The 56,480-nt window shown below is 55.3% G+C and carries 59 protein-coding genes and 1 riboswitch (2 of these 60 running past the window's edge); of the genes, 31 read left to right on the forward strand and 28 right to left on the reverse strand.

All coding sequences use genetic code 11. The features are described 5' to 3' along the window. The 5 genes in view from cydD to NIZ92_RS16955 are tightly spaced (at most 15 nt apart) and all read right to left on the reverse strand, a layout consistent with a single transcriptional unit that may run on beyond the window. A protein-coding gene (gene cydD, locus NIZ92_RS16935) for a thiol reductant ABC exporter subunit CydD (protein ID WP_035270303.1) crosses the window boundary here: on the reverse strand, positions 1-1,574 show its 5' portion. It extends 127 nt beyond the left edge of the window; the window shows 1,574 of its 1,701 coding nt (coding positions 1-1,574); its start codon is at positions 1,572-1,574; its stop codon lies off the left edge, out of view. Next, entirely contained in the window at positions 1,575-1,715 is a 141-nt protein-coding gene (gene cydX, locus NIZ92_RS16940; RefSeq protein ID WP_009458674.1) for a cytochrome bd-I oxidase subunit CydX, read from the reverse strand. 14 nt (positions 1,716-1,729) lie between these two features. After that, a complete protein-coding gene (cydB, locus tag NIZ92_RS16945; RefSeq protein WP_254002305.1) occupies positions 1,730-2,881 on the reverse strand; it encodes a cytochrome d ubiquinol oxidase subunit II in 1,152 nt (383 codons plus the stop codon). Positions 2,882-2,896: 15 nt separating this feature from the next. Beyond that, on the reverse strand, positions 2,897-4,480 hold the full coding sequence (locus tag NIZ92_RS16950) for a cytochrome ubiquinol oxidase subunit I (protein WP_009458662.1): 1,584 nt from the start codon (positions 4,478-4,480) through the stop codon (positions 2,897-2,899). Continuing rightward, a complete protein-coding gene (locus NIZ92_RS16955; protein WP_009458660.1) occupies positions 4,473-5,039 on the reverse strand; it encodes a GbsR/MarR family transcriptional regulator in 567 nt (188 codons plus the stop codon). The genes NIZ92_RS16950 and NIZ92_RS16955 overlap by 8 nt, the downstream gene beginning before the upstream one ends. A gap of 157 nt (positions 5,040-5,196) precedes the next feature. Here NIZ92_RS16955 and NIZ92_RS16960 point away from each other — a divergent pair, with 157 nt between their 5' ends. The 10 genes from NIZ92_RS16960 (at position 5,197) to NIZ92_RS17005 (ending at position 13,002) form a co-directional block, all read left to right on the forward strand. After that, on the forward strand, positions 5,197-6,186 hold the full coding sequence (locus tag NIZ92_RS16960) for an SIS domain-containing protein (protein ID WP_021447172.1): 990 nt from the start codon (positions 5,197-5,199) through the stop codon (positions 6,184-6,186). A gap of 2 nt (positions 6,187-6,188) precedes the next feature. Next, a complete protein-coding gene (locus tag NIZ92_RS16965; RefSeq protein ID WP_080748003.1) occupies positions 6,189-6,794 on the forward strand; it encodes an HAD family hydrolase in 606 nt (201 codons plus the stop codon). A gap of 2 nt (positions 6,795-6,796) precedes the next feature. Then, a complete protein-coding gene (gene lptC / locus NIZ92_RS16970; protein ID WP_009458655.1) occupies positions 6,797-7,417 on the forward strand; it encodes an LPS export ABC transporter periplasmic protein LptC in 621 nt (206 codons plus the stop codon). Further along, complete coding sequence (gene lptA / locus NIZ92_RS16975) at positions 7,414-8,064, forward strand: lipopolysaccharide transport periplasmic protein LptA (RefSeq protein ID WP_021447173.1); 651 nt, start codon at positions 7,414-7,416, stop codon at positions 8,062-8,064. The genes lptC and lptA overlap by 4 nt, the downstream gene beginning before the upstream one ends. Positions 8,065-8,082: 18 nt before the next feature. Beyond that, entirely contained in the window at positions 8,083-8,874 is a 792-nt protein-coding gene (gene lptB, locus NIZ92_RS16980; protein WP_009458653.1) for an LPS export ABC transporter ATP-binding protein, read from the forward strand. A 189-nt stretch (positions 8,875-9,063) separates the two neighbouring features. Next, entirely contained in the window at positions 9,064-9,390 is a 327-nt protein-coding gene (raiA, locus tag NIZ92_RS16985) for a ribosome-associated translation inhibitor RaiA (RefSeq protein ID WP_009458652.1), read from the forward strand. 154 nt (positions 9,391-9,544) lie between these two features. After that, positions 9,545-10,045, forward strand: coding sequence for a PTS sugar transporter subunit IIA (locus NIZ92_RS16990; protein ID WP_051316301.1), 501 nt, complete (start codon positions 9,545-9,547; stop codon positions 10,043-10,045). Next, the gene (gene hprK / locus NIZ92_RS16995) at positions 10,017-10,943 is read left to right on the forward strand and encodes an HPr(Ser) kinase/phosphatase (RefSeq protein WP_009458650.1); all 927 of its coding nucleotides are present in this window, start codon (positions 10,017-10,019) and stop codon (positions 10,941-10,943) included. The genes NIZ92_RS16990 and hprK overlap by 29 nt, the downstream gene beginning before the upstream one ends. Positions 10,944-11,041: 98 nt before the next feature. After that, on the forward strand, positions 11,042-11,917 hold the full coding sequence (gene rapZ, locus NIZ92_RS17000; RefSeq protein ID WP_009458649.1) for an RNase adapter RapZ: 876 nt from the start codon (positions 11,042-11,044) through the stop codon (positions 11,915-11,917). Beyond that, the gene (locus tag NIZ92_RS17005) at positions 11,914-13,002 is read left to right on the forward strand and encodes a septal ring lytic transglycosylase RlpA family protein (RefSeq protein WP_035270291.1); all 1,089 of its coding nucleotides are present in this window, start codon (positions 11,914-11,916) and stop codon (positions 13,000-13,002) included. The genes rapZ and NIZ92_RS17005 overlap by 4 nt, the downstream gene beginning before the upstream one ends. 11 nt (positions 13,003-13,013) lie before the next feature. On the opposite strand, the gene rsmI is transcribed toward NIZ92_RS17005, so the two are convergent. Further along, positions 13,014-13,952, reverse strand: a complete 939-nt coding sequence (rsmI, locus tag NIZ92_RS17010) for a 16S rRNA (cytidine(1402)-2'-O)-methyltransferase (protein WP_035270288.1) — start codon at positions 13,950-13,952, stop codon at positions 13,014-13,016. 34 nt (positions 13,953-13,986) lie between these two features. Here rsmI and NIZ92_RS17015 point away from each other — a divergent pair, with 34 nt between their 5' ends. The 6 genes from NIZ92_RS17015 (at position 13,987) to NIZ92_RS17040 (ending at position 18,110) form a co-directional block, all read left to right on the forward strand. Further along, positions 13,987-14,445: a YraN family protein gene (locus NIZ92_RS17015; RefSeq protein WP_035270287.1), complete on the forward strand. Its 459-nt coding sequence runs from the start codon at positions 13,987-13,989 to the stop codon at positions 14,443-14,445. A 186-nt stretch (positions 14,446-14,631) separates the two neighbouring features. Beyond that, a complete protein-coding gene (locus NIZ92_RS17020; RefSeq protein ID WP_009458645.1) occupies positions 14,632-15,225 on the forward strand; it encodes a phosphoheptose isomerase in 594 nt (197 codons plus the stop codon). Beyond that, positions 15,222-15,911, forward strand: a complete 690-nt coding sequence (locus NIZ92_RS17025) for a BON domain-containing protein (protein ID WP_137430630.1) — start codon at positions 15,222-15,224, stop codon at positions 15,909-15,911. Before NIZ92_RS17020 ends, NIZ92_RS17025 begins: the two co-directional genes overlap by 4 nt. Continuing rightward, complete coding sequence (locus tag NIZ92_RS17030) at positions 15,908-16,408, forward strand: peroxiredoxin (protein ID WP_021447175.1); 501 nt, start codon at positions 15,908-15,910, stop codon at positions 16,406-16,408. The genes NIZ92_RS17025 and NIZ92_RS17030 overlap by 4 nt, the downstream gene beginning before the upstream one ends. A gap of 76 nt (positions 16,409-16,484) precedes the next feature. After that, the gene (argB, locus tag NIZ92_RS17035) at positions 16,485-17,381 is read left to right on the forward strand and encodes an acetylglutamate kinase (RefSeq protein WP_009458643.1); all 897 of its coding nucleotides are present in this window, start codon (positions 16,485-16,487) and stop codon (positions 17,379-17,381) included. Between the two features lie 3 nt (positions 17,382-17,384). Beyond that, positions 17,385-18,110, forward strand: coding sequence for a pyrimidine 5'-nucleotidase (locus NIZ92_RS17040; RefSeq protein ID WP_035270278.1), 726 nt, complete (start codon positions 17,385-17,387; stop codon positions 18,108-18,110). 6 nt (positions 18,111-18,116) lie between these two features. Here the strand turns inward: NIZ92_RS17040 and NIZ92_RS17045 are convergent, their stop codons facing one another. Further along, positions 18,117-19,571 (reverse strand): aldehyde dehydrogenase family protein, encoded by a 1,455-nt coding sequence (locus NIZ92_RS17045; RefSeq protein ID WP_021447176.1) that lies wholly within the window; start codon positions 19,569-19,571, stop codon positions 18,117-18,119. Between the two features lie 195 nt (positions 19,572-19,766). On the opposite strand from NIZ92_RS17045, the gene NIZ92_RS17050 reads away from it, so the two are divergent. Then, the gene (locus NIZ92_RS17050) at positions 19,767-20,696 is read left to right on the forward strand and encodes an AraC family transcriptional regulator (protein ID WP_254002306.1); all 930 of its coding nucleotides are present in this window, start codon (positions 19,767-19,769) and stop codon (positions 20,694-20,696) included. Between the two features lie 19 nt (positions 20,697-20,715). Here the strand turns inward: NIZ92_RS17050 and NIZ92_RS17055 are convergent, their stop codons facing one another. The 4 genes from NIZ92_RS17055 to gpmA form a co-directional block, all read right to left on the reverse strand. After that, positions 20,716-21,486 carry a HesA/MoeB/ThiF family protein gene (locus tag NIZ92_RS17055; RefSeq protein WP_226349167.1) on the reverse strand — a complete coding sequence of 257 codons (771 nt, stop codon included), beginning with the start codon at positions 21,484-21,486 and terminating at the stop codon, positions 20,716-20,718. A gap of 15 nt (positions 21,487-21,501) precedes the next feature. Beyond that, entirely contained in the window at positions 21,502-23,013 is a 1,512-nt protein-coding gene (locus NIZ92_RS17060) for a S41 family peptidase (protein WP_021447177.1), read from the reverse strand. Positions 23,014-23,177: 164 nt separating this feature from the next. After that, positions 23,178-24,752, reverse strand: a complete 1,575-nt coding sequence (locus tag NIZ92_RS17065) for a murein hydrolase activator EnvC (RefSeq protein WP_254002307.1) — start codon at positions 24,750-24,752, stop codon at positions 23,178-23,180. A gap of 3 nt (positions 24,753-24,755) precedes the next feature. Continuing rightward, the gene (gene gpmA, locus NIZ92_RS17070; protein WP_009458620.1) at positions 24,756-25,502 is read right to left on the reverse strand and encodes a 2,3-diphosphoglycerate-dependent phosphoglycerate mutase; all 747 of its coding nucleotides are present in this window, start codon (positions 25,500-25,502) and stop codon (positions 24,756-24,758) included. A gap of 161 nt (positions 25,503-25,663) precedes the next feature. On the opposite strand from gpmA, the gene NIZ92_RS17075 reads away from it, so the two are divergent. From NIZ92_RS17075 to NIZ92_RS17095, 5 genes are all read left to right on the forward strand, one after another. Next, the gene (locus NIZ92_RS17075) at positions 25,664-26,011 is read left to right on the forward strand and encodes a rhodanese-like domain-containing protein (RefSeq protein WP_226349166.1); all 348 of its coding nucleotides are present in this window, start codon (positions 25,664-25,666) and stop codon (positions 26,009-26,011) included. Positions 26,012-26,034: 23 nt separating this feature from the next. Beyond that, on the forward strand, positions 26,035-26,292 hold the full coding sequence (gene grxC / locus NIZ92_RS17080) for a glutaredoxin 3 (RefSeq protein WP_009458616.1): 258 nt from the start codon (positions 26,035-26,037) through the stop codon (positions 26,290-26,292). A gap of 39 nt (positions 26,293-26,331) precedes the next feature. Beyond that, positions 26,332-26,820, forward strand: a complete 489-nt coding sequence (gene secB / locus NIZ92_RS17085; RefSeq protein ID WP_009458614.1) for a protein-export chaperone SecB — start codon at positions 26,332-26,334, stop codon at positions 26,818-26,820. Positions 26,821-26,822: 2 nt separating this feature from the next. Then, entirely contained in the window at positions 26,823-27,872 is a 1,050-nt protein-coding gene (locus tag NIZ92_RS17090; protein WP_060185554.1) for an NAD(P)H-dependent glycerol-3-phosphate dehydrogenase, read from the forward strand. 78 nt (positions 27,873-27,950) lie between these two features. Then, the gene (locus NIZ92_RS17095) at positions 27,951-28,949 is read left to right on the forward strand and encodes a tripartite tricarboxylate transporter substrate binding protein (protein WP_035270263.1); all 999 of its coding nucleotides are present in this window, start codon (positions 27,951-27,953) and stop codon (positions 28,947-28,949) included. Between the two features lie 148 nt (positions 28,950-29,097). On the opposite strand, the gene NIZ92_RS17100 is transcribed toward NIZ92_RS17095, so the two are convergent. Further along, positions 29,098-29,568 (reverse strand): tRNA (cytidine(34)-2'-O)-methyltransferase, encoded by a 471-nt coding sequence (locus NIZ92_RS17100; protein WP_035270260.1) that lies wholly within the window; start codon positions 29,566-29,568, stop codon positions 29,098-29,100. Between the two features lie 54 nt (positions 29,569-29,622). Continuing rightward, positions 29,623-30,372, reverse strand: coding sequence for a ComF family protein (locus tag NIZ92_RS17105; RefSeq protein WP_254002308.1), 750 nt, complete (start codon positions 30,370-30,372; stop codon positions 29,623-29,625). Between the two features lie 81 nt (positions 30,373-30,453). Between NIZ92_RS17105 and NIZ92_RS17110 the strand changes: the two genes are divergently transcribed. Beyond that, a complete protein-coding gene (locus tag NIZ92_RS17110) occupies positions 30,454-31,368 on the forward strand; it encodes a methyltransferase domain-containing protein (RefSeq protein WP_031232879.1) in 915 nt (304 codons plus the stop codon). 7 nt (positions 31,369-31,375) lie between these two features. Here NIZ92_RS17110 and NIZ92_RS17115 read toward each other — a convergent pair whose 3' ends face one another. Next, the gene (locus NIZ92_RS17115) at positions 31,376-33,397 is read right to left on the reverse strand and encodes a TonB-dependent receptor (RefSeq protein ID WP_254002309.1); all 2,022 of its coding nucleotides are present in this window, start codon (positions 33,395-33,397) and stop codon (positions 31,376-31,378) included. A 56-nt stretch (positions 33,398-33,453) separates the two neighbouring features. On the opposite strand from NIZ92_RS17115, the gene NIZ92_RS17120 reads away from it, so the two are divergent. From NIZ92_RS17120 to NIZ92_RS17130, 3 genes are all read left to right on the forward strand, one after another. Next, positions 33,454-34,161 (forward strand): response regulator transcription factor, encoded by a 708-nt coding sequence (locus tag NIZ92_RS17120; protein ID WP_252605576.1) that lies wholly within the window; start codon positions 33,454-33,456, stop codon positions 34,159-34,161. Continuing rightward, positions 34,158-35,498 (forward strand): HAMP domain-containing sensor histidine kinase, encoded by a 1,341-nt coding sequence (locus NIZ92_RS17125; protein ID WP_254002310.1) that lies wholly within the window; start codon positions 34,158-34,160, stop codon positions 35,496-35,498. Before NIZ92_RS17120 ends, NIZ92_RS17125 begins: the two co-directional genes overlap by 4 nt. Before the next feature lie 33 nt (positions 35,499-35,531). After that, positions 35,532-35,674: riboswitch (FMN riboswitch) on the forward strand. A 97-nt stretch (positions 35,675-35,771) separates the two neighbouring features. Next, a complete protein-coding gene (locus NIZ92_RS17130; RefSeq protein ID WP_083054750.1) occupies positions 35,772-36,263 on the forward strand; it encodes a 6,7-dimethyl-8-ribityllumazine synthase in 492 nt (163 codons plus the stop codon). A gap of 113 nt (positions 36,264-36,376) precedes the next feature. Here NIZ92_RS17130 and NIZ92_RS17135 read toward each other — a convergent pair whose 3' ends face one another. From NIZ92_RS17135 to rsmB, 4 genes are read right to left on the reverse strand one after another with little or no spacing between them, the layout of a single operon-like run. Then, the gene (locus tag NIZ92_RS17135; RefSeq protein WP_060185356.1) at positions 36,377-37,072 is read right to left on the reverse strand and encodes a response regulator; all 696 of its coding nucleotides are present in this window, start codon (positions 37,070-37,072) and stop codon (positions 36,377-36,379) included. Positions 37,073-37,093: 21 nt separating this feature from the next. Beyond that, complete coding sequence (locus NIZ92_RS17140) at positions 37,094-39,430, reverse strand: ATP-binding protein (protein WP_035270606.1); 2,337 nt, start codon at positions 39,428-39,430, stop codon at positions 37,094-37,096. Then, positions 39,430-40,014 carry a DUF4390 domain-containing protein gene (locus tag NIZ92_RS17145; RefSeq protein ID WP_026483737.1) on the reverse strand — a complete coding sequence of 195 codons (585 nt, stop codon included), beginning with the start codon at positions 40,012-40,014 and terminating at the stop codon, positions 39,430-39,432. Before NIZ92_RS17145 ends, NIZ92_RS17140 begins: the two co-directional genes overlap by 1 nt. Positions 40,015-40,062: 48 nt before the next feature. Beyond that, positions 40,063-41,367 carry a 16S rRNA (cytosine(967)-C(5))-methyltransferase RsmB gene (gene rsmB / locus NIZ92_RS17150; RefSeq protein WP_063691673.1) on the reverse strand — a complete coding sequence of 435 codons (1,305 nt, stop codon included), beginning with the start codon at positions 41,365-41,367 and terminating at the stop codon, positions 40,063-40,065. Between the two features lie 204 nt (positions 41,368-41,571). Between rsmB and rimO the strand changes: the two genes are divergently transcribed. From rimO to NIZ92_RS17175, 5 genes are all read left to right on the forward strand, one after another. Then, on the forward strand, positions 41,572-42,891 hold the full coding sequence (gene rimO, locus NIZ92_RS17155; protein ID WP_254002311.1) for a 30S ribosomal protein S12 methylthiotransferase RimO: 1,320 nt from the start codon (positions 41,572-41,574) through the stop codon (positions 42,889-42,891). Positions 42,892-42,956: 65 nt separating this feature from the next. Further along, positions 42,957-44,630, forward strand: coding sequence for a sulfatase-like hydrolase/transferase (locus NIZ92_RS17160; RefSeq protein ID WP_254002312.1), 1,674 nt, complete (start codon positions 42,957-42,959; stop codon positions 44,628-44,630). A 16-nt stretch (positions 44,631-44,646) separates the two neighbouring features. After that, positions 44,647-45,171 (forward strand): gamma carbonic anhydrase family protein, encoded by a 525-nt coding sequence (locus tag NIZ92_RS17165; protein ID WP_254002313.1) that lies wholly within the window; start codon positions 44,647-44,649, stop codon positions 45,169-45,171. 239 nt (positions 45,172-45,410) lie between these two features. Beyond that, on the forward strand, positions 45,411-46,172 hold the full coding sequence (locus tag NIZ92_RS17170) for an aspartate/glutamate racemase family protein (protein ID WP_301555089.1): 762 nt from the start codon (positions 45,411-45,413) through the stop codon (positions 46,170-46,172). Between the two features lie 299 nt (positions 46,173-46,471). Further along, positions 46,472-47,359, forward strand: a complete 888-nt coding sequence (locus NIZ92_RS17175; protein WP_009458583.1) for a LysR substrate-binding domain-containing protein — start codon at positions 46,472-46,474, stop codon at positions 47,357-47,359. Positions 47,360-47,479: 120 nt separating this feature from the next. Here NIZ92_RS17175 and hpaI read toward each other — a convergent pair whose 3' ends face one another. From hpaI to NIZ92_RS17225, 10 genes are all read right to left on the reverse strand, one after another. Beyond that, the gene (gene hpaI, locus NIZ92_RS17180; RefSeq protein WP_254002314.1) at positions 47,480-48,286 is read right to left on the reverse strand and encodes a 4-hydroxy-2-oxoheptanedioate aldolase; all 807 of its coding nucleotides are present in this window, start codon (positions 48,284-48,286) and stop codon (positions 47,480-47,482) included. A gap of 181 nt (positions 48,287-48,467) precedes the next feature. Continuing rightward, on the reverse strand, positions 48,468-49,211 hold the full coding sequence (locus tag NIZ92_RS17185) for an ABC transporter ATP-binding protein (protein ID WP_254002315.1): 744 nt from the start codon (positions 49,209-49,211) through the stop codon (positions 48,468-48,470). After that, a complete protein-coding gene (locus NIZ92_RS17190) occupies positions 49,187-50,014 on the reverse strand; it encodes an ABC transporter permease (RefSeq protein ID WP_238441731.1) in 828 nt (275 codons plus the stop codon). Before NIZ92_RS17190 ends, NIZ92_RS17185 begins: the two co-directional genes overlap by 25 nt. Further along, entirely contained in the window at positions 50,014-51,027 is a 1,014-nt protein-coding gene (locus NIZ92_RS17195; protein ID WP_254002316.1) for an ABC transporter substrate-binding protein, read from the reverse strand. The genes NIZ92_RS17190 and NIZ92_RS17195 overlap by 1 nt, the downstream gene beginning before the upstream one ends. A gap of 177 nt (positions 51,028-51,204) precedes the next feature. Continuing rightward, positions 51,205-51,573 carry a 4-amino-4-deoxy-L-arabinose transferase gene (locus NIZ92_RS17200; RefSeq protein ID WP_254002317.1) on the reverse strand — a complete coding sequence of 123 codons (369 nt, stop codon included), beginning with the start codon at positions 51,571-51,573 and terminating at the stop codon, positions 51,205-51,207. Between the two features lies 1 nt (position 51,574). Continuing rightward, positions 51,575-51,976 (reverse strand): divergent PAP2 family protein, encoded by a 402-nt coding sequence (locus NIZ92_RS17205; RefSeq protein ID WP_254002318.1) that lies wholly within the window; start codon positions 51,974-51,976, stop codon positions 51,575-51,577. 2 nt (positions 51,977-51,978) lie between these two features. Continuing rightward, a complete protein-coding gene (locus tag NIZ92_RS17210) occupies positions 51,979-52,818 on the reverse strand; it encodes a decaprenyl-phosphate phosphoribosyltransferase (RefSeq protein ID WP_254002319.1) in 840 nt (279 codons plus the stop codon). Next, positions 52,811-54,211, reverse strand: coding sequence for a glycosyltransferase family 39 protein (locus NIZ92_RS17215; protein ID WP_254002320.1), 1,401 nt, complete (start codon positions 54,209-54,211; stop codon positions 52,811-52,813). The genes NIZ92_RS17210 and NIZ92_RS17215 overlap by 8 nt, the downstream gene beginning before the upstream one ends. Before the next feature lie 39 nt (positions 54,212-54,250). Beyond that, positions 54,251-56,449 carry a methyltransferase domain-containing protein gene (locus tag NIZ92_RS17220; RefSeq protein WP_254002321.1) on the reverse strand — a complete coding sequence of 733 codons (2,199 nt, stop codon included), beginning with the start codon at positions 56,447-56,449 and terminating at the stop codon, positions 54,251-54,253. Then, positions 56,449-56,480 carry the end of an ABC transporter ATP-binding protein gene (locus tag NIZ92_RS17225; protein WP_254002322.1) on the reverse strand. 1,225 nt of this gene lie beyond the right edge of the window, so the window shows 32 of its 1,257 coding nt (coding positions 1,226-1,257); its start codon lies beyond the right edge, outside the window — the gene reads right to left on this strand; the stop codon is at positions 56,449-56,451. Before NIZ92_RS17225 ends, NIZ92_RS17220 begins: the two co-directional genes overlap by 1 nt.

Raw genomic sequence — 56,480 nt, forward strand, 5'->3', positions numbered from 1 at the left:
TCCCGGGTCGCCGCATCCAGGCGGGAGCTGGGTTCGTCCAGCAAAACCACATGCGGGTCTGTCAAAAACAGGCGGGCCAATGCCAAACGCTGAATCTGGCCACCGGAAAGACCAAAACCACCCTCGCCCAGCGCCGTTTGCAAACCATCGGGCAAGGCCCGTACAAATTCGGCTGCACAGGCTTGTTCCAAGGCTTGCCACAGCTGTTCATCACTGGCTTGTGGGGCTGCCAGACGCAAGCCATCGGCAATGGTCCCCATGGCTAAAAAGGCCTGCTGGGAAATCAGTACGACGCCATCATGGCGCGTCAGCAAGCGCCCGGCAGTATCGCTATTGCGCAGCAAAATTTCACCCTGCGCCAAGGGGCGCAAACCAATCAGGCTTTCCAGCAGACTGGTCTTGCCGGAGCCGCTGGCCCCCAGCAAGGCGTAAGACTGATCTATATAAAGTTGCAGGCCGGGCACTTCCAGCAAGGTCCCCTGCCCGCCCAACTGCGGCAAATGCAGATGACGCAATACCAGTACCGGCAAGTTGGGAAAAACCGCTTCATTGTCGGCGCTGGTGGGAGCCGCAGGAATCAAATCCTGGCCCAAGTTTGCCCACAGCCTGTCGACTTCTACTGCAGCCGCACGCGCCGCTGCCCGGTCATGATAATTAGCGGCCAATTGGCGCAAGGGCTGGTAGGCCTCCGGGGCCAGGAGCAAACAGAACAAGCCTTGTTGCAGGCTAATGCCCGAGAAGGACTCGCCCAGATAGCCCAGGTAACCCAAGCCAATGTAGACGGCTATCCCGGCCACACCCAATGCCGCGAAGAACTCCAGCACAGCCGACGATAAAAACGCGATTCGCAGCACTTTCATGGTACGTGTGCGCAGCTCCTGACTGGCCAATTCCACACGTTGCAACTCGTCCTGCCCACGCCCCATCAAGCTAAGGGTAAAAATGCCGCGCAGCCGGTCGGCGAAAAAGCCGGACAGTCGCAGCGTTGTTTGTTGTTGTTCACGGCTGGCCGCTTCCGCCCCCCAGCCCACCAAGGCCATGAACAGGGGAATCAGGGGCGTGCTCAACAAGAGAATCAAGGACACAATGCCATCCACCGGCAACACTGCCAGCACTAGTGCCAAAGGCACCAGGGCAGCCGCTGCCATGCAAGGAATGTAACGCGTCACAAAGCCATCCAGGGCTTCAATTTGCGTGATCAAGCTGGTGGACAGTTCGCCGCTATTGCTGGCCCGCAAACGCGGCATCGTACTGCGGAACAGTCGGGCAAACAGCTCGGAGCGCAGCCCTTGTTTCAGATGTTCTGAAACCTTTTGCGCACGGCGCTCGCCAAAAGCAGAAATGGCGGCACGCAGCAACAAAAGTGCGGCCACCATCAGGATAGAGAAAAGCTGCCCGGTCCAGGGCAAGCCATCGACCACAATTGCCTGCACAATCTTTGCCAGCAACCAGGCCTGAGGAATCAGTAAAGCGCCGGCCAGCACAGGGGCCAGCATGGAAGCCCGCAAAGCCGTGCGGGCGCGGCTGGAAAATTGCCCCAGCCATTGTTGCGCCGTTGGACTTTGCGGTGTCAATCAGACCTCGATATCTGCTTTAGCCTTGGAGGCGGCTGCGCTCTGCAAAGCCGTGTTTTCACGCAGCTCGAACCACATCGCATTCAGGATGGAGAATGCGCAGGCCAGACCCAAACCTAGAACCCAAGAGAAGTACCACATATGCGCTGGCCTCCTTAGTAAGAATGAGAAGAATCTTTCATGCTGGCAACCGACACCTTGCCTCGCATTACGCTATACACCCAGGAGGTATAGAGCACGATGATGGGCAAGAACACCAGTGTCACCAGCAGCATGATCCACAAGGTCAGATGACTGGCCGAGGCATCAAACAGGGTCAGGCTGGAACCGGGGTTCAAGGACGAAGGCAGCAGGAATGGGAAGACGGCAAAACCGAAAGTCAGAATGATGCCAGCCAGTGCCAAGGACGAGAACAGCAGAGCCAACAAGCCGCGGCCACGACCAGCCAGCAAGGCGCCGAACAGCAAGCCCGCAAAACCGACAATGGGGGCTGCCCACAAGGCAGGCCAGGTACGATAGTTAGCCAACCAGGCACCTTCAACCATATCGACCGTCTTGCCAATCGGGTTGGACATGGCGTGGGCCGCCTCGGGCCAAGGCATGCTGTAGCCATTCATGGCACTGATCCACCAGCCGCCGGCAGCAAAAGCCACAATGGACAGCAGGCCCAAAGGCATGGCCCAGGCACGCGCACGACGAGCCACATGATCACTGCCCTTCCAGGCAACAACTACCGCACCTTGGAAAGCCAGCATCAGAACGCTGAGCAAACCGCACAGAATGGCAAAGGGCTGGAACAGACCGAAGAAGTTGCCTTGGTACATGGGACGCAGCGTGGTCTCGTCAAAGCCGAAAGGTACGCCCAGCATCACGTTTCCAATAGCCACACCAAACACCAGAGCACAAACCAGACCGGAGGCGGTCCAGATCGCGTCCCAGTTACGACGCCAGCGCGACGAGCTGAGCTTGCTGCGGTACTTGATGGCCACCGGGCGAACAATCAAGGCGACCAAAAGCAACATCATGGCCAGGTAAAAGCCCGAGAAAGCCATGGCATACAGCAAAGGCCAGGCCGCAAAGGCCACACCACCGGCCACGATCAACCAAACCTGGTTACCTTCCCAGACCGGGCCAATCACGTTGTACAGCGTGCGCCGTTCATCATCACTGCGGGCCACCAGGGGCAACACCATAGCCACACCCAGGTCGGCCCCGTCCATGATGGCAAATGCCGCCAACAAAACGCCCAGCAGCAACCACCAGATGATGCGCAAGGTGTCGTAATCGAGAAGAATCAAATTTTCCATGATGGTTCCCCCTCCTTAACCGCGCAGCAACGGAGCGTTGCGCGAACCATAAGACAAAGCGGAAGGTGTGGCGGTCTCGCCAGCCTCGTCCGGCCCTTTACGCACCGAGTGCAACATGACCTTGATGCCAATCACCGCCAAGGTGGTATAGAGCAACAGGAAGATGGTCATACTGATCATCAAGTCCACAAAGGACAGACCAGAGGCCGCATAGTAGGTAGGCAAGACACCTTCAATCGCCCAGGGCTGACGTCCGAACTCGGCCACAAACCAGCCACATTCGATCGCAATCCAAGGCAGGGGAATGCTCCAGACCGCTGCTTTAAGCAAGCGCGGGTGACGTTGCAGTCGGTCACGCGATGCCAGCACAAAAGCCACGCCAAAGAACAGGATGAAGTACAGCCCCAGCGCCACCATCACACGGAAGCTCCAGAACAGGGGTGCAACCTGTGGCACCGTATCCCAGGCAGCCTGGGCGATGGTCTCGGTATCGGCTTTGGTAATGTCGTCCGTATAACGCTTGAGCAGCAAGGCATAGCCCAGGTCTTTCCAGTTATTGTCAAAGACGCGGCGGGCCTCGATATTGCTGTCATCAGCGCGCACCAGCTGCAGTGCCTCGTAAGCGCGCAAGCCATTGGCAATACGAATCTTGGCATGTTCGACCAGTTCATTAATGCCCAGCATGGGGGTACTGACTGAGCGTGTACCGATCAAACCCATCACCCATGGAATTTCCACGGCGAAGCGGTTTTCACGGGCCTCCTGATCAGGCCAGGCCAAGAGATTGAAACTGGCAGGGGCTTCCTCGGTTTCCCACATGGATTCCATGGCTGCGATCTTCATTTGCTGGTGTTCAGTAGTCAGGTAACCACTTTCATCACCCAGCACCACCACGGACAGGGACGCTGCCAAGCCGAAACTGGCCGCTACCGTCATCGAGCGCTTGGCCAGATCAATATGGCGACCACGCAGCAAGTACCAGGCACTGATGCCCATCACGAACATGGCACCCAGGACATAGCCGGCACTAACGGTATGAACAACTTTGGCTTGCGCAACGGGATTGAGAATGACCTCGGCAAAGTCGGTCATTTCCATACGCATAGTGTGGGGGTTGAAGATGGCACCGACCGGGTTTTGCATCCAGCCGTTAGCGACCAGAATCCATAGGGCCGACAGGTTGGTACCGATGGCAACCAGCCAGGTAACAATCAGGTGTCCCAGCTTGGAGAGGCGATCCCAGCCGAAAAAGAACAGGCCGACAAAGGTTGCTTCCAGGAAAAAAGCCATCAAACCTTCAATGGCTAGCGGTGCGCCGAAAATATCGCCTACATAGTGACTGTAATAGGCCCAGTTCATACCGAACTGAAACTCCATCACAATCCCGGTTGCGACACCCAGGGCAAAGTTAATGCCAAAGAGTACGCCCCAGAACTTGGTCATGCGGCGCCAGATGGCCTTGCCCGTCATGACATAGACGCTTTCCATAATGGCCAGCAAAAAAGACAGGCCCAGCGTCAAGGGAACAAATAAAAAGTGGAACATCGCGGTGGAAGCAAATTGCAACCGCGACAAGGTAACGACATCCAGATCAATCATGACGACCCCCAGTTTGATCAGCTTTGCGAATCTTCCCGGCGAACCCCAGCACTTTCTGAACTTTGCTACCTAAACGCATCAGATTTTGCAGGGTTTCGGGCGGTAAGTGATGAACCTCGTCAAACCAACCACAAGCCAACTCGATCAATTCCAGCATTTCGTTAATGCGCTGCTGCCCATATTCCTCTTCGTCATTGACGGGCGCTTCCATTAGGATACTTCGCAATAAGGTCAATGTGGGATCAATCTCGCGCTTACGCTTTTCCTCCACCAAAGTACGGAAAATATCCCATACATCCTTGGGGGATTCAAAGTATTCGCGGCGCTCGCCAATCTTGTGCGTCATGTTGACCAGTCGCCAGGACTGCAACTCGCGCAAGCTCATGCTGACATTGGAGCGGGAGATGCCTAGCGTTTCAGCGATCTCGTCGGCGTGGAGGGCTTCGGGGGCAATGAACAGCAGCGCATAGATCTGGCCCACCGTCCGGTTGACCCCCCAGCGCCCGCCCATCTCCCCAAAGTGCAGAATAAAACGCTCTGCCTGTGGTCCTAGATTCATGTCTTCCTGAATTTTCAGTAATTACTGAAATTACAAAACAAGACGTATCTTAACCCTAAACTATTCGGCTTGCCACTGGTCCAAGGCCATCTGACCTTACAATTTGCCTCCTGCAAATCTACATGCCAAGCAGACACTTCACGTTTACAATTTCGCCATGAATACACCGGCACTTTTAGACCCCGCACATATCCTGTCCTCGGCACAACGCACCTTCGCCATTGAAGTTGACGCGTTACAAGCGCTGGGCGGGCGTCTGGACCAAAGTTTTGTAGAAGCCACCAAACTGCTCGTGCACTGTCAGGGCCGTGTGGTGGTGACCGGCATAGGCAAGTCCGGCCACGTAGCCCGCAAGATCGCGGCTACCTTGGCCTCGACCGGCACTCCCGCTTTTTTCATGCACGCTGCCGAAGCCTTGCACGGCGACCTGGGCATGATTACCAAGCAGGACGTGGTCATTGCCATTTCCTACTCTGGGCAGGCCCAGGAACTGGTCACGGTGCTGACTGTGCTGCGCCGCATGGGTGCCAAACTGATTGCGATCACCGGCAATGCCCAGTCCGAACTGGCCCAAAATGCCGACCTGCATCTGGATGCCCATGTAGAACATGAAGCCTGCCCACTCAACCTGGCTCCCACGGCCAGTACCACAGCCGCCTTGGTATTAGGCGATGCACTGGCCGTTGCCTGCCTGGAAGCACGAGGCTTTAGCCGCGAAGACTTCGCCCGCTCCCACCCCGGTGGTGCGCTGGGCCGTCAACTACTGACGTTTGTGCGCGACATCATGCGCAGCGGCGAACAACTGCCTATCGTCTCCCCCGAGACCCTGATTCCCGATGCCCTGATAGAAATGTCCAGCAAAGGCATGGGCATGACTATTGTCACGGACGCACAAGGCCACCCCGTTGGAATGTTCACCGATGGCGACCTGCGCCGCCTGATTGCTCGTGCCGGCGATATACGCAATCTGCCAGTATCTGAAGGCATGTCGCGCGAACCGCGCAGCATTGCCGCCGAAGCCCTGGCCATTGAAGCAGCCGAGCAAATGGATGCCCTGCGTATCAGCCAAATGCTGGTATTGGACACAAACGGGCTACTATTGGGAGCTCTGCACATGCACGACCTGTTGGCTGCAAAGGTAATCTGATCATGATGAATACGCCCACCATCCCGCTCCATCCCGCTGAAGCTCAAATTCTGGCCAAGCTGCCCGAGAACGTGCGCACGCAATTACGTCAGTTGCGCATGATGGTGTTTGACGTGGACGGCGTGCTGACCGACGGACGCCTGTGGTACAGCGCGAATGGCGAGGAGTTCAAGAGCTTTCACGCTCTGGACGGCCACGGTTTACGCATGCTGGGCGAAAGCGGCATTAATGTCGCCCTGATTACCGGACGCGAAAGCGGCATCGTATCGCGTCGCGCTGCCGAACTGGGCATTCCTTTTGTTTACCAGGGCGTACGCGACAAAATTGCCATCCTGACCCAGCTGGCTCAGGAAAACGGCCTGTCCCTAAGTGAAGTGGGATATATGGGCGACGATCTGATCGACTTGCCCGCCATGCAGCGCGTGGGTTTTTCCGCCAGCGTGCCTGAAGCCCCCTTCTATATCAGTCAAATTGCCAGCTGGGTAGCCACACAGCCCGCCGGCCACGGCGCAGTGCGCGAATGCTGTGATGCCATTCTGGCCTCCCAGGGTCGCCTTGCGCCCTTTATTACAGGTGGTCCTTTGAAGACCACGGGAGTCATTCAGTAATCATGCGTGACCGTCTACCCACCGTCATTTCCCTGTTGTTGCTGACCTTGCTGGTGCTGGCAACGCTGTGGGCGGTCGATTACACCCAAAGCTCGGTCGCCATTGACCCGCCACGCCGCATTACCCACGAACCCGACTCCTGGGCGCGCGACTTCACCATGATCAGCTCCGACCAGACCGGGATGGCCATCAGCCGCCTGGATGGCAAGATTGCCTATCACTACCCGGATGACGACTCGCACGACATTACTTCCCCACGCGCGGTCAGCAACAGGGCCGATTCGCCCCTGACCATTGCCACTTCCGATACGGCACACATGAATGCAGGCGGGGACACCATCACCATGAAAGGCAATGCCCATATTCACCGCCAGGCCACACCTGATGACGAGGCGATGGACGTGCGCAGCGAAGTGCTGATCATCCTGCCCGAAGAGGACGTGGTGTACACCAACGAACCGGCCCTGGTCGTCAACGGCCAATCCACCATGCGCGGTACCGGGATGCGTTACGATAATCGCGTTCGCCAATTGAACGTCATGTCGGAATCCGACGTTAAAATCTCCGGCCAACAAACACAAAAAGCGCGTTCTTCCAATAGCTCTAAGGATTCCCCTCCATGACCACGCCTGACAGCGCCCGCCTGGGCCACAAGCCCAAGCTCTCTCTTAGCCTTTTGCGTGGTGCCCTGGCCCTGTGCCTGAGCACTGCCAGCCTGGCTTTGCTGCCTACGGCCCCTGCTCTGGCCCAAGCGGCTGCCTCTGCTGCCGCCGAACCGGACACCTCCGTGCTGTCCGATACCCTGACTTACGACGATATTGCCAAGCAGACCATTTACAAAGGCAACATCATCCTGACCCGTGGCGCCATGACCTTGATGGCTGACCAACTGGCCATCGAGCAGGACGCGGAAGGTTTCCAGCATGGCACCGCAACGGTGACTGAGCGCGCCCGTGTCACTATTCGTCAGGAAGACCCGGCCAAGTTTGAACTGATGGTCGCCGAAGGCGTCCGAGCCATCTACAACGGCAAAACCGAAGAGGTCGAGCTGATTGGCAAGGCAGTCGTCAATCGTTATGTTTGCGGCAAGCTGCAGGACTCTGTCCAGGGCCAGCGCATTATCTACCGCCAAAAAGATGGCACGTACCAGGCCTTTGGTGGTTCGGACTCCGCCACACGTGATGGCCGGGTCCGCTCTGTGGCCCGCCCACGCGCCAATGCCGATGCTGCTCTGGCCGAATGCCAACGCAAGTCCTCCCCCCGCAAATAGCCCGGACCCCCTTGAATCATGGTTGCTTCTAACAACCCGTCTACCCCTACTCGCGCCAGCCACTCGACCAAAGGCAGTCTGATTGCCCAGGGACTGCGCAAGACCTACGGCAAACGTACGGTCGTGCAGGATGTTTCTTTGAATGTGGAAAGCGGCGAGGTGGTGGGCCTGCTAGGCCCGAACGGGGCTGGTAAAACCACCAGCTTCTATATGATTGTGGGCATTGTGCCCGCCGATGCAGGCCGTATTGAAATTGATGGCACGCCCATTACCGCCATGCCCATGCACAAGCGGGCACGGCTGGGCCTGTCCTATCTGCCCCAGGATGCGTCCGTCTTTCGCCGCCTGACGGTTGAAGAAAACATCCGCGCCGTATTGGAGCTGCAGCTGGACGATAACGGCCGCAGCATCAGCAAGAACGACATCAACGAGCGCCTGGAAACCTTGATCAGCGAGCTGCAAATTGCGCACATTCGTCAAAATACCGCCCTATCCCTGTCTGGTGGCGAGCGCCGCCGCGTAGAAATTGCCCGCGCGCTCGCCAGCAACCCCCGTTTCATTCTGCTTGACGAGCCCTTTGCCGGGGTGGACCCGATCGCCGTGATTGAAATCCAGCGCATTGTGCAATTTCTGAAAGGCCGCAATATTGGCGTGCTGATTACCGATCACAACGTGCGTGAAACCCTGGGCATCTGTGACCGCGCCTACATCATCAGCGAAGGCACGGTACTGACCAGCGGGCACCCGTCCGAGATCATCGATAACGAAGCCGTGCGCAAGGTTTACCTGGGCTCGAACTTCCGAATGTAAGCCGACTTGTGGCCCTGTAACGGGGCCTGTCGGAGCAAGGGTTTTCCTGCACACCGCAGATTGATCCAGGTCATGTTATCTGACCAACATATAGGTATACTGGAATATCCAAGATCAGTAGTAAGGAGGCTAAACACGAAGATATCCCCCCCTCTGAAACATGTTGTTTGACTACTACGGAGAGCCTATATGAGCCTTAACATCACTGGCCGTAATCTTGACATAACTCCTGCCATTCGCGACTACGTCAAAAGCAAAATTGGTCGAATTGAAAAGCACTTCGACAACGTGGTTGACTCGCAGGTTATGCTTTCCATTGAACGCCTGAAGCACAATGCCGAAGTGACCGTCCGTGTCCCCGGCAAAGATATACACTGCGCCTCTTCAGACGAAAACTTGTATGCCGCCATCGATCTGCTAGCCGACAAGATCGACCGCCAGATTCTGAAATACAAGGAAAAGGCAAACAGCCATGCGCATGAGCCCGCCAAGCGGCTCGAAGTTCCGGCAGCCTGATCACGCCGAACTGTTACAGCAGGCATAGCCGCCTGCCGACAAACCCCGTTCTTTCAGAAGTTCGGGGTTTTGTGTTTCTTGGCACAGTGTCCGCCTGTTGTTAGCCATCCAAAAAATGTTTAGCTAAAAAACATTCCCCCCTATAATGGCCGTCATGAATCTCTTGTCGCGTATTTTGCCTTTGTCCAACGTGGTTCTGGATCTTGCTGTTACCAGCAAGAAGCGCGCTTTTGAACAAGCCGGACTGATTTTCGAGAACCATCACGGCATTGCCCGGACAGCCGTTTTCCATAGCCTGATCGCTCGCGAGCGTCTGGGCTCCACTGCTCTTGGCCACGACGTAGCCGTCCCGCATGGCCGCATCAAGGACTTGAAGGAGCCTTGTGCCGTTTTCATGCGTTTGGCCGAACCGGTGCGTTTTGATGCCAGCGACGGTCGTACCGCCAGCTTGCTGTTCTTTTTGCTGGTTCCCGAAACGGCTACTCAAATTCACCTGGACTTGTTGGCCGAGATCGCCCGTTTGATGGCCGATCAGGACATCCGCCAGGCGCTGGCCCAGGAAACGGACCCTGTTCAAATCCACCAACTCCTGACCCAGACCCCTGATCTCAACGCGGAACATCCCGATGCTGACAGTTCAAGAACTGGTCAATGATAATCATGACAAGCTCGAGGTAAGCTGGGCAGCCGGAAAACAAGCTGCCCAACGCCCCATCCCCGATCTTGGCGCCTCTGCCGCGGATTTGGTCGGCCACCTGAACCTGATCCACCCTGGCCGCATTCAGGTTTTCGGCCCTGAAGAACTCTCTTTTTACAACCGCTTTGACGTCAAACGTCGCCTGCATCATCTGGATGATCTCAGGCAAGGCGGTGTTCCTGCCCTGTTCATTGCCAACGACGCCGTTGCGCCCGACGATCTGATCCAGTTTTGCGAAACCCAAGGGGTGCCGCTGCTCTACACCCCTATCGATGCGGCCCAGCTTATCGATTTGCTGCGCATCTACCTGGGCAAACGTCTGGCCCCCAAAACCACCATGCATGGCGTGTTCATGGATGTGCTGGGTCTGGGCGTGTTAATTACCGGCGAATCCGGTCTGGGTAAAAGTGAACTGGCGCTGGAGCTGATCTCCCGTGGACACGGGCTGGTTGCAGACGATGCGGTTGAGCTGTCCCGCACGGCTCCCAACATGATTGACGGCCAATGCCCGCCTCTGCTGCAGAACCTGCTGGAAGTACGCGGGCTGGGACTGCTGGACATTCGCACCATTTTCGGCGAAACCTCCGTTCGTCGTAGAATGAAGCTTAAACTAATTGTGCACCTGGTTCGTTCCAACCCCGACAGCTTCGAGCGTCTGCCTACGCAGGATCAGACCCAGGAAGTGCTGGGGGTGGACATCAAACGCGTGATGCTTCAAGTGGCCGCAGGCCGGAACTTGGCCGTGCTGGTGGAAGCCGCCGTGCGCAACACCATTCTGGCCTTTCGCGGCATTGATACCATGGGCGACTTCATCGAGCGCCAGGCATTGGCTATCATGAATAGTCGCGACGACTAGGCGCTCAAGGGCCGGTTGGCACTTAACGGCCCTGACAGCTTTGTCCTGTTTCACCTAAACGCTGCCCGCCGGGCGGCGACTCGGAGCCCTTTGCCACGATGCTGAAAGTTGTATTGATTACCGGCATATCCGGTTCGGGAAAATCAGTTGCCTTGCGCTTGCTGGAAGATACCGGCTACCTGTGCATCGACAACCTGCCACCCCGATTTCTGGCCGAATTTGTCGAGCGCTCTGCCGAACAAGGACTGGAGCGGCTGGCCGTTGCCATTGACGTGCGCGGCGCCGGTGATCTGGACATCCTTCCCGGTGTCATCAGCAAACTGAATGAAGAAGGCTACTCCCTGCGTGTCCTGTTCCTGAACGCCAGCGATCACACGCTGATGCAGCGTTACTCGGAATCACGCCGTCGTCATCCGTTGACAGACCGCTTGCGTCAGGATGGCCGCTCGCCTTCCCTGGAAGAATGTATTGCCGTTGAGCGTGAAATGACGGCCCCCTTGCGCGAGCTGGGTCACATTATCGACACTACCGACTTGACCCCTGGCCAATTGCGTGCCTGGATTAGAGATCTGGTGCAAGCCGACCGCGCCAGCGTGGTGCTGACTTTCGAATCCTTTGCCTACAAGCGTGGCGTGCCCGGCGATGCAGATCTGGTGTTCGACGTTCGCTGCCTGCCCAACCCCCACTACGACCCGGAGCTGCGCCCCATGACAGGCCGCGACGAACCAGTAGCCAAATGGCTGGCCCAGTTCGGTTCCGTCGAGACCATGGTAGATGACATCGCCGGCTTTGTACGTCGCTGGTTACCTTTGTATATGCAGGACACCCGCAACTACCTGACGGTCGCCATTGGTTGCACCGGCGGCCAGCACCGTTCTGTGTACGTTACCGAACAACTGGCGCTGCGCTTTGCCGATTACGCCCCCTTGCTGGTGCGCCATCGCAATCAACCGCCCATTAATCCCGTCCCATGAGCCCAACTGTACGCAAACTAGGCGCCATCCTGAGCATCCTGGCCTTATTGGCCGGATGCGCATCCAGCCCCAAACGCGCCAAGCCCAAAGCCAAATCAGGGGCCACCGTTTCAGCGCCCCGAGGCGGGGGCTACTACAAAGACGATGGCCCCGACGCCCGCATCCCCGCCAATCTTCAAGCCACCCCCGACGCAGTTCCCCGAATAGAACCCATCGCCCGCAGCAATACCCGCCCCTATACCGTGCTCGGCAAAAGCTTTGTTCCCCACACTTCACACAAAGCCTTTACCCAGACCGGCACCGCCTCCTGGTACGGACGCAAGTTTCACGGCAAGAAAACAGCCAATGGCGAAACCTACGATATGTACGCCATGACGGCGGCACATCCCACCTTGCCTATTCCCAGCTATGCTCGCGTGACCCGGCCCAAAACAGGCAAATCCGTCATTGTGCGCATTAACGATCGTGGACCATTTCATAGCTCACGCATCATCGACTTGTCCTACGTTGCCGCCGCCAAGCTGGACTTGATTGCGCCCGGCAGCGGCACCGTGGTGGTTGAATCCATCACACAGGAAGAAATACGCAGTGGCAGTTTTGGCCGGGGTGACATTGAACTTGCCGAGGCTCCGGCTCCCAAGCCGGCTCCCGCCGCTCCGGCCCCCAAATCCAGCCTGGTGATTACCGAAAAGCTGGAGCCCACGCCGGACGCCTTGGCCGCCTTGTCTGAGCAAGACATAGAGGTAGAGCTGGACGATTCGCCTAGCTGGAGCAGCGACGCCAGCGATCAGCAGTTGATTGTGCAGTCCTCGCCCGCTGCCACCAGCAAGCCGCAGGCCCCGTCCGGCCAGAGCCGGGTCTACCTGCAATTTGGCGCTTTTTCTGCCCGTGAAAATGCGGCTGCCCTGGCACAGCAGTTGAATCGCCAGATTGCGCAGATAGAGTATCGCGATGCCCAAGTACAGATGCACAACGATCTGTACCGGGTACAAATTGGCCCGTATCAGAATCGGACCGAAGCAATTAACGCGGCTTACCGTATCCAGCAGCAAACTGGCTTGAGCCCTTCGGTTGCCGTTCGCTAAACCCAGGCGCCCTAGTCCTTGGGCGAGTTCGCCAGACCCCAGGCATACAGAACATCACGAGGAATTCCGGTCGCCTGGCTGGCAATCCGGGCTGCATCACGCAGCGAGACCTGCTCCAGCAAGGCTTTCATCCAGCGCTCTGTAGTGGCATCCAGCGCAGGCGCATCTTCGTCCACTTCGCGCACAGCGTCATGCAGAATCAGGACAAATTCACCCTGCTCGCGGTGGCTGTCTTCATCCAGCCAGCCCAAGGCCTGCCCCAAAGGCACGGTATGAATTTGCTCAAAACGCTTGCTGAGTTCACGTGCAAAAGTCAGTTCGCGCTCCGGGCCACACACCTCTTCCATATCGCGCAAGGCCGCACGCAAACGGTGAGGAGACTCAAACATCAATACCGGCATACCCAGGCTGGACCAATGCTGCAGCCACTTACGGCGCGCCACAGTTTTGGGCGGCATGAAACCGGCAAAAGCAAAAGCGGGGTTCTCGTCACTGGTTGCACCACTCCCCATCAGGGCGGTAATGACTGCCGAGGCACCGGGCAAAGGAATCACCTGAAAGCCCGCCTCCCGCACTGAACGTACGACGCGAGCACCGGGGTCACTGACAGCAGGCGCACCCGCGTCCGATACCAAGGCCACTCGCTGCCCCTGCTCCAGACGCTCGATAATTGCCTGAGCGGCTTGGGCCTCGTTATGGCGATGCGCCGCCATCAAAGGCGTTTGTATGCCCCAAGCCTGCAGGAAAGGACGGGTTGCCCGCGTATCCTCTGCCGCAATAATGTCGCATAGTTCCAGCGCCTGCCAACCGCGCAGGCTAAGGTCTCCCATATTGCCAATGGGCGTGGCCACCACATACAGGCAAGACTGTGGCCAGACCTGACCTTGCACCTTGTCCATCATGCTTTGCCAGACGCCGGCATTCCCTGTTCGGTTTTCGGTATCGCTCATGCTTGATCCTGCTTATTGATCATCGTGTATCCCTATGAATCCCTTTGAATACGCTCGCCAGGCTCAAAACCGGCAACTGCGGCGCAAACAGCGTAGTCGTCCTGCAGCCAGAAAGGACAGGCCACGGCGCTCTCCCAGCCAGCAATGCGGCGACCAGGCTGAACAGCGCGCCTGCGATCATGTCACCGCGCAGGGTGCCCATATTCTGGCCCGTCAACTGGGTGCTCGCTTTGGGGAGATTGACCTGGTTCTGTGGCATCAAGATCATCTTGTCTTTCTGGAAGTGCGCCAGCGCAATCACAAGGGCTACGGCGGGGCGCTTGCCAGTGTAAACCGGGACAAGCAACGGCGCTTGATCCTGACAGCCCAACAATGGCTGCCGACGCTATGCCAGCGCTATTTCCAGGGCAGGCTGCCGGCCTGCCGATTTGACGTTATCGCCATTGAAGACGACACCCTGACCTGGATCCAGAACGCCTTCGAGCAGCGCTGAAAAATAAAAAGTAGCAAAGCCGCCCTGGGAATTTTCAGACAAGAACGCTGTCCTATACAAAAAACCCAGCCGCCACGCCGTATTTCGGCCCTGTTACAGCATCTGGTTTCAATACCGTGGCGTTTTTTTCAACATGACACGATCTGCCTGCCCCACGGGGAAATTCTCCGTGCGATAATGCGCGCTATGGACCTTATCGCCTTAATGACTTCGCATTTCGACGATTCCGTCGATACTCTCAAAGCCAGCACACGCGAACTGGCCGAACCTTTGGCCGCCGCTGTCGAGCTGTTGTTTGCCACCCTGGCCAACGACGGCAAGATTCTGGCCTGCGGAAACGGCGGATCAGCAGCCGACGCCCAGCACTTTATAGCTGAGCTGGTGGGCCGCTTTGAGCGCGACCGTTTGCCCTTGGCTGGCATTGCCTTGAATACCGACACCTCCATCATGACGGCGGTGGGTAATGACTATGGCTTTGACAGCATCTTTGAACGCCAGGTCAGTGCCTTGGGCCAGACTGGCGATATTCTGGTGGCCATCTCCACCAGCGGCAATTCGCCAAACGTAATCCGCGCCATCGAAGCGGCTCGCGAGCGCGATATGGTCATCATTGCCCTGACTGGCAAGGGCGGCGGACAAATCGCCGACCTGCTTTCGGATACCGACATCCATCTGTGCGTCCCGCACGATCGAACCATGCGTATTCAGGAAGTACACATTGTTCTGTTGCACGCCATGTGCGATGGCATTGATGCGCTGCTGCTCGGAGATCCATTATGAAACACCGTTTGATTCTGGCCGCCCTGCTGGCCAGCACTACGCTGACCGGTTGCGGTCTGTTGGTAGTTGGCGGCGCTGCTGCCACAACCGCCGTTGTCGCTACCGACCGCCGCACTACGGGCGAGCAGGTCGAGGACAAAACCATTGTCATGAAAGCCGGTGCGGAAACACGCCGCCTGCTGGAAAACAAGGAAGGCCGCATCAATACCACGTCTTACGCCGGGGTTGCCCTGCTGACGGGTGATGTGCCTACCCAGGCCGACAAGGAGGAAGCTGCTCGCCTGGTTTCCAAGGTTGATAAGGTAACTCGCGTGGTCAACGAACTGCGTGTGGGTGAACCTACCCCCTTGGGCGTACGCTCGAACGACTCCTGGATCACCACCCGAGTCAGCACCGCCTTGCTGAACGCCAAAGACGTTCCCAGCCGCACGATCTCCACCACCACGGAGCGTGGCGTGGTCTATCTGCTGGGTCGCGTCACCCGTGAAGAAGGCGAACGCGCCGCGATTGCTGCCTCCAGCGTCCCTGGCGTGAACAAGGTGGCCAAGCTCTTTGAATACGTCAGCGCCGAAAGCCTGGCACAGCCTTTGAGCACCAATAATCAGCCAAGCAATAGTTCTGGCACAGCGGCCCCTGCAACTGAGCCTGCGCCCGCCTCCTCTGTAGAAGTTATGCCCGTCCAATGAAAAAAGTAGTCATCATTGCCCTTGCTGTTGCCATTGCCGTGGGTCTGGGCGTCTGGACCATGTCCGGCAGCACCAAGGCCAGCGCCCCGGATGTCGCCTTTACCGATCTGAATGGCAAGCACTTTGAAACCAAAGACTTGCAAGGCAAGGTCGTCCTGGTGAAATTCTGGGCCACGGACTGCACCACTTGCGTGGCGCAAATGCCTGACAACATTGAGAACTTCAATGCCATGTCCGGCAAAGGGTTCGATATTGTTGCCGTGGCCATGAAGCACGACCCCATCAACTACGTGCGCAACTTCACCCAATCCCGCCAACTGCCGTTCACGGTTGTCCATGACGACAAGGGCGAAATCGCCAAGGCTTTTGGGGACGTCCGTTTGACGCCCACTGCCTTTTTACTCGACAAACAGGGCCACATCATCAAGCGCTACCTGGGTAACTACGACAAGCAGGAATTCATTGCCACCGTCGAAAAAGCCCTGGCCAGCAGCTAAAAGCCTGTTTCTGCCCCCAGCCACATAACCCCGGGTACCAGCAGTGGACCCGGGTTTTCTTCAAGTGAGCGCATCAATGAGCACCACAGATTCGCAGAATTACTCCTCGACCGTCAAAGCAGAAGTTTTGTCCGAGGCCCTGCCCTATATTCGTCGTTTCCACGGCAAGACCGTCGTCATCAAATACGGTGGCAACGCCATGACTGAAGAAGCGTTGCAGCGCAGCTTTGCCCATGACGTCGTCTTGCTCAAGCTGGTTGGCCTGAACCCCGTTGTGGTGCACGGTGGTGGCCCCCAGATCAATGACGCGCTCAAGCGAGTGGGCAAAGAAGGCACCTTTATTCAGGGCATGCGTGTCACCGATGCCGAAACCATGGAAGTGGTGGAGTGGGTGCTGGGCGGGCAGGTGCAGCAAGACATCGTGATGATGATTAATGAAGCCGGTGGCAAGGCAGTGGGCCTGACCGGTAAAGACGGTGGCATGATTCGCGTCACCAAGAAAATGCTGCCCGATGCCGAACACCCTGGCGAGCTGCTGGATATTGGTTTTGTGGGTGATATTGAAAGCATCCAGCCAGAAGTGGTCAAAGCCCTGCAGGACGATCAGTTCATCCCCGTGATCTCCTCAATTGGATACGGTGAGGACGGTCAGGCCTACAACATCAATGCCGACGTCGTTGCCGGCAAGATGGCCGAAGTGCTTAGCGCTGAAAAACTGGTCATGCTGACCAACACTCCCGGTGTGCTGGACAAGGCAGGTCAACTGTTGCGTCGCCTGTCAGCTCAGACCATCGACGAACTGTTCGCTGATGGCACCATCTCCGGCGGTATGCTGCCCAAGATCTCTTCGGCCCTGGATGCAGCGCGCAATGGCGTCAACTCCGTACATGTCATTGATGGCCGTGTCCCTCACTGCCTGTTGCTGGAAATCCTGACTGACCGTGGTGTGGGCACCATGATCAGCTCGCACTAATCCGTGCGCGCTCCTATCCGTGCCCATGCCTGGGCACGGCCTTTGTCAGCCTGTCAGCCAGATGAAACCATCTGGCTGTTTGATCTGGATAACACCCTGCACAATGCCTCCAAAGGCATTTTCCAGGCGATTGATGGACGCATGCGCATCGGCGTGGCGCAAACGCTGGGCGTGGATATGGACGAGGCCGACCGGCTGCGTCTGGAATACTGGAAGCGTTATGGCGCCACCATGATCGGCCTGCAACGCCACCACGGAGCAGACCCGGCGACATTCCTGAGACACGCTCACGACTTTGACGTGCCTTCCCTGATCAGCGCCGAACCAGGCCTGGCCTACCAATTGCGCCGTCTGCCTGGCTACAAACTGCTGCTGACCAATGCACCGCTGGAGTACGCACAGCGCGTCTTGAAAGCCCTGAATCTGCTGCCTGTCTTTGACGGGCTGTGGGCCATCGAGCATATGCAGCTGCAAGGCCGTTATCGCCCCAAGCCCTCTCAGGCATTGATGAAGCAGGCTCTGGCCGTGCTGAAATCCCAGGCCCGCGACATTGTTCTGGTCGAAGACACCCTGCGCAATTTGAAAAGTGCCCGCCAGTTAGGGATGCAAACCATCCATATCTATAACGCAGGCACTCCATTTAGCGCTCTGTATCATGGACGCAGCCCGTATGTTGACCATCGCATCAACCGCATCGCACAACTGGTCAAGAACTGGCCACGTCCCTAGGCCTGCTTAGAACGCCAGCTGGCGCTCCCCTTGCTGAATGGTGACCCACTTCAATTCGGTCATGTCCGCAATCGAGTAGCGGCCATTTTCCTTGCCGTAGCCACTGTCCTTGAAGCCACCGAAAGGCGCATTCGGATCATCATCAAAGGAGTTGTCGTTGATGTGGACCGAACCTGCCTCGATACGCTCGGCAAAATCCATGGCCTTTTGCAGATCGTTGGTCAGAATGGCAGAGGATAAGCCGTAGGAAGTATCATTAGCCATTTCCAGGGCGTGCTCGTAGTCGCGCGCCTTGTAGATGGCAGCCACAGGCCCAAAAGTCTCCTCGTGGTACAGATGCATGTCCGGGGTCACATCGCACAAGGCCGTAGGCTGGATCACATTGCCTTCGCGGCCACCACCTGCCAGCAAGGTTGCCCCCTTGGAGACGGCGTCCTGAATGTGGGCCTGCACAAAATCAGCCTGTTCGGAACTGATCAGCGGACCAACCGCGGTTTGTGGCAAAGCAGGATCACCAGTAGGAATACGAGCCACCTGCTTGGCAAAGGCTTCGCAGAACGCATCGTAAATGCCCTGCTCCACAATGATGCGCGAGTTGGCCATGCACACCTGGCCCTGATTGAAATAGATGCCGAAAGCGGCGGAGCGCACAGCGTAATCCAGCGTGGCATCATCCAGCACCACGACCGGGCTTTTACCACCCAACTCCAGCACAATGCGCTTTTGATGGCGACCAGCCAGATCCGCCAGGATACGACCCACTCGAGCCGAGCCCGTGAAAGTCACCAGTTTGACGCGCGGATCAGAGAACAAGGTATCGCCCAGAGCTTCGTCGGTGGTCAGCAAAACGGTCAACACACCGGGAGGCAGACCGGCTTCTTCCAGAATCTCGGCAAACATCAAGGCAGCCATAGGCGTATGCGGCGAAGGCTTCAGGATGAAGCTGTTACCCGCCGCCAGTGCCGGGGCCAACTTCTTGCCATTGAGCAGCAAAGGTGCATTGAAAGGCCCGATCCCAGCCACCACGCCCAAAGGACGACGAATGCTCATGGAAATACGCCCTGGCAGGTCCGACGGCATGGTTTCACCCCGAATATCGCGGGTCTGACCGGCGGCAATACGGAAGGTGCTGACGATGTAATCGCACTCGAACATGGCCTTGCCAAAGACGTTACCGCCCTCTTCAACCAGCACACGCACGATGTCGTCGCGACGGCGTTCCACAATGTCGGCCGCACGGCACAAAATCGCTTCACGTTCACGGGCCAGCATCTTGCCCCAGATGCGCTGTGCACGTTCTGCACTGGCCAACGCCTCTTCAATGTCCTGCTTGGTCGCCAGAAAAACGCGAGCCAGCGGTTTGCCCGTATAGGGATTGACCAGGTCCTTATGCAACTGACCTTCTGATTTCCAGGCCTGTCCGTTGATGTAGGGGTAGACCTGCTTTAGCTGCTCTGTCATGACTGCTCCTTTCCTGTGTTGTCTCCAGGTGCGCTTTGGGCACCCTTCATGGTTAAACCCGATAGCCACCGAGGTGCGCCATAGCTCACCATGCAGTACTGTCTTAGATACTATTCTTGAGCCGAATGCCTCTCTGTGTCGTGGACTGGGGCGCAGCCCAATCTGGACAATGGCGCAGAAGACGGAAAAAAACGCATGAGCACGAACTACCACTGGGATACGCAGGCTTTGCCACCCGGACAAGGCGCCAAGCTCTGGACTCAAGCCATTTCACTGTCCTTTCAGCATGTGCAAACGCAGTGCCACGGACAAAACTTTCATGGCACCTTGCGCTCGCAACGTCTGGGGGAGGTAGCGATCAACCGGCTGACCGCTCAGCCCTATCGGGTCAGCACAAGCAGGCCGCAAACGGATCAGCCCTGGTTGTTCTTGAATGTGCATCAACAAGGCCACTGCCGCCTGATTCAGAACGGGCGTGAGCAATGGCTCCCCGTCGGGAGCCTGAGCCTGAATATAGGCACTAGCCCCTTCACACTGGATTTTGTGGACGAGGTCATTATGACCACGCTGCGCTTGCCGCTGGAGGGTCTGTTGCCCTATACCGGCCCTTTGAATGACGTGGTCGCCCAGCCCCTGGCGCAAGGCGCCAGCCTGCACTTGCTGGAGCACTATCTACAAGGCTTGCTACTGTCTGCCGATGGCCTGCGGGCGAATCAGCACGATCAGGCCTGGCGTTGTCTGCGCGACCTGCTGGCCATGAGCATTAACGAACGGCGCTCTGCCCCGCCTGCTCCAAGCGCGGCTCGGTACGAAGATGCACTGGGCTATCTGTCTGATCGACTAGGTGATCCCGCCTTGAATATTGCGGCCCTGTCCAAGCACCTGGGTATGGCACCGCGTACCGTTCAGGAACTGTTCAAAGCACAGGGAAGTACTTTTACAGCCCAGTTAATGCAGCTGCGGCTTGATGCAGCCGCACAGCTGCTGCGCCAGACACCGTCCAACACGGTGGCGCAAATAGCCTATTCAGTGGGATTTTCGGATCTGTCCTACTTTCACCGCCAATTTAGACGACGCTTTGGCACCACGCCAGGCCATTTTCATGCTCATGGCCTGAAGTCGTGAAGCAGAGATCAGAAACAGATCAAGTGTGATCGGCGTGTTCAGCCGCTGAACCGCATACCGGGCAAGCCGGATCTTTGCGAAAACGTACGGTATGCCAATTCATATTGAAGGCATCCACACTTAGCAAACGGCCCACCAAAGGCTCTCCGAAGCCGCCTAACAGCTTCAAGGCTTCAACCGCCTGTGCGCTGCCCACCATACCCAACAAGGGCGACAAAACGCCTGTGGTGGCGCAACGCAGTTCCTCGACGTCGTCCGCTTCAGGGAACAGACAGTGGTAGCAAGGAGCTTCGGGCTGACGCAAGTCGTAAGTACTGACCTGACCCGAAAAGCGAATCGCTGCACCTGACACCAAAGGTTTACGTAATGCCACGCAGGCACGGTTGATCGCATGGCGGGTTGCGAAGTTGTCGCAGCAATCCAGCACCAGATCCACTTGCTGAACCCAATGCATCAAGCCCGCTTCGTCCAGACGCTGAACGACGGGTGTCACCTTCACTTCGGGATTGAGCTGCTCGATATGCAGCTTGGCAGATTCAACCTTGTCCCAGCCCAGACGATCGGTGGTGTGAGCAATCTGACGCTGCAGATTGCTCAATTCCACCTGGTCATCATCCACCAGAATGATGGAGCCCACACCCGAGGCCGCCAGATAAGCCACCACGGGGGAACCCAGTCCCCCGGCTCCAACGACCAGGATGCGAGAAGCCAGAATTCGCTCCTGCGCTTCTACCCCGAATTCATCGAGCAGAATATGCCGCGCATAGCGCAGTAATTGCTGATCTTCCACGTCAGGAACCTGTGTTTACGGCTTTACCGGTTCGAGCCCCTTGGGGGTGATTCGGAACCGCTCAACGCTGGGTTGCTGACTCAGGGGACTTTTTTTTTCCGGCGACTCGGACTCCACTTCCTTTTCGCGCTTGGCAGCCGCTTCCTTGGCGGCAGCTACTTTGGCTGGATCATTCTTGATCACAGGACGGCCAGCCAGATGGTTCAGCGCTTGCTGCAACTGGAAGTCGTCGTCACCACCGAATTCAAACATCTTGAATTCCGGGCTCATACCCAGATCAGGCTGTTCTTCTTCGGTAGTTTCATCCACCTTGCTGTTGACCAGGTGACGCTTCAGGTCCACTTCGCGCGGCAAGCGGAACAGATTGCCCTGAGCGGTGTCATCCACGACCACGTCCGGCTGTACGCCCGTTACCTGAATGGAAGTACCGTTAGGTGTGTAGTACAAGGCAGTCGTCAGTTTCAGGCCCGATTCCTCGGACAGAGGGACCACACTTTGCACCGAGCCCTTGCCGAAGGTGCGGTTACCGATAATGGTGGCGCGTTTGTGGTCTTGCAAAGCACCGGCCACAATTTCCGACGCCGAGGCCGAACCCACGTTTACCAGCACCACGATAGGCACGTTCTTGAGCCAATCCAGTTTCTTCAGAACATCCGCGTCCGTATCCAGCTCGCCCAGAACGGACTGCATGGATTTGACGTAGTACTCGCGGTTGGAGGAAGGAATACGGCCCTTGGTGGAAACCACCAGATCACCCGAATCCAGGAAGGCGGAAGTCACGCCGATAGCGCTTTCCAGCAAGCCACCGGGGTCGTTACGCAGGTCAATCACCAAGCCTTTTGGTGCGCCTGGGCCTTTATGAACCTCGGACAACTGCTTGACCAGATCAGCAGCGGTACGTTCCTGGAACTGGGCAATGCGTACATAGGCCACATCGTCAGCCAGCATCTTGGAGCGCACACTGCGTACCTTGATGACATCACGCACCAGGTTGAACTCCAGCGGCTTGTCACGTCCAGCACGACGGATAGTCAGCTTGATGGAGGTTTTGGGCTCGCCACGCATTTGCTTGACGGCATCATTCAGGCTCAAATCCTTGGTGGGTTTGCCATTGATGTGCGTAATGATGTCGCCCGCCAGAATACCGGCGCGCGCCGCAGGCGTATCCTCGATAGGCGAGATAACTTTAGGCATCCCGTCTTCGCTACCAATCTCTATGCCCAGACCGCCGAACCCGCCTTGGGTCATGGCTTCCATTTCCTTGAAAGCGTCGGCATCCAGATAGGCCGAGTGCGGATCCAGATCGGTAAACAAACCCTTGATCGCGTTATTGACCAGGGCCTGATCCGTCAAAGGCTCCACATACGTGTTCTTGATGGCAGCGAACACATTGGCGAACTGCTGCAGTTCGCGCAAAGGCAATGGCTCGCCGCGTTGAGCGACCGCAGTAATGCCCAGGCTGATCAAGATACCGCCCACAGCACCTGCTGCCACTAGACCAATGCTGCCAATCCTTCGAGTGCTCATGCACATTCCCATTATTTTCAGATTCAAGACGGGGCCACCTCCCGGAGCTGACCCGACCATGCATTATAAGAGTAGCGTAAAGCGTCGACCAGCGTGAACTGGGCTGGAGTCGCTACCCCGCGCAACAAATGCGAGCAAACGTAAGCACCGCAGGCAAAAGTGGCTTAGGAACCTAACCAAACCTGCGGATTGATTGGCTTGCCTTGATGGCGCAACTCGAAGTACAGGCCGGGTTCAACCTGGCCGCCGGTGGCTCCCACCCGCGCAACCGCATCCCCACGCCCCACAATATCGCCTACTTGCTTGAGGGTGCTCTGGTTATAGGCATAGACACTCAAGTAATCGCGACCATGATCAATAATCAGCAAATTACCAAAACCGGTCATCCAGCTGGCAAAAACCACTCGGCCTGGAGCTACCGCGCGAACCGTGGTGCCGGCCTGTGCTCGCAACACAATACCGCGCCAAATGCCGCCATCAGGACGTTCAGCCCCGAACTTGCCTTGCATTTCGCCGCGTACCGGATAAGGCAAGCCACGTTTCAGACCCTGGAAACCACCTTCTGGTTCCAAGGCGGGAGCAGATGCCTGCTCAACGGGCTCCTCAACGACCTGAACCTCGCGCACTTTGGGAACGGCCGGTTTGCTGATCGGCTCGCTAGGCTCGGACGACGCTTCCAGGCTGTCTGACAAGAGACGCTCGTTCGCGGTCGGCGGCGTGTAGGTCAGCGGTGGACGCGGAATCATGGGTTCCGGATCTGGCTTCTGTGGCGCAGCAGGTTCCGGCTTGCTAGGTGGCAAGGCCGCAGGCAAAGGCGGTTGCGTGGCACGAGCCCGCTCCAGCAACTCCCGCTCGCGCTCCAGACGTGCCTGTTCACGGGCGGCCTGCTCTTGTTTGGCTTTACGCTGCAACTCTTGCTGACGAGCCAGCTCGGCTTTGCGCGCTTCCTCTGCACGGCGCGCCGCTTCCCGTCGGCGTTGTTCTTCGGCGCGACGGGCCAGCTCGGCCTGTCGGGCAATTTCAGTTTCCAGGCCGGAGATCAAATCTCCCAGCCGTTTGTCATTACTTTGCAGGTTGGCAGCCTGACCGCGCTGGCGTTCCAGCTCGGCGCTGATGTCAGCCACCACCTTGGCTCGTTTTTCTTTTTGCTCTTCCAGAGCTTCCTTCTGAGCCTCGGCCTCCTTGGCCAGTTGCTCCTGCTCTTTCTCACGCGCGGCAACCTGGGTCTGCAAGCGATCCAGACGCTCTACGGTGCGACGTACTTTATGAACCTGCTCGGTCTGCTGACGCGAGACATAGCCCAGGTAATGCAATTCGCGGTTAATGGCGTTGGGATCATCACCCGACAAGAGGGCAGACCAGGGCGACACACCATTGGCGTATTGCGCTCGTAATTGCTCGGCCAGCTCCTGCTGACGTTGCTCTTTAATCACTTGCTGTTCGCTGATCTGTTTGCCCAGCGTACCTAGCTGCTGGTGCAATTGTTCCTGCCGCTGCTCGATCTGAGCCAGCGTGCGATCGATATCGGAAATAGCCTGCTCGGATTCGCGCAAGGCATTGGCGGCATCACGACGCGAGCTTTCGCTGGTGTCGATGGTTTTGCGCAGCGATTCGATCTTCTGGCGCAGCTCTGCCTGCTGCTTTTGAGCCTGGGCCTGGCGGGCGGCCAAGTCCGGATCAGCAGCCAGGGCCGGTAAGGTCCAGGCTGCCAGCAACAGGCAAACGCTGTAGCGCCACATTATTTACTGCGCCTTGCCCTGATTGGCCACGGCTTGCATCTGAGCCGCAATCGCTTCCTGGTCGCCCAGGTAGTAATGACGGATAGGACGCAGGTTTTCGTCCAGCTCGTACACCAAAGGCTGGCCGGTAGGAATATTCAGGTGAACGATGTCCTCGTCAGAGATGCCGTCCAGGTGCTTGATCAGCGCGCGCAAGCTGTTGCCGTGAGCCGTCACCAGAACGCGACGGCCGGAGCGGATTGCAGGAGCAATAGACTCGTCCCAGAAAGGAACCACGCGGGCCACAGTGTCTTGCAAGCACTCGGTGCGAGGCAGTTGATCAGCTGGCACACGAGCGTAGCGAGCATCAAAACGCGGATTGCGTGGATCGTCTTCAGCGACGGGCTCGGGAGCGATTGCGTAGGCACGACGCCAGACCAGGACTTGATCCTCACCGTACTTTTGTGCGGTTTCGGCTTTATTTAAGCCCTGTAAAGCACCATAATGGCGTTCGTTCAGGCGCCAGCTCAAACCTATGGGGGTGTGCATGGCGTCCATCGAATCCAGGGCGATCCACAAGGTACGGATAGCGCGCTTGAGGACCGACGCGAAAGCCAGGTCGAACTCAAAACCGTTTTCTTTAAGCAGATCACCGGCCTGCTTTGCCTGTTGACGCCCGGTTTCGGTAAGATCGACATCGGTCCAGCCAGTAAACCGGTTCTCCAGGTTCCACTGGCTTTCGCCGTGCCGCATCAGTACAAGTTTATACATGGTAAAAACAGCCTCGAGGTTGAAAAATTGGCGCCACTCTATAATCGTGTGATCTTGCCCTTTTTTCTTGCTTTTCTTGGTAATCAACAGGATTTAACGTGGACTTCATCTTAAGTCAGAACAATCTTCTAATTTTAGCAATTGCGGTGCTTGCCGGCATTATGCTGTTAATACCCAGCTTTTTCAAAGGCCGTGCGGGACGCGCAGTTTCAAGCTCGGAAGCGGTACAGATGGTAAACCAGAAAGACGCTATTTTGATTGATCTGCGCAGCGCCGATCAGTTCAAAGCCGGGGCAATTGCACAATCTCGCAACATTCCTGCAGCCGACCTTGACGCCAAGGCCAGCACACTGCCCAAAGACAAGCCTGTCATTCTGGTGTGCGATACCGGTCGCAGCGCTCCGCGCAGCGTGGCCGTCCTGCGCAAGCACGGCATCAACGAAGCCTACACATTGCAAGGCGGTATTCAAGGCTGGCTGCAGTCCAGTCTGCCCGTCAAAAAATCGTAAGCTCCCCCTTCTACGAGGCTCTCATGGCAAAAGTCACGATGTACTCCACAATGGTGTGCCCTTATTGTGTGCGCGCTGAAATGCTGCTCAAGCAACGCGGCGTAACTGAAATCAATAAAATCATGATTGATCGCGAGCCCGAACAGCGCGCTCTCATGATGGAGCGCACCGGTCGGCGTACCGTTCCCCAAATCTACATTGGCGACACCCATGTAGGTGGCTACGATGATCTGGCCGCTTTGGACCGCGAAGGTGGCCTGCTGCCTCTGCTGGCTGCCTGATTTTTTTTCTAACAATTTTTTTATCCCATAGGATCACCCATGGCCGACCAGAACACCCCAGCCGCTGACCAAGAAGCTCAACAACCCAGCTTCAGCCTGCAGCGCACCTACATCAAAGACCTGTCCATCGAAATGCCCAACGCTCCCCAAATCTTTCTGGAGCAAGAGGCCCCTTCCGTGGAAGTGTCCATCAATGTAGGCGGCCAACGCCTGGCTGACACCGTCTACGAAAGCACCGTCACCGCTACTGTGACCACACGCATTGGCGACAAGGTCATGTACCTGGTCGAAGCCACCCAAGCCGGTATCTTTGAAGCTGCCAACATTCCTGAAGAGCAGCTCGAACCCCTGCTGGGCATTGTGTGCCCCACCATGCTGTACCCCTACTTGCGCGCTGCCGTGGCCGACGCCATCAACCGCACTTCCCTGCCTGCCCTGCACCTGACTGAAGTGAACTTCCAGTCCCTGTACGAGCAGCGTCTGGCCCAGCAAGCCGCCCCCGCTGACGGCCAGCCTTTGCAGGCCTGATGATGTCAAACGCGCACACTCCTGTTCGTGTTGCAGTCCTGGGCGCAGGCAGCTGGGGAACGGCCTTGGCCGCTCTGGCCAGCACCCAGGCTCCCACGATGGTATGGGCGCGCAAAGCATCAACCGCACAAGCCATCGGGCAGGATCATCGCAATCCAGCCTACCTGCCCGATGTCGTGCTGCCCGACTCGCTACAGGCCAGCGACAGCCTGCAGCAAGTCATGGAGTTTGCCCTGGCTGACGACACCGGCCCTGCCCTGCTGATTCTGGGCGTGCCTGTGCGTGGCCTGGCGCAAACCTGTGTGGATCTGGCGCAGTACCTGCCTGCCACACGCCGCCATCCCGTCCTGCTGGTCTGGACCTGTAAAGGCTTCCATCAGGAAAGCGGCTTGTTACCCCACCAAATTGTGCGTGAAAGCCTGCCCGACCATCCCTGGCTAGGCCGTGCCGTGCTCTCTGGCCCTTCGTTCGCCCTGGAAGTGGCTAAAGGCCTGCCTGTTGCGCTGACACTGGCCTGCGAACCTGCTGATATGGCCGGCATTGCCCTGGAGGCTTTGCATGGCAAGCAAGCGCGCCTGTACACCAGCACCGACATGATCGGCGTGGAAGTGGGCGGCGCTGTCAAAAACATCATGGCCATTGCCTGTGGCATTGCCGATGCACTGGGCCTGGGCCATAACGCCCGTGCTGCCCTGATTACCCGAGGCCTGGCTGAAATGCAGCGCCTGGGTGTTGCCCTGGGTGGTCAAGCAGAAACCTTCTCCGGCCTGGCCGGTCTGGGAGATCTGGTCCTGACGGCTACGGGCGAATTGTCCCGCAATCGCCAAGTAGGCCTGGCGCTGGGTGCCGGTGAAAGCCTGGACAGCATCCTGGCCACCGGCATTACCGCTGAAGGTGTACGCTGTGCCCGTTCGGTTCTGGAAATGGGCCGAGCGCACCAGATTGAATTACCGATTACCGCCGCGGTCTGCCAAATCCTGTTTGAAAAACTGGCCCCGCGCGAAGCTGTCCACGCCTTGCTTACCCGCGAGGCAAAGCAGGAAGGCCACTAATACCTTCGTCTGCCCGATCTGGCACTTCACCCGCACTGCCAGAACTGCAGTCAACCGTCTCTTACTCAGAATAAAACAATGTCATTGCTTGCTCGTTCTCGTGATCTTCTGATCCGCTCCGTCCTGGGGCTGGCCTGCACTGGTTTGCTGGCTCAATCGGCTCTGGCCCAATCCAGCTGGCCTGAGCGCCCGATTCAAATGGTCGTGCCCTTTCCAGCAGGCTCCTCGCCTGACGCCCTGGCCCGTGCCATTTCCGAGCCCCTGTCCCAAGCTTTGGGCCAAACTGTCATTGTTGATAACCGTCCTGGTGCTGGTGGCAATATCGGCACGCGCTTTGTGGCGCATGCCAAGCCCGACGGCTACACCCTGCTGCTGACCATCAATGGTCCCATGGTGACCGCCCCCACCCTGTACAAGACTTCGCTGGGCTATGACCCGCTGAAAGACTTGCAGGCCATCTCCATGATTGGCACCAGCCCCAACGTGCTGGTCGTGCCGGCCAACTCGCCCGCCAACACGGTGGAAGAGTTCATTGCCCTGGCGAAATCTCGTCCTGGCGAATTGAACTACGGCTCAGTTGGTCCCGGCAGCTCGGCCCACTTGGCCATGGCCATGCTGGAACATGCGGTTGATATCAAACTGGAACAAATCCCCTACTCGGGCTTTCCACAAATCCTGACCGCCATTATTGGTGGCGACATTGACGCCGCCTTCATGGTGCCCGGCATTGCCATGCCCCAGGTTGAAGCCGGCAAGGTGAAAGCCCTGGCCGTGACCTCCTTGCAACCCAGCGAATTGCTGCCCGGTCTGGACACCATGGCGCAAGCCGGTCTGGAAAACTTCGAGGCGATTTCCTGGGATGCCTTCTTTGTGCCCCACAATACCTCGGACGATGTGGTCAAACGCCTGAACCAGGAAATCACCACCATCCTGCAACGCGACGACATCAAGGCCAAGCTCAACGCCTTTTACTTCTCGTCCGAGCCCTCCACCCCGCAGGAGATGACGGACAAGATCATTGCCGACAAGGCTCGTTGGGATGAAGTGATTGAACGCCTGAATCTGTCGCTGGAATAAGGACACGATCGAAAAAAACGGCCCTGCAAATTCAAGATTTGCGGGGCCGTTTTCTTTGCAGCCATCACTCAAAAATAAATACGCGCAGTTCAATGAAAAATGTGGCGTCGCCCAGGACTACACCATTGCGGCCTGTCTCTACACAAGCTTAAACCCCACCTTCGTAACCCGCTTGCCGCCAGGCATCAAAAACACAAATCGCCACGGCATTGGACAGGTTCAAGCTGCGTTGCCCCGCCAACATGGGCAGACGAATCCGCTGCTCATTGGGAAACAAGGCCAGTTGTTCTGCAGACAAGCCTGCGGTTTCGCGGCCAAATACAAATACATCACCCGGCTGAAAGCTTTGCTCAGCCAGCAAATGGCTACCACGTGTAGTCAGGGCAAACGCGCGATCCGGCGCGGAGCCAGTGGCCTGGAGGGCTTCTTCCAGACTGTCGTGCACCTTCACCTGCGCCCACTCGTGATAATCCAGCCCGGCACGACGCAACTTGCTGTCTTCAAGCTCAAAGCCCAGGGGCCGCACCAAGTGCAGGACACAGCCTGTATTGGCCGCCAGTCGAATGACGTTACCCGTGTTGGGGGGGATCTCGGGCGAAACCAGGACGATATGAAACATGAAAAACCTAAAAAGTGCAGAAAAAGCCGCGAACAAGCGACGAAGTATACAGGGCTAGGATGCCTTCAATTTCCAGGGAGCTCGTGCAGCGACCAAGGCATAAACAGACTGTGCCCCCTCCAAACGGCAGGCCCGGGCCAGGGCATCCAAAGTGGCCCCTGTGGTCAGTACATCATCGACCAACAGCACATCACACCCTCGTAACGACTCTCGTAGGTTAAAAGCACCCCGCATGGCCTGCCTGCGAGCCTGACGCCCCAAGTTCTTCTGTGCCTGCTCGTGCCGTAGCTGCGCCGTGACGATATGCAAACGTGCTGACAAACCCAATTCATGTGCCACGCGCTTGGCCAGCACGGCTGCCGGGTTGAAGCCCCGCCGGTGCAAGGCTTTACGCTGCGAAGGCACTGGAATGACCCGGCAAGCAGCGTTCAGCACAGGCCCATGCCTACGCCATTGCTGCACCATCAGCTCCGCCAACACCGCTGCCATTTCCAGCCGACGGGAAATTTTAAACGCATGTATCAACATATCGCCAGGATGTTCATAATCGAATCCGGCAACCGTCGCTTGCAGGGACAATTGCCCTGCTCCGCAATCCGGGCAGGCCAGTAAAGCCAAGGGCGGCAAGGCCAAAGCACAACGAGGGCAGCGCAAATCCTGGGCGGGTGTTGCCAGCGCGTGTCGGCAAAAGCGGCACAGTGCGCCACTTTGCGAACGCAATCCGCACAGCACACAAGGCCGTGCCAACAGTGGAATCCCTACAAGACGATGGGTCGGCTCGCGCCGAAACAGGGGATGCGCCATAATAGATCATTACCTTTCAGAGCCAGGCTGATTCGATCACAGCACATGCCACTGATCCAGGCCAGCAACGTCCGCGCAACTATGTCCCAGTTACCTTCTTTACCAATCAACTCCGCCCACGTCGAGCAGCAATTCAATCGCCGCGCTCCCCTGGATCACGCTCAGTTTCTTTATGGTGAAGTCGCCCAACGGATGTTGTCCCGGCTGGCTTTGGTGCGCTTGCAACCCACTCATATTCTGGATGCCGGCTGTGGTGCCAGCCACGCGCTGGAGCCTTTGCGTTCCCGCTACCCGGATATGAACTACACCGGTCTGGATCGCAGCGCCAAGCTGTTGGAGGTTGCCCGCGAGCGCTACCAATCCAAACCCAGCCTGTGGCAAAAACTGCGCAACCAACCTACCCCTGCTGCCAACTGGGTTCAGGCCGATATGGCCAACAGCGGCCTGCCCGCAGAAAGCCAGGAGCTGGTCTGGTCGAACATGGCACTGCACTGGCACCCGGAACCGCATCGAGTCCTGGCTGAATGGAACCGCCTGCTGAAACCCGAGACGCTGGTCATGTTCTCCTGCCTGGGTCCCGGCTCTTTTGCCGAGCTGCGCAGTGCCATGGAGCAAGCGGATCTGGGCACCCAAACGCTGGAATTCGTGGACATGCACGACTTTGGCGATCTGTTGCTGGAAAACGGTTTTGCTGATCCCGTGATGGATCAGGAGGTCGTGACGCTAACCTACCGCAGCGCTGAAAAACTGCTGGATGATTTGCGTCTACTGGGCGGCAATCCGCACCCACAACGCAAGGCCAGCCTGAGCACCCTGCCCTGGCGTCAACGCCTGCTCAATGCGCTGGAGAAACAGCGCCATATGGACGGCACCTTGCATTTGAGCCTGGAAATTGCGTACGGGCACGCCTGGCGCGCTCGTAGCCGTCGCAGCACCCAGGGCGAGGTCAGCGTGCCGATCTCCACAATCAGCCGCCGCCCCAAACCCCAGGAATAAACCGCATTTAGAAGCGGTATTCGGCCTGCAACCAGAAGCGGCGGCCATCTTCCGCATAGGAATAGGCTCCGCTGGTACCCGAGTCGCGACGACGATCGGTCAGGTTATAGACGGCCGCGCTCAAGCTCAGATCTTTTCTGGCACGCCAGCTGGCTCCCAGATCCACCGTAGCAATCGTCCCCATGCTTTCGCTGACAGCACCGCCCTGTCCCCAGGAAATATTGGTTTCCCGACCACGCACGTTCAAGGTCAAGAAGGCTGACACGGCTTCATTCGGCGTCCAGTCCACGGTCAGGCTGCCCATATTGCGTGGGGTCGCCACCAAGGGCTGTCCTTCAGACTGCGGGTAGCCAAAGCCCAGGATAGTGGCGCTGCCATTACGCACCTTGGAGTCCGTAAAGGTATAGCTGCCGCGCACTTTCCATTGCTCGTTAAAGCGATAGGCCAAGCCCAGTTCCAGCCCCTGAACCCGTGCTTCAGTGATATTGAAGTAGGTGCTATACATGCTGTTGGTATACGGGTCCGGTGGCACAGGACGGCCATCGGGGTAGTACAGCTGACGCGAGCCGGTATTGGCGATCTTGTTCTTGTAGCGGGTGTGGAACAAAGTAGCGTTGGCGCTCAACGGTCCGCCATCGTCAAAGTACAAGCCCAGTTCTACGTTGGTGCTGACCTCAGGTTCCAGATCCGGATTGCCCCAGGTATAAGCACCGCCACGCTGCGGCAAACCGATTTGCGGATTGCTTTGCATGATGGTCGGAGACTTGAAACCCTTGGCGATCCCGCCTTTCAGCGTCCAGGCATCCGTCGCACTCCAGACACCGTACAAACGGGGAGTCCAGTGACGGCCATAGAACTCGTTGTCGTCCATACGCACGCCGCCGGTCAGGGCGAAGGATGGGCTCAGGCTCCATTCATCCTCCAGGAACAGGGAGTATTCACGTACGGAAGTATCCACACCTGCGCCATTCGGATTGGCGTAGTAGCCATCGGCCTTCAACTCGCTTTTGCGCCACTGAAAACCACCCACCAGCATGTGATCGGCCAAAGGCAGGGTGAGCTTGCCATCAATCACGGTATTGCGAAGATCAGGGCGGGCGCTTTGAGTGGGGCCATCGCGATAGGCTTGTTCACGGTTCAGGCTTAGCTCCGTATCAAAGCGGCCCCAACGCCCCGTATGGGCCAGCGTATAGCTGTCGCGCACGTACTCGTTTTCATTGGCCTTGCCCGTCAAAGCCAATGACTTGCCGGGGGTGGTCCAGAAATGCTGGGTCGTGCGGCCAGCTTCAAACATGAACTCATGATTGTTATTGGGGGTTGCCCACAAACGCACCGTACCGTTTTGACGTTTGGCACGCGCAAAGCCATTCAACACCTGATCTTCCTGACGTTGCTTGTGGTAGCCCCAGAACTGCAAGCCCAAGCGCCCCGGCACGATGGGACCAGACAAGTACAAATCAGCCGAGCCGCTATTTCCAGCCGAACCACTGTCCTGCAAGGTATAGCCACCGGTCAAGGAGCCGTGCCATTTGTCGGCCACTTTGCGCGTCACAATATTGATGACTCCGCCCAAAGCCTCAGAGCCGTACAAGGTCGACATGGGGCCACGCACCACTTCGATACGCTCAATGGCTTCCAGCGGGGGAATCCAGTTCATGTCCAGAGCCTCAGACACCCCACCCTTCATAGTGATCTGACGCATGTCCTGGCGGCGACCATCAATCAAGACCAGCACATGCTCGGACTCCATGCCGCGAATCGAGATAGCCCCTTTGTCGCCACCTAAAATGCTGACGCCCGGCACCTGGCGCAAGGCATCGGCCAAAGACTCAAAGCGTTTCCCCTCCAGCTCCTCGCGCGGAATCACGGTGATAGAGGCTGGTGCGCTCACCACCTCCTGAGCGAATCCCGAGGCGGTCACCGAGATTGCACTTAACTGCTCAACTTCATTGCGTTCCTGAGCCCAGGCGGACATACACGCCAAGGATAAGGCGGCCAAGGGCCAACGCAGGCCCGTTCTCATTTTCATCAGACTTCTTCCATTATTTATAATACGAACCAAACTCATTTCTATTTGCTACTATCATGAGCCCGGTTTCTGACCGTAGTCTGATGAAAACTATTCTGATTATTGAAGACCACCGGCCTTTGTTGAGCCTGTTGGCAAGCCATCTGCAAGGGCAGGGATATGCAATTCGCACCGCTACGACGGGGCGGATTGGTCTTGCCCTGCTGCAAGAACATAGCTTTGATGCCCTGATTCTGGATCTGGGATTGCCCGATATGGACGGCATGGAAGTTCTGGCGCAGCTGCATCGCCCAGATCGCAGCCAGCGCCTGCCCTGCCTGATCTTGAGTGCGCGCGATGCCGTCCACAATCGCATTCAAGGGCTGCGTGGCGGTGCGGACGACTATCTGCTCAAACCCTTTGATCTGGTTGAGCTGGAGGCCCGCCTTAGCGCAATCCTGCGGCGGGCTGCGCCCCATCGTTACCAGCAACTGGTGATCGCGAATCTACGATTCGAGCCTGAAGTGCGACAAGCCTGGGTCAATGACCAAGCCTTGATGTTGCCACGGCGGGAAAGCCTGCTCTTGCTGGAGCTGATGCAGGCCAGTCCCCGTTTGCTGGTCAAGGATTATTTGCTGGAGCAGCTCTATCAAAACCAGACCGACATCAGTCTGAATGCCATCGAAGCGTTGATCTCCAAACTACGCCGCAAGCTGCGCGAGCAAAATGCCCTGGTTTGCATCGACACGGTGCGCGGTGTGGGCTACCGCTTGCGCGCTCTGTGAGCAGGCGCGCCTTCAGTCTGCGCGGGCGATTACTGATCAGCCTTTTGCTGATGCTGGCCTTGGGCTTTTGCACTTTGGCCCTGTCCTTGTTCGATACACGAGACGAGCTGCGCCGCATCAGCCTGTTTTTGCAGGCCGAGGAAATTGCCCGCGACTTTAAACCCTCGGAATCATTGGATAGCTTGCCGCGTCAGTACGCCGGTGGGGAAATGTCTTATTCGCTGTACAGCGCCGAGGGTGAGTTGCTCCAGGCTTCATCCAATCTGGCAAGTCCACGACGCCTGCGCCCTGCTCAGCCCGAAGACGAGCTGGCCTTGTTCAGGCTGAAGCATCGCAGTGGCTATGTGGTGTCGGTTTCGGTCACGCTGCCCAGTGGCGAAATCCTGATGGTCGCCAAACGAGACCAGCGCGAAAGAGAGCTGATCGGAGCCTTGCTGCAAACCCGCATGTGGCGCTCACTGCTTTTGTGGCTGCCGGTGTGTGCGTTGGGTCTGTTGTTGATCGCCTGGCTGATTCATTGGACCTTGCGCCCGGTACGACAAGCGGCAAATCTGGCTGCGACGCTGGGTCCCGCACAACCCGAGCTGCGCTTGCCAGTCACTGAGCTACCCAAAGAAATTCGCCTCTTGGCACAGGCCGTCAATCAAAGTCTGGACCGCCTGATGCAGGCCTATCACCATGAACAACAACTGGTCGCAGATGCCGCGCACCAACTGCGCACCCCATTAGCTGTGATGTCCTTGCGTCTGCAAACGGCTGAACACCATAGCGAGCAGGACTGGGATTTGCTGCGCGAGGATATTACCCACTTGCAGCGTCTGGTCAGCCAATGGCTCAGCCTGGCCCGCAAGCAGGAGCAGGCTACGGAACTAACAGACCACACAGCCTTGGCACCGTTGTGCCGCCGTGTGATGGGAGACTTATGGCCGCTTTTCGAGCAGGCCAATCGAGAGATCCAATTTCACGATGATAGTTCGCTCGATACTGTTCAAGCTTGTGAGGCCGATCTGTCCGAAGCCATTGTCAACGCACTGGACAATGCCCTGACGCATGGCAAAGGCACGGTCAGCTTGCATTTGCATAACCCACAGCCAGACCAATGCGCGATCGATATCAGCGATCAAGGTGCAGCCTTGGATGCGCAAACAGCTCATCTGGCCTTTGAGCGCTTTCACAAGCAAGACAGCGCCAGCAAAGGAGCGGGCCTGGGGTTGACGATTGTGCGTCAGATTTTGCTGCGCCACGGTGGCCAGGCCCAGTTCCTGCCCGGCGCACCCTGCACTCTGAGGCTCTTGCTGCCACTAGCGGCTCCCGCCTCTGACAAAAAAACGGTTTAGCGGTAAACTCGTCCGGTTGGCCTCCCCGGCCAACTACGTTCTCAGGGCGGGGTGCAAGTCCCCACCGGCGGTAATGGCACTAGCCTAGCCCGCGAGCGCCTGGCCTTGTGTCAGGGACAGCAGACCCGGTGTGATTCCGGGGCCGACGGTATAGTCCGGATAAAGAGAGAACGGGATACCCTCATAACCTGTACAGGAGTCATCCTGCTATGGGCTTGAGCTATCCTGCTTCCTGCATGCCCTGTTTTTGTTGTCATAAAACAGGAAATCAACATGAACAGTATTACCCCAGCCAATCTTCTGGCTCCCCGTATCGCCTTTATTCAAGCTTGCTGGCACAAGGACATTGTGGATCAGGCCCGACTGGGTTTTATCGACGAAATCAAAGCCATGGGCCACGACAGCAGCCTGATCGACTTCTTTGAAGTGGGCGGCGCCTTTGAAATCCCACTGCATGCTCAACGTCTGGCCCAATCGGGTCAATATGCCGCTGTTGTGGCTGCCGGCCTGGTGGTTGATGGCGGTATTTATCGCCACGACTTTGTGGCTACCGCAGTGATTCAAGGCTTGATGCAAGTCCAGCTCAGCACCAACGTGCCGGTGTTTTCAGTCGTGCTGACTCCTCACCATTTCCATGATGGCAAAGAGCACCACGATTACTTTCACCGTCACTTTGTGATCAAGGGCCAGGAAGCGGCCCGTACATGCCTGGATACCATGAGCAAATTGCAAGCACTGCCTGCGGCATCCGTCGCCGCTCTCTAAACGGCAAGGCGGCCTGAAAAGGCCGCCTCAATCCCAAACCCCCCAGGCTGCTTTTACCCGCAGCGCCAGAGCTGGCCAGAAGCTTACTGGCCATGCATTTGGTAACTACTGTATCAAGACTGGTTACGCTTGCGCGACGAGTCTATACCCAGCTGTTTAAGCTTGCGGTACAAGTGGGTGCGTTCCAGACCAGTACGCTCCGACACACGCGTCATGCTGTGATTTTCGCGGCGCAGATGATATTCAAAATAAATGCGCTCGAACTCGTCACGCGCTTCGCGCAAAGGCAGATCCAAAGATATGCTGCCTAGCTGGGACTCATCCTGCTCGACTTCAGGGACGGCCATGGCAGGTGCCATACCGGGAGCCATTGTGGCGGTTTCAGGACGGCGATCACCACCTTGAACCACTGGGCGGGCAGCGGCTGCCAGCGCCTTGGGTGCAACGGTACGCTCCAAACCCGAGGCGACGGTCTTGAGCAGGCGCTGCATGGTGATGGGTTTTTCCAGGAAGTCCACCGCACCAATACGGGTTGCTTCCACCGCGGTATCCACCGTGGCGTGGCCACTCATCATGACCACTGGCATATCCAGCAAGCCTTGAGAAGCCCACTCCTTGAGCAGGCTGACACCGTCAGTGTCTGGCATCCAGATATCCAGCAAGACCAGATCGGGGCGGCCCCGCAAGCGTGCCTCGCGAGCCTGGGCGGCATTCTCTGCCAATTGCACGGTGTGCCCTTCGTCGTAAAGAATTTCCGACAAAAGTTCCCGAATGCCGATTTCGTCATCAACTACCAGAATTCTGGCCATAAAACGTCACCTACGTGATTTTTACGCATTATCGTTTGCTCGCCGCCCAGAGTCCAGACGAATATGCTGGCCAGCAAGCCGGGTAAAGAGGATGGAAATGCGAGCCCCCCCCTCACGACGATTGGAAACATCGATTCTGCCGCCGTGCTCCTCGATGATTTTCTTAACTATAGCAAGTCCCAGACCCGTGCCGGTGGGCTTGGTGGTTACGTAAGGTTCAAAAACGCGCACCAGCATCTGGGGATCAAAACCAGGCCCGTTATCTGACACCACAAAACTGACCGCATCAGAAGAGTCGGAACCTTCTACGCCCGCAATCATGGTTTTAACAAATACATGCGCCTGGTCAAGTGATTGATCCTGGGCAGCCGCTTCACGAGCATTGGCCAGCAGATTATGGATAACCTGCCGCAGCTGCGTGGGGTCGCCTTGAACCATGGGCAAATCAGGGTCCAGCTCCACATCAATTGCCACACTATAACCATCGTCCCGGACCATGCCTTCTTCCGGGTCCCAACCATATAAAGTCAGCACTTCGGTAATCAGCTCGTTCAGATTCAGAGCTTGCATCTGAGTCGCCGGTTTACGAGCATACTCTCGGAAATCTTCCACCATCTTCTTGAGCGAACTGACCTGATTGACGATGGTATTGGTATAGCGCAGCAACATGGCAGCATGGACTTCATCCAGCTGCGACTCCAGTTTCATGGCCAGTCGTTCGGCCGACAACTGAATAGGCGTTAACGGGTTCTTGATCTCGTGTGCCAGGCGTCGAGCCACCTCGCTCCAGGCCACCAGACGGCTGGCGGAAATCACGTCGGTAATATCGTCAAACACCACCAGATACCCGGTTGGCTGACCATCTACACGCAGCAAGGTACCACGGGCCAAAACGGTGACGATAGTATCACGCGCTTCATTACCTTCTTGCATTTCCAATTCAAACTGCTGCTGCCAGTAAGGATGATCCGAGCCCATGGCCTGATGCGTGGAAAAGGCTTCACGTATCACCGAGGCAAAGGTCATGGCCCCTTCCAGCGTTTCCAGCGGACGCCCCTTGATGGAGCGCAAGTCCACCTGCAAGATACGCTGCGCCCCCTGGTTGAACATGGTGACGCGGAACATCTCGTCAAACGCCAGTACACCACTGGACAGATTACTGAGCACTGACTCCAGGTACATATTGGAGCGTTCCAGCTGCAGACGATTTTTCTCGACCATGCGGCGCGCTTCATCCAGTTGCCGAGTCATGGCATTGAAAGAGCGGGTCAACTGGCCTACTTCATCTTTGGCAGGTGGCTCAGGCAAAGCCCGGTAATCCCCTACCCCTACCGCCTGCGTCCCGGCAGCCAATGTCAGCAAAGGACGCGTCAGGCGGCGCGACAAGGCCAAGGCAGCCGCCACAGCCGTAAACACCGCCAGAATCAAGGCCAGCGTCAGCGTTATGCCGTAGAGCTTGCGCAAGCCCTGACGAGATAAGGCCAGCTCCTGATAATCCCGGAAACCTTGCTGCACCTGGTTGGCATTGCGTGCAATCTTGTCCGGCACAGGCTGAATGACCTGCAGCCAGCGCGAGTCTGCCGTGCCACTCAAGGTTGCCGCAAAGCGATTGGGATCGGCCAATGGTAGAACCGTGCGCAGACGCAAGCCCGTGGACTCTGCGGGAACCCCGCCTTCGTCCAGGCCGTTGTCGTGAACAGGCGCATCATCATCCACCTCGGCAGCCGAATAGCGGCCTGCAATACGCAGCTGATTCATCACGCTGGAGGGCGGCATATCAGGCAGCAGCGTGTCATAGCGGCCCGAGGAAAAGGCAATCAGACGACCATTGCCCGAAAATACCATTGCCTCCGTCACCCCGCTGTTCTCACGCAAGGAGATCAGCAAGCTGCTGTACTGCGCACTATCCGCCTTGTTCAGTGCCGACACCATTTCATTGGCACGACCTTCCAGCTCATTGAGCTGCGAATCCAGGGCGGCGCGGCCCAGACTCAAGCCTGATTCCAGCGCCGTATCTACCCGCACGTTGAACCAGGACTCGATCGAGCGCGACATGAACTGCACCGAGAGCAGGTAGATCAGCGCCCCCGGAATAATGCCGATCAAGGTGAAGTAAAAGGCAAAGCGCGCCGTCATGCGGGCACCAAACTGACGCCGGCGTATTTGTCTGAACAGACGAATCGTCAGCAACAGCACCCAGGAAATCAGCGTGGCGGCCAGTACACCGTTGAGCACCAGCAGCAAGTCATACTGCTGCGCATAGCGCGAAGCGTTCCCCGTAGACCAGACAAGAAGAGAAAACAGCGCCAACGCGCTGACACCCGCTCCGAACAGAGCGGTGCGCAAGATCCAACGTATCAAGGTTGGGGCTCGTCGACGGAGACGGAAAAGGAAAAGGTTTTCCATGGAGTAGCCAATGTCCAGGCAGAACTATTGATGGCGTCCACTTGAAACGGACGGGCCAGCAAAGAGGTATCCAGGCGCAAACGCACACGACCCTGGTATTCCTGGTCGCGGTCCAGATCAGCCACATAGGCCACGGCCCAGCCGCGAATATGCCGCAGCATGGCCAATGCGTCGTTCATGGAGGATTCGGGCAGAGAAAGGTCCCCGGTGCCCACGCGCCACTGACGGGTCAGGGCGTTATACACAACCCGCCAAGTTTGTTGTTCTTTGACAACGTTTTTGTCAAACCAGTACCAGCGGGGTTTGGCCAATTCCACTTCAACCGTGAAATACAGCGGCACCCCTTTCTCGGCAGCGGTGCGCAATTCCGGGCTTAACTCGAATTCGACATCCGCGTCGATATACAGTTTTTCATCCCGAATATGGGGCTCGACCTTGACGACCCGCTCTCCCGACGTAGCGACCGGCACAATGGTATTGGCCGAGCTTAGCGCGCAGTTGAAAATCAGCAGAAAAGACAGAAAAACGCGCCACATCGTGATTAACCGCAAAAAGGACAAAGTCAGAGCCCTAATTGTGACAAGTCAAACCGGGCGCGTAAATAAGGCGTAGAAAAAACCGTCGCCATCTGCCAGCGATCGTCCCGCAACGCCGGGCAAAATCTGGCCAGGAGAGTCCAAAAGCTGCGCCTCGGGATGACGGGCCAAAAATGCCTCGACCTGTTGCTCCCCTTCAGCCGGGAAAATCGAGCAGGTCGAATACAGGAAATGCCCGCCGGGCTGCAATGTGGACCACAAGGCATCCAGTATAGAGCTTTGCAAACGCGCGGTATCGGCAATGTCCGACTCGCGGCGCAACCAGCGAATATCGGGGTGACGACGCACAATACCCGAAGCGGTACAAGGCACATCAGCCAGGATGGCATCAAAGGGCTGCCCATCCCACCACTGGGCAGGACGAGCCGCATCGCCCCGTTTCAATTGAACTTTGTCGCTGGCCAGGCCCAGACGACGCAGGTTATGACCTACGCGCTCCAGACGCTCGCCGTCCGAATCCAGGGCCAACAAGGAAACATCCGCCTGCTCCAGCAAATGAGCGGTCTTGCCACCTGGGGCCGCGCACGCATCCAGCACGCGCATGCCATCCTTGACCGGCAAAAGCAGACCGGCTTGCTGAGCCGACCAGTCCTGCACCGACCACCAGCCCAGATCAAACCCAGGAATCGCCTGAACCGGCATGGCCTTGTCCAAGGTAACGGCACCCGTGCCGGGGCTGCTGGACGCAATACCGGCTTCCGTCAGCACCGCCTGCAAGCGCTCCACCGAGCAACGACGCTGATTCACGCGCAAGGTCAAAGGACCAGGGCGATTGGCCGCTTGCAACAACGCTTCCCAATCACGAGGGTAAGCACGACGCAATTCCTTGACCCACCAGCCAGGATGATTCCAGCGTGCTTCGGGACGGCTCTCCACCTGAGACAGGATCATCTTGCGCTCGCGTGTAAAGCGACGCAGCACCCCGTTCACCAAGCCCTTGGACAGACGCAGCGCAGCCTGGCTATCAGCCGCACGCACAGCCTGATCCACCACCGTATGCACGGCATAGACCGGCACATCCGGGCGATCCTCAAAAGCCTTGGCATCCTCTTGCACACGCATGGCTGTATCCAGCAAGGCCAGCGACACCATCAGCAAGGCATCCAGCCAGGTATTGCTGGGCTGGCGCGGCACCAGCGTGATACGAATCTGACGGGCATGGCCCAGACGGCGCAAAACATGGAAGCTGACAGACTGCACCGCCGCACGGGCTGGCGCTGGCGTTGCAGCCAGGCTTTCAGTCAGGGACTTGCCTGCCAGTACGCCTTCAATATTGCGCGCACTCAGCAACATGACTTCAGACAGGGGCAAAGAGGGAGAAAGATGGGCGTCGGACACAGAACAACCGCTAGAAAAGAAAAATATGACTGCGACTGTAGCACTATTTGCCGCATAAACCGGGCTCAAACGCACAAGATCCGCACGCATCCGGGCATGGGACGGTAAAATCAAGCCTATTTCCCAATTTCGAGCCCTCAAGCTCCAGAAGGACCCTCTATGAGCGCCCCCAAAGTCGGATTCGTGAGCCTGGGTTGTCCCAAGGCCCTGGTCGATTCCGAACGAATTCTTACCCAGCTGCGTACCGACGGCTATCAGATCACCCCCAGCTACGACAATGCGGATGTGGTGGTGGTCAATACCTGTGGCTTTATCGACAGCGCCAAGGCTGAATCGCTGGAAGCGATCGGCGAGGCACTGGCTGAGAACGGCCGCGTCATTGTCACCGGTTGTATGGGTGTGGACGAAGGATTGATTCGCGACGTACACCCCTCGGTGCTGTCCGTCAGCGGCCCCCAGCAATATGAACAAGTCCTGCGTGCCGTGCGTGAAGCCGCCCCGCCCTCGCTGGACCACAATCCCTACATTGATCTGGTACCGCTACAAGGCATCAAGCTGACCCCGCGTCACTACGCCTACCTGAAGATTTCCGAAGGCTGTAACCACAGCTGCAGCTTCTGTATTATCCCGTCCATGCGCGGCAAGCTCGTCAGCCGTCCTGTCGGTGATGTACTGGGCGAAGCCGAGCGTCTGGTCAAGGCAGGTGTCAAAGAGCTGCTGGTGATCTCGCAGGACACCAGCGCCTACGGCGTGGACATCCGCCAGCGTACGGGCTTCTGGAATGGTCGCCCCGTCAAGAGCAGCATGCTGGACTTGAGCGCCGCCCTGTCCGAGTTGGGTGCCTGGGTGCGTCTGCACTACGTCTACCCCTACCCGCATGTGGACAACATCATTCCCCTGATGGCCGAGGGCAAAGTGCTGCCGTACCTGGATATCCCCTTCCAGCACGCCAGCCCTTCCGTGCTGCGCGCCATGAAGCGCCCTGCGTTTGAGGACCGCACCCTATCTCGCATCAAGCAATGGCGTCAGGACTGCCCGGATCTGACCATCCGCTCCACCTTCATCGTGGGCTTCCCCGGTGAAACCGAGGAAGACTTCCAATACCTGCTGGACTGGATGACCGAGGCCCAACTGGATCGCGTTGGCTGCTTCCAGTATTCGCCTGTTGAAGGCGCCCCCGCCAACAAACTCGACGGCATCGTCCCTGACGAAGTCAAGCAAGAGCGCTGGGAACGCTTCATGGAACATCAGCAAGCCATCTCCACCGCTCGCCTGGCTGCCAAAGTGGGCCGCGAAATGGACGTGCTGATTGATGAGATCGACGAAGACGGCGATGCCGTTGGCCGCTCCAGCGCCGACGCCCCCGAAATTGACGGCAACGTCTTCATCACCAGCGAACAAAAACTGGAACCCGGCCAAATGGTGCGCGTGCGTATTACGGATTCCAGTGAATATGACTTGTTTGGAGAAACAAGCTAAGCTCGAACGTCCCTACGTTCATTTGACAATAGCCCGGCCCTCGAGCCGGGCTATTCGCTTACGACATGACAAGAACAAGACTCATCGAGCTGGCTGTTGTTACCGCGCTGGGATATTTCCAGTACTACCTTTTGCAAAACCATCTGGATTTTCTACTTCTGGATTACATGGAGAAACACCGCTGGCTAGCCGTGGCCCTCTCTATGGCCCCTCTTTTTGCGCTCTATTTCTTTGTGAGGGTTTTACTGCCAAGCGTAGCAGCTGGCACACTCACGGCCGGCGCCACATTTCTACTCACGAAAGTCAGCAATACAAAACAAGCTCTGACAACTGCGCCGCTTTCATGGACGGACCTTTCCCAGACCGACAATTGGTCAATTATTCCTCACTACATCAGCTACCACCATGTTCTCTATGTCCTGCTGGCTGTTGGCGTGATTTTCGTTTTAGCTCGCATCGACCCAAGTACACGCCTAAAAAAAAGCGGGATTCTGCTGGGGACCTTGTTTAGCATTATTTCCTTGCACCCTTACCTGGACAAAATCGACAATCATGTCAGTCGTGTCGCGCGCTTTGAGCTCATTCGCCAAGATGTTCAATACTACATGTGGGACTGGCCACTCAATATTCGTAAAAATGGTTTGCTAACCCACCTTATTCAAACCAGTCAACGCCGTATACCTTCGCCTCCCTCAGCCCAAGAGCGAACTGAGTTTGACCTCTTAACATCCTCGGAAATAAAAACGGTTGAACAGCCTGCAAACATCATCCTCATCCTATGTGAGGCCTGTTGGCACGACGAGCAACACTTCAAATCAGCCTTTACACCGTTAACAGATATAGGTTTTCAACCTTTCCGGGCGATTTCCCCTGTTTATGGTGGCGGCACTGTCAATTCCGCCTTTGAGCTCTTAACAGGCCTTCCTGCCAATGGGGCTCTAAATGGTGTGATTTACCAGGAATACACCCAGCTACTATCATCCAAAGCATGGGCCTGGCCTCGTAACCTTCAGCTAGCTGGCTACACAACCACCTCGCTCCACAACTTCTCTCGCAACTTCTGGAATCGTCATATTATTAATCCAAAGCTGGGGTTCCAACAGTTCATTTCCATTGAGGATATGAACTACGAGGGTCCAACTTTAGCCAGAGACTACATTCTATTTGATGCCGCAGTAGAAGATTTTCAAAATAAAAATGGGTCACATTTTCAATTTATGACGACCCTTTATACCCATGGGGGATATGAATCTCATGAAGGGGACGACGGGGAGCACGTTTACGGTGAAAGATTGACACAAAGCCTGCAGGAAACAGCCGATTTCGCCAGCAAGCTTATCGAACGCCACCCGGATACTTTAATTCTTCTGGTCGGTGACCATAAGCCAGCCTTGACTCGTTTTTTCCATCAGGCAAATGTATTTCCGGACGATTTTTTTATCCGAACAGGGCAAACTGCCAACGACTACATGTTCGCCCCCTCTGCTCCCAAAGAGGTCCTAGGCGACGTCCCTGGCTATATCTACTATCGCAACCAAGATTTAACGGATCGCTTGAATCAGCAACCATTTTTCTGCCTCACCCAAATTATCAACGATGCAACAGTAGGAACGGCACTCCCTTCGTTCCAGTACTCTCAGCACCACTCGCTTTGCTCAAAAAACACCACATTGTCCTATACCCAACTTAGCGAGTCCTATCCAAGCTGGTTGTACTCTGCCTCCCTTTTCCAACCCTGATCTGAAAATAATCCTCATGCCTATTTATCAACTCGACAATCACTCCCCCCAGATCGACGACAGCAGCTTTGTTGCCGCAGAGGCTACCCTGATTGGCAAGGTCGTTTTGAAAGAGAAAAGCAGTGTCTGGCCCGGTGCCGTTATCCGTGGCGACAACGAAACCATTACCGTGGGTGTAGGCTCCAACGTGCAAGAAGGTGCAGTACTGCACACCGATCCAGGCTACCCGCTGGATATTGGCGACCATGTCACCATCGGCCACCAGGCCATGCTGCACGGCTGTACCATCGGTGAAGGCGCGTTGATCGGCATCCAGGCGGTCGTGCTGAACGGGGCCGTCATCGGTCGCGATAGCCTGGTTGGTGCTGGAGCACTGGTCACGGAAGGCAAAGTCTTCCCGGAGCGCAGCCTGATCATCGGATCGCCCGCCAAAGCCGTACGTACCCTGAGCGATGAGGACATTGCCAAGCTACGTCAAAACGCCAGTGTTTACGCCCAACGCGGTGGCCACTACAAAACGGCCTTGAAACGCATAGGCTAAGAAAAACAGGCGTACACCGGGTTCCTCTTTGTCACACACCATGCAGTCAGCTGTCGCTTAAAAAGCCTCCGGAAAATATGCGAGGCCACTCAACGCTGGCAATCCGGCCAGTCCTGATCTCTTCCCTCCTGCCATCGCCGTTGGCGATGGCACGTTGACAGATGATTGATTTGCAAGGAAGAAAACGGGTCCTAGAATGAAGGCGTCAATCTAAAAACCACCTTCAGAGACAGATCCCTATGAAAACCTACCGCATCGGTCAGATCGTCCCCAGCTCCAACACCACCATGGAAACCGAGATTCCTGCCATGTTGCAGGCTCGTTACGCCGAGTTTCCTGAAGAGCGCTTCACATTCCACTCCTCGCGCATGCGCATGATGCACGTGAATCCCGAAGAGCTGAAAGCCATGGACATCGCCAGCGATCGCTGCGCTGTTGAGCTGAGCGACGCCCGCATGAGCGTGATGGCCTACGCTTGCCTGGTCGCCATCATGGCCCAAGGCGACGGCTACCACCGCGTCTCGCAAGAGCGTCTGCAAAACACCGTAAAAGACAACGGCGTGGAAATTCCTGTGCTGAGCTCGGCCGGTGCCCTGGTCGATACGCTGAAAGAATTCGGCTACAAGAAAGTCTCCATCATCACCCCTTACATGAAACCGCTGACCAAGCGCGTGGCTGACTACATCGAAGCTGAAGGCATCGAAGTTCAAGACTCCATCAGCCTGGAAGTGTCGGACAACCTGGAAGTGGGCCTGTTGAACCCAGAGAACCTGCTGGAGCACGTCAAGCGCCTGAACCACGAAGGCGTGGACGCAGTTATTCTGTCCGCTTGCGTGCAGATGCCTTCCCTGCCTGCTATCCAGCGCGCTCAAGACCAGATTGGCAAGCCCGTTCTGTCCGCCGCTGTTTGCACCGTGTACCAAATGCTCAAGACCCTGGGTCTGGAAACCCGCGTTCCTAACGCTGGCCACATCCTGTCTGGCGCCAAGCCACAAGCCTGATCCAACAGGCTTAGCGGTACAAAGCCCTGCCGACATACAGTCGGCGGGGCTTTTTTTATGCTTAGACGTCCTCAATGTGTGCCGTAAAAACCGCAGTTGTGGCGGCTCATAAACAAACGCCAAGCCATGGCTGGCCGTTCGCCCTCGATACAGGCTGATAACATCCTCTGCTACTACATCCGTATGGACATATGACGTAGACGCGACGCGAAATAGCCCTATAGCTTGGAGCGATGACTCTCTCCGCTGCCACGTCAGCCCAGATGCAGATAATCAAAAAAAAGCGATATGATGCCTGCATGAAACTGGACCTTCTAACCCTCAAACTGTTTGTCCGCATCCTGGAAGAAGGCACGATCAGCCAAGCGGCAGAGCGTGAGCATATTGCTGCCGCCGCGGTCAGTCGCCGGATTGCGGATCTGGAACAGTCTCTGAACACCACCTTACTGCTGCGTACGAACAAAGGTGTCAGCCCAACTGCGGCGGGCCTGGAGCTGCTGTACCGCTCACGTGCCTTGCTCAACAGTGCGCAAGAGATCGAGACACGCCTTCAAGCGTTTTCGCAAGGCCAGCAAGGGCTGGTACATATCCTGGCCAATACATCGGCTATCTCCCAGTTTCTGGCCGAGCCTCTGGGCGAATTTGGACGTCTGCACCCCGCGATTCCCCTGCAACTGGAAGAACAAACCAGCCTGGACATTATTCGGGCTCTGGCAGAGGGCAAAGCCGACCTGGGTGTCTTTACCCGCCTGCCTTACGCAGCCGATATCGAAGCTTACCCATTTCGCAGTGACAAGCTGGTCGTGCTGGTGCCTATCAATCACCCCTTGGCTCAGCATGACAAAGTCCGTTTCGAGCAAACGCTGGAGCATGAGCAGATCACGCTGCTGACCGGCACGCAGCTGCATTACCAGATCACCAAAATCGCCATGGAAGCCAACCGCTCGGTGCGTATCCGCACCGAGGTTTCTGGCTACGACGCCATGTGTTTGCTGATTAATGCAGGCATGGGTATAGGCATCTTGCCGCGCAAGAGCGCCAGCATTTATCAGATCCCCAATACCCGTGTGATTGAGCTGGACGAAGAATGGAGCCAGCGAGAAATTCTGATCGGTGTGCGCCGCCGCAGTGACCTGCAACCGAGCGCAGAAAGCTTGCTGAGCTTCCTGCTCGAGAGCGGCGCTTAAGAAAGCCGACCTTAGCCGGTGCTACGGCCAAGGTCATATCGTCTAATAAGCAGGCCCGGCCTTTACAACATAACTGAGGCGGAGCAGCTATCCGCAAGACGTCTGGCGATCAAACCAGCGTTAGTAAGCTGCGCCGGGCTGAGCAACGGGCACCTCAACCTCGTCCTTGAATTGACCCAACAAAGCCGTTGCCGCCTGCCGCAATAACACCGCGTCCACGCCTACGGCCACAAACAAGGCCCCCAAGGACAAATAGTGATGCGCTGCCTCGACATTGGCCTGCAAGATTCCGGGAGCCTTACCCGCCTTGCTGATACGCACGATCGCGTCCTCAATCGCTGACAAAACGTCTGGATGCCCGGGTTCGGTCAAATACCCCATACTGGCCGCCAAATCCGCCGGGCCGATGAAAATACCGTCCACGCCCTCCACCGCCAGAATCTCGTCCAGATGATCCAGTGCCTCGCGAGTTTCCACCTGACAAATCACGCACATTTCCTGATTGGCTCGCCCCACATAGTCCGTGGTCGCCCCCCAGCGAGCAGCACGTGCCAAGGCTGCACCCACCCCTCGAATGCCATGCGGAGGATACCGTGTCGCGGCAACAGCCGCTTTGGCCTGCTCCGCGTTTTGCACCATGGGAATTAAAAGGTTCTGAGCCCCCATATCCAGCAGCAGCTTGATCTGCACAGGGTCATTCCAGCTGGGACGCACAATCGGCGCAATAGGATGGGCCGATACGGCCTGCAACTGCGCCAGCAAAGTCTGTACCGTATTGGGAACATGCTCGCCATCCAGCAAGATCCAGTCATAGCCCAGGCCTGCACAGAGGTCCGCCACATACGGGCTGGCCAAGCCATGCCACAAACCAATCTGGGACTTACCCTGCCGCAAAGCCTGCTTGAATGCATTTACCGGGTGCTTCATGTCCTCTCCTTGTCATGTGCTTAGGCGTCAAACAAGTAGTGTAAAGCGCACAAGGTAGAAGTGAGCACAGGGCCTGATTGTTTTGTCTCTGAGCATACCCATGCAGAACCAGCAGACAAGAGTAGGCAACAGAAACGGCCCACTCAATGGGCCGTTCTTCTTGATGCAATGGCAGACGTAATTACAAGGCCTGACCAACCTCTTTCACCAACTCCCCAAAGCGGGGCGTGGCGCGATCTCGCGGACGTGGCAGGTCTACCTCTATCCGGGCGCTGACACCAGCCGGGCTGCCACCCAGAACGATAATGGTATCGGCCAAAAAGACCGCTTCGTCAATGTCGTGCGTCACAAACAGAACTGCTGCTGAACTACGCTGCCACACTTGAACCAGCTCATCCTGCAAGGCCTGACGAGTCAAGGCATCCACGGCAGAAAAAGGTTCATCCATCAACAACAAATCCGGCTGCACAGCCAAGGCGCGGGCAATGCCAACACGCTGTACCTGACCACCCGACAGTTGATGCGGCCAGCGGTCTTTCAGATGCGCCAAACCCACCTGATTCAAAGCAGCATCCACACGCTGATCGCGCTCTTCACGCGACAGACCCAACCCTTCCAGACCATAAGCCACGTTGGAAGCAATACGTCGCCAAGGCAACAGACGACTGTCCTGAAACACGAAGGCATTGGCACGACGGCCAGGACTATCTTGCAGGTTGGAACGCAGATGTCCGAAGCTGGGCTGGCTCAAACCGGCCGCCGCACGTAGCAAGGTGCTCTTGCCTACGCCCGAACCACCTACAATCGCCACAAAATGCCCTGCCTGCACTTCCAGATTCACATCGCGGATCACTGGTGCAGGCGCACCGGGGTACTGAAAACCAAACCCCTGGAACTGAATCAAGGCTGCCACTGAAGTACCCATTTGTTGAAAGCCAGAAAAAGCATATCGCACAAGGTGTAGACCACCGAGATGATCAACATATAGACCACCACCGCATCGTAAGCACCCACTCCCGCTGCGGCATTCATTTCCTGACCCATACCAGGCACACCCAGCAACTCGGCCGCAATCAACGTCATCCAGGCTTGACCAATACCAGCACGCACACCACTCAACAAGCCGGGGCTGATCGCTGGCAGAACCACCGTCCAGGCGCGAGCGAAATAGGAGTTATGCCCGAAAGCCGCAGCCAATTCGTAATAGCGGGGATCGACCGAACGCACCGCACTGTAAGTGGCAAAGTAATTCAGCCAGAACACACCGATTGCAATCACAAAGGCTGCACCAGTGTGGCTGACCTTGAACCAGGCAATGGCAAACACCACCCACGCCAAGGGCGGGATAGGACGCAGCAAGCGAACCAAGTAAGCTTGCAGTAAATCAAAGCGATGGATCGTTGCCGCCGCCAGACCAAAAGCAATACCCAGGAAAGTGCCGATGCCCAAGCCCCAGAAATAATGCACCAGACTGGACTGAGCAGCCGGCCAAAGACGACCGGCTTCAATCTCCTGGAACAAAGCCGAGGGCAAGCTCAATGGATCAGGCAGCGTACCTCGCGGAGCCCAGCCATAGACATAAGCCAGGCGCCACACCAGGATAAACAAGGCCAGACCGGCTACGCCGTAAACAATCCGCTCCAGACCGCGACGCCACAAGGCATCAACCAGGGCACCCGCAGTTGCGGGTGCTGCGGCGGGCAAACTTGCTTGTTTCGCAACGCTCATTACGGTGCTGCCTTTTCATAAAAGCGAACGTCAAACAGGCTTTGAACATCATCCAGCTTGGTAGCCAGCGTGCCTAAAGAAACCTGGAAATCCTGCAGCTGAACCGTGCCATCAATAATCTTGTGAGGATCAGGCTGGAACTGATCACGCGAGCGCTCGATAGCGGCTTGCACAATCTCTTTAGGCAAGCGACCACCGCCTACATACTTCTGCACATAAGGCGTTGCCTTGGCTGGCTCGTCGCGCAACATGGCAGTGGCACGCAGGTGAGCATTCACCAAATGCTGAACCAGATCAGGATTGGATTTGATCAAGCCTTCACGCACCAGCAGTACCGAGCCGGGCTCATTGGGGAACAACTCCCCACCGTGAGCCACAATCTTGGCATCGGGCTGGCGCTGCAGAATTTGGCTAACCGTAGGTTCCAGAATGGCGGCGGCATCAACAGCGTGATTGCTCAAGGCCTGTTGAATCTGGGCCTCGCCCTGGTAGATCACCTCGACCACATTCGGGTCTACTTTCAGCATATTGCGCAGCCAGTACTGCAAGGCAGCCTCTGGCACAGCGCCTTTGGGGTAGCTGGCAACCTTGGGCTTGTGACCTTTCTCCTGAGTGAACTTGGCCACAGCCGCTGCGAAATCAGGCTGGTCGGCATCAAGATAAGCAGCCAGTTCACCAATAGCGACCACACTGACCTGTTCCACAATATTGGAGGCGACAACTTTAACGTCGGCCTCTTTAGCCTTGGCCACCAAAGCGGGGCCAATACCCACATAGGCAACATCCAGCTGCCCGGCGATCAAGGCCTGGGTCAGCGCTGGACCGCTTTGAAACTGAACCAGCTTAGGTTCCGCTTGTCCCTCTGGCAATAAGTCGCCAGACCCTAAGCCCACGAACAATTGAGCGGCAGGCATGATAGGCAAATAGCCGATCTCCAGCGCTTGCTCGGCAGCCTGTGCGGAGAAGGAGACGGATAGAGCAAGAAGGCCAGGGGCTAAATAACGGGAAAACATAACGATCTCGTGAAACAGGCGAAAACTGAAGCTTAAACCTGTTGGGGAGACGCATCTTTATTTGCTTATAACAAAAAGAAATAAAAACTGGATTCTTTAGAGTGCTGTGAGTACACGACTGTACTCATACCGACAGACAGCTCCCCTATCACTCTAATACATGGTCAACACTTTTTACTAGCGAGTGATAAAGTAGGTACCGACCATCAGGAACAACACGCCCACTAGCTTATTAAAAGTAAGAAGTTCACCAAAAAACAGCCAAGCTAATATCAAGCCGACTAAATATCCTAACGACAATAATGGATAGGCAACACCAACCTCCAACTTGGAGAGCACAACAACCCATACCCCAAAGCTAAGAACATATAAAACCAATCCTCCAGTTATGAAGGGGTTAAACATGGCTCGGAAAATAGAATAAAAGACCCCTTTTTCAGGCAGAAACAAAACCTGAAGAGAGTTGGTCCCAGCCTTCAAAAGCATCTGTGCGAAAGTATTCAATAAAACGGCGGATAAAACCAAACCAATCTGAGCAACGCCCATTCTATATTCCTAAAAGGTGTACTGCACAAGCCACTCCCCCACCAACCAGGCAGCCAGCCAAAATCTCTGTCTTGCTGTGACCAATTCTCTCTCTAAGGTTGAAATCCCTGATTTTATTCAAAGCTATTGCATGTTTCTCAATCTGCTTGCGCAGACTATTAGCATCAAGCAAAACAATAAACAACAAGGCTATTGAAACACCAAGAACCGGACTTGAGAGCCCTTCCTTTAAATAAACAAGAGCAGCCATACTGCTAACAATAGAGCTGTGATTGCTCGGCATACCACCATAGCCAATCAAATCAAAGGCAAGGCGCCCAGCTCGAAAACTGTTTACAAGAAACTTTAAAACCCCTGCAACCAGCCATGCCAAGAATGGAGTTAATATATATGCGTAGGTCATAATTAAAAATAAAGCTGATAAACAACCACAGAAAGCCAAGAAATGACAATCATTAAAATTGGTTTATCATTTATAACAGCATCAGTTGGTGACTCCCCCAGGTCAGAAGAGTCGACAATATACCAATACCTAAAAATACCAAATAGAATAATTGGTACAGTTAAAACCAAATCAGGCTTGGACTCAAGAACAAACATGCTGTAAAAAACAATAGTACAAGTAGCTGCTGTTTCTACATATTTTCGCACCAAATCACTTGAATACTTACTTAGTGCCTCCCTGGTCGTACTGCCAGAATTCCTAAGCTCCTGCTCTCTCTTTACAGCGGCCAAATAAAGCGATAGAGATAACACTGTAATCAGCATCCAATTAGAAACAGGCACTTGTATCGCCAGCGCGCCAGCATACACCCTAAGAACAAATCCCAATGCAACGGTAAAAATATCAATAACAGGAATATTTTTTAGACACTTAGTATAAGCAAGATTAACAACGATATAAAAGGAAAGTATAAAAAAAACCTGATAATTCAGAAGCAAAGAAAATACAACAACGACATAACAAAACAGCAACAAAAAAATAGATTGAGCTACAGATACCTCCCCACTTGCCAAAGGGCGAAAACGTTTTTTGGGATGCAAGCGATCTTTCTCTACATCACCAATATCATTAACAATATAAACAGAGGAAGCAGCAAAGGAAAAAAATAAAAAAGCCAATAATGACTTTATTATTGAATCAGAGGACAGCATCATGCCGGAAAAAACCAAAGGGGCAAAAACAAAAAAATTTTTAACCCATTGCTTTGGCCGCATAAGACGCAGGAGAGATAAACTATTCATCCGAACTCCAGCTCAATGAAATGGCTGAGACAGCAAATAACATAAACGGCATTATAGACAAAGCATATCTAGACTGAACCTCAAAAACAAAATAAAAGGCAATCATCTGAAAAACGTAAGCACAAGCAGAAAAATATAAAAACTCTCTTATATTATTTTCATTTCTTTTTTTGAAAAAATAGACCAATAAAGAAACAAAAAACAAAATAAGAAGAATATAATATAAATGAGAATTGATTCTCTCAGACAAAGAGGCATATTCCTGGCTGACCTTATGCTCTGGATTATTATTAGCCCAAAAGAAAACCCCGCCCGAAGGAACCCATAAAGTCTTAATTTTCTGCTTATATGCAAATTTCGAAAATCCCGGAAAATCATCAAAAATCCGGGAGTAAATCTCTTCCTTTATTGCCGCACCAACCTTACCCTCGTCCCCTAGCGAAGTCCGCAATTCCTGTACAAACTCAACATCATCAGTGTTATATAGCCCGTTATGATTCTTATTAGTCCCAAACAATAGAACATACCCACCCATACCATGATTCGAGTTGACACTAAAAAACCCTTGGTATGCGCTATTCAAAAGCGCGTGAGAAGAGAAGACCAACAACAAAGGGACTAAAAAGCAAACAACAGACTTAATAGCCTTATCGGAATATAGAACCACGCCCAAAAGAAAAGGAAAAATTAAAAAAACTGAGGTTGGCCTGGAGTAATATGCAAAACCAATAAAAAAAGCACTAGTGACCAAAAACAATAAGTTTTTTGTTTTTATAAAACGAAGAAACGAAAAAATAGAAATAAATAAATAAAGAAGATAAGTTGCTTCACTTGAAACTACCGCCGTATAAACAAAAACAGCAGGGAAAAGAGCATACAAAAAAGCTGTAAAAGTGGATATTTTTCCGCTTTGCCCAAGCTCCAACATAATCGCTCTAACTACAACTGCCTGCAACGCCCAACACGCCGCTGCCGTTATGGAAGCAGACAGATAACTGACACCCAGCAACTTCATCCCGAATGCATAAACAATAGAGCTCGACGGATACTTAGAGCTTGTCCACACATGAAAAAAATTTCCGTTTAAAAACCTGACAGCATCATTGTAATAAATTAAATAGTCACTTTCCGGAATAGTTTGAACACTAGAAGCCCATGTAACATAAGAAAAAAAAACAACAAAAAACAACAAAACAGGCGAAACATTAAAGAAATTTCGCGCTAAAAAAAAACCCACCAGAAAAACAGAAACAATAGAAAAAAAAGAAAAATAATAATCGCTTGTCAGATGAAGAGTTCGAGAAAAATAAAATATCAGATACAGAAAAAACGGCAAAAAAACAAGTCGAAAAAAATTAAAACCAGAGCTTAGATTAAAGAAAGACCTGACCATGTATTCCACCGCATATTATTAAAATAAAAATCAGCTCGTTTAAGATCTGCTTCCTGTGGGGAACAAGGGAGTCAGTGTCTTTATTCTCGCCATCCAATCATTTTCATCTGCCATCTGGCGTAACCTAGCTTGATAAGCTTGATCATCTTTTACATCAAAAGCCTGCCGGATTCTCTCGACATACTCATCAGCGGAGCTGGCTGAAAAAACCTCTGGGTAAATAGTGCACTCATCCATTGCTGAGGTCACAACCACCGGAACCTCCATTGCAAAGTATTCGAATAGCTTTAGAGGAGATGTTGTACGTGCTATCTCGCCTGGCTCGAAAGGAATAATTGCCACATCAAAGTGTTGTGAATACGCAGGCAGGATAGAATAATTAATTGGCCCTAGCCAAATAACATTATCTGCTTTTGGCAGCCTCTCACTTCCACCAAAATAATCCGGGCCTAAATAGACAAAGCCACACTCTGGCATGCGAACTGAAAGCTCCTCTAGAACCTCATACCACAACCAAGGAGCCAAGGCACCAAAATAGCCCACAATACGTTTATAGCGTTTTAAAAAATTCGTATATTTATCAGGCAAAGCAATATGTGTCCAATCCTGCCGATAATGCTGACAGTCAACACCGTTGGCCACGAATAGAACCTTATCCTTTCCAACTGCAGTTATAGACTCCTCTACCAGAGCCTTAGATGAGGCAACGATATAATCTGCATCACCAGAAAATGCATAGTTTTTAAGCTTCAACAAACTATCAACTGTATTACCAGATATAGCTGGATCTATATGATCAATATACTCATAAATCACAGCATTTCCCTCAAGTAGGTGAGGGCCATACTCAGGCACCACAGCATAGGCTGTGCTATAGATTGATCGCAGCACACCTTTTAAATTTGCTGATTCAGGAGCGTTTACCAACCATACGTTGTCTCCCATATAACGCACACCCCGCAAATTATCCTGATCTAGGCTGCGCGTCTCATAGATAACCAGATAACCAGAACGTCCCATCGCCGAAGCAATATGTTGAGGTCGTTGAAATAACGGGACAGCCCAGTCAATAGCTACCGATTGTACAAAAACGCCTTTATATTTATCTCTATGTACGAGGACGTTCGCCTCAAACTGATCCCAACTTAAATCAGTTGCTCCAGGCACGGATGTTATCGCCGCCAGCCCACCGAGAGAGACAGGTCCGGTATTTTGACTCTGAAGACGTTTCCACGCTACATAGTTACGAGCATCACTCCAGAACCCCAAAGGGTTCCGAATAAGACGAGCGAGCACTCGCAAAGGGCGGGTCAGTTTCCAAGAAGTTGACAACCTAATGGCGTTAACCGCCTCGTCTTTCTGCCGCATCACATTCTGTAGCTCTGCATTATGCTCCTGCAAACGCTGATTTTTTGTTGTCTGCTCCAGCAGTTCGGCCTTTGAGATACTAAGCTGCTTCAAACTCTCTGCAACCTGCTCCAGAGAATCCTTTAAAACACGAGAAAACTCGTTTTCCATATGCTTGAGTAAAACACTATCTCGAGATAGAGAATCAATTTCATAGCCTGACTCTATATGAATATTCCCTAAGGTCAAATTCATTTGGTCAAACCATTTTTTTCTGGCATAAACCAAAACAATCTGATCACCATCCCACATACTAGACGGCAAAATACTGCAATCGACTACCTTTGACCAAACCAGATCGAACCCATTAATCGTTACAGGAACATTTTTATCCGTAAAAGTAAAAAAATGCTCATCAATTCGATTAAACTCTCTATAAGGAAGAGCAAGAATCAAACCCAATTCAGCTTTTTCAGAAATACAGTTTAAAATCTCAAAAGGATTATGAAAATGCTCTAAAGTATTAGATGAGAAAATAAAATCATACGATTTAATATTAATCAAATCTCGACTATCTAACCAATCTTGATCTAGAAATTCTAATTCTGGGTATTTAGTTTTTGCTGTGGCGATAGATTCACTAGAAAAATCAATACCTGTCAATTTTTTTGGATTAAAAAAATTTGTTAGTACATTCAAGCCATCGCCTTGGGCACATCCCCAGTCTGCAACAGTTAATCCGTCTGAGCGTATTACCTGTATAAGCCAGGACGGCAAATTATCCATAGCTACTGTTGCAAAAAACCTCGACTGCTCGGGCCCCAAGTTATCCTCCCAATCTGTGGCAAACCTATTTTCCCAGTATTTTTTCGTATTAATATCGCTGTTCATTACAAGCTCACAGAATTAACTTCTACATCAG

The organism is Alcaligenes sp. 1735tsa3 (genome assembly GCF_024134565.1).
Lineage (GTDB): Bacteria > Pseudomonadota > Gammaproteobacteria > Burkholderiales > Burkholderiaceae_B > Alcaligenes > Alcaligenes phenolicus.

Bases quoted from the DNA above. Each gene is read 5' to 3' on its own strand.
- cydX (WP_009458674.1), bottom strand. From the start codon at position 1,715: ATGTGGTACTTCTCTTGGGTTCTAGGTTTGGGTCTGGCCTGCGCATTC.
- cydB (WP_254002305.1), bottom strand. From the start codon at position 2,881: ATGGAAAATTTGATTCTTCTCGATTACGACACCTTGCGCATCATCTGG.
- NIZ92_RS16950 (WP_009458662.1), bottom strand. From the start codon at position 4,480: ATGATTGATCTGGATGTCGTTACCTTGTCGCGGTTGCAATTTGCTTCC.
- NIZ92_RS16955 (WP_009458660.1), bottom strand. From the start codon at position 5,039: ATGAATCTAGGACCACAGGCAGAGCGTTTTATTCTGCACTTTGGGGAG.
- NIZ92_RS16960 (WP_021447172.1), top strand. From the start codon at position 5,197: ATGAATACACCGGCACTTTTAGACCCCGCACATATCCTGTCCTCGGCA.
- NIZ92_RS16965 (WP_080748003.1), top strand. From the start codon at position 6,189: ATGATGAATACGCCCACCATCCCGCTCCATCCCGCTGAAGCTCAAATT.
- lptC (WP_009458655.1), top strand. From the start codon at position 6,797: ATGCGTGACCGTCTACCCACCGTCATTTCCCTGTTGTTGCTGACCTTG.
- lptA (WP_021447173.1), top strand. From the start codon at position 7,414: ATGACCACGCCTGACAGCGCCCGCCTGGGCCACAAGCCCAAGCTCTCT.
- lptB (WP_009458653.1), top strand. From the start codon at position 8,083: ATGGTTGCTTCTAACAACCCGTCTACCCCTACTCGCGCCAGCCACTCG.
- raiA (WP_009458652.1), top strand. From the start codon at position 9,064: ATGAGCCTTAACATCACTGGCCGTAATCTTGACATAACTCCTGCCATT.
- NIZ92_RS16990 (WP_051316301.1), top strand. From the start codon at position 9,545: ATGAATCTCTTGTCGCGTATTTTGCCTTTGTCCAACGTGGTTCTGGAT.
- hprK (WP_009458650.1), top strand. From the start codon at position 10,017: ATGCTGACAGTTCAAGAACTGGTCAATGATAATCATGACAAGCTCGAG.
- rapZ (WP_009458649.1), top strand. From the start codon at position 11,042: ATGCTGAAAGTTGTATTGATTACCGGCATATCCGGTTCGGGAAAATCA.
- NIZ92_RS17005 (WP_035270291.1), top strand. From the start codon at position 11,914: ATGAGCCCAACTGTACGCAAACTAGGCGCCATCCTGAGCATCCTGGCC.
- rsmI (WP_035270288.1), bottom strand. From the start codon at position 13,952: ATGAGCGATACCGAAAACCGAACAGGGAATGCCGGCGTCTGGCAAAGC.
- NIZ92_RS17015 (WP_035270287.1), top strand. From the start codon at position 13,987: ATGAATCCCTTTGAATACGCTCGCCAGGCTCAAAACCGGCAACTGCGG.
- NIZ92_RS17020 (WP_009458645.1), top strand. From the start codon at position 14,632: ATGGACCTTATCGCCTTAATGACTTCGCATTTCGACGATTCCGTCGAT.
- NIZ92_RS17025 (WP_137430630.1), top strand. From the start codon at position 15,222: ATGAAACACCGTTTGATTCTGGCCGCCCTGCTGGCCAGCACTACGCTG.
- NIZ92_RS17030 (WP_021447175.1), top strand. From the start codon at position 15,908: ATGAAAAAAGTAGTCATCATTGCCCTTGCTGTTGCCATTGCCGTGGGT.
- argB (WP_009458643.1), top strand. From the start codon at position 16,485: ATGAGCACCACAGATTCGCAGAATTACTCCTCGACCGTCAAAGCAGAA.
- NIZ92_RS17045 (WP_021447176.1), bottom strand. From the start codon at position 19,571: ATGACAGAGCAGCTAAAGCAGGTCTACCCCTACATCAACGGACAGGCC.
- NIZ92_RS17050 (WP_254002306.1), top strand. From the start codon at position 19,767: ATGAGCACGAACTACCACTGGGATACGCAGGCTTTGCCACCCGGACAA.
- NIZ92_RS17060 (WP_021447177.1), bottom strand. From the start codon at position 23,013: ATGAGCACTCGAAGGATTGGCAGCATTGGTCTAGTGGCAGCAGGTGCT.
- NIZ92_RS17065 (WP_254002307.1), bottom strand. From the start codon at position 24,752: ATGTGGCGCTACAGCGTTTGCCTGTTGCTGGCAGCCTGGACCTTACCG.
- gpmA (WP_009458620.1), bottom strand. From the start codon at position 25,502: ATGTATAAACTTGTACTGATGCGGCACGGCGAAAGCCAGTGGAACCTG.
- NIZ92_RS17075 (WP_226349166.1), top strand. From the start codon at position 25,664: ATGCTGTTAATACCCAGCTTTTTCAAAGGCCGTGCGGGACGCGCAGTT.
- grxC (WP_009458616.1), top strand. From the start codon at position 26,035: ATGGCAAAAGTCACGATGTACTCCACAATGGTGTGCCCTTATTGTGTG.
- secB (WP_009458614.1), top strand. From the start codon at position 26,332: ATGGCCGACCAGAACACCCCAGCCGCTGACCAAGAAGCTCAACAACCC.
- NIZ92_RS17090 (WP_060185554.1), top strand. From the start codon at position 26,823: ATGTCAAACGCGCACACTCCTGTTCGTGTTGCAGTCCTGGGCGCAGGC.
- NIZ92_RS17095 (WP_035270263.1), top strand. From the start codon at position 27,951: ATGTCATTGCTTGCTCGTTCTCGTGATCTTCTGATCCGCTCCGTCCTG.
- NIZ92_RS17100 (WP_035270260.1), bottom strand. From the start codon at position 29,568: ATGTTTCATATCGTCCTGGTTTCGCCCGAGATCCCCCCCAACACGGGT.
- NIZ92_RS17105 (WP_254002308.1), bottom strand. From the start codon at position 30,372: ATGGCGCATCCCCTGTTTCGGCGCGAGCCGACCCATCGTCTTGTAGGG.
- NIZ92_RS17110 (WP_031232879.1), top strand. From the start codon at position 30,454: ATGTCCCAGTTACCTTCTTTACCAATCAACTCCGCCCACGTCGAGCAG.
- NIZ92_RS17115 (WP_254002309.1), bottom strand. From the start codon at position 33,397: ATGAAAATGAGAACGGGCCTGCGTTGGCCCTTGGCCGCCTTATCCTTG.
- NIZ92_RS17120 (WP_252605576.1), top strand. From the start codon at position 33,454: ATGAGCCCGGTTTCTGACCGTAGTCTGATGAAAACTATTCTGATTATT.
- NIZ92_RS17130 (WP_083054750.1), top strand. From the start codon at position 35,772: ATGAACAGTATTACCCCAGCCAATCTTCTGGCTCCCCGTATCGCCTTT.
- NIZ92_RS17135 (WP_060185356.1), bottom strand. From the start codon at position 37,072: ATGGCCAGAATTCTGGTAGTTGATGACGAAATCGGCATTCGGGAACTT.
- NIZ92_RS17145 (WP_026483737.1), bottom strand. From the start codon at position 40,014: ATGTGGCGCGTTTTTCTGTCTTTTCTGCTGATTTTCAACTGCGCGCTA.
- rsmB (WP_063691673.1), bottom strand. From the start codon at position 41,367: ATGTTGCTGAGTGCGCGCAATATTGAAGGCGTACTGGCAGGCAAGTCC.
- rimO (WP_254002311.1), top strand. From the start codon at position 41,572: ATGAGCGCCCCCAAAGTCGGATTCGTGAGCCTGGGTTGTCCCAAGGCC.
- NIZ92_RS17160 (WP_254002312.1), top strand. From the start codon at position 42,957: ATGACAAGAACAAGACTCATCGAGCTGGCTGTTGTTACCGCGCTGGGA.
- NIZ92_RS17165 (WP_254002313.1), top strand. From the start codon at position 44,647: ATGCCTATTTATCAACTCGACAATCACTCCCCCCAGATCGACGACAGC.
- NIZ92_RS17170 (WP_301555089.1), top strand. From the start codon at position 45,411: ATGAAAACCTACCGCATCGGTCAGATCGTCCCCAGCTCCAACACCACC.
- NIZ92_RS17175 (WP_009458583.1), top strand. From the start codon at position 46,472: ATGAAACTGGACCTTCTAACCCTCAAACTGTTTGTCCGCATCCTGGAA.
- hpaI (WP_254002314.1), bottom strand. From the start codon at position 48,286: ATGAAGCACCCGGTAAATGCATTCAAGCAGGCTTTGCGGCAGGGTAAG.
- NIZ92_RS17185 (WP_254002315.1), bottom strand. From the start codon at position 49,211: ATGGGTACTTCAGTGGCAGCCTTGATTCAGTTCCAGGGGTTTGGTTTT.
- NIZ92_RS17190 (WP_238441731.1), bottom strand. From the start codon at position 50,014: ATGAGCGTTGCGAAACAAGCAAGTTTGCCCGCCGCAGCACCCGCAACT.
- NIZ92_RS17195 (WP_254002316.1), bottom strand. From the start codon at position 51,027: ATGTTTTCCCGTTATTTAGCCCCTGGCCTTCTTGCTCTATCCGTCTCC.
- NIZ92_RS17200 (WP_254002317.1), bottom strand. From the start codon at position 51,573: ATGGGCGTTGCTCAGATTGGTTTGGTTTTATCCGCCGTTTTATTGAAT.
- NIZ92_RS17205 (WP_254002318.1), bottom strand. From the start codon at position 51,976: ATGACCTACGCATATATATTAACTCCATTCTTGGCATGGCTGGTTGCA.
- NIZ92_RS17210 (WP_254002319.1), bottom strand. From the start codon at position 52,818: ATGAATAGTTTATCTCTCCTGCGTCTTATGCGGCCAAAGCAATGGGTT.
- NIZ92_RS17215 (WP_254002320.1), bottom strand. From the start codon at position 54,211: ATGGTCAGGTCTTTCTTTAATCTAAGCTCTGGTTTTAATTTTTTTCGA.
- NIZ92_RS17220 (WP_254002321.1), bottom strand. From the start codon at position 56,449: ATGAACAGCGATATTAATACGAAAAAATACTGGGAAAATAGGTTTGCC.